This window comes from Pseudomonas sp. TMW22091, assembly GCF_022496705.1.
In the GTDB taxonomy this organism is placed as follows: Bacteria; Pseudomonadota; Gammaproteobacteria; order Pseudomonadales; family Pseudomonadaceae; genus Aquipseudomonas; species Aquipseudomonas saxonica.
Genome location: NZ_SCFI01000007.1, coordinates 172,359 through 229,486 on the forward strand (window position 1 = coordinate 172,359; position 57,128 = coordinate 229,486).

Genomic DNA, 57,128 nt, shown 5'->3' on the forward strand with positions numbered 1-57,128 from the left:
GGTTGATCAACGTGTCCTCGTCCATCAAATACATCCAGTCGTCCATGCTCATTTCATAGGTAGAGTCGTCGACCGGCAGGTTCAGGCGATAGCGCCAGTGCAGCGTGTTTCCAGCGACTTGGCCTTCGGCGACACCCACCACATCATCCGCGCGACCGCTCCAGCGCCCCTGCCCCTCTGGCGTGAGGGTCCAGACGCGGCGCTGGCGGGTACCGTCGCTGTACACAAAGCGCTCGTCGAGAATCAGGTTGTTGCCTTCGTGGCGGCTAACAATATTGACCTCGAAACGCTTGGCCACCTCACCGTTGCGCTTCTGAAACATCCCCCAGGCTTTGACGGGCTGGCTGAAAAAATGCTCCAGATTCAATGCCGGTTGCTGATCCGCATATCGGGCGACATCCACACTGGCACAGCTCGCCACGCCTAATACCAGTGCCACTAACAGCAGAAATCGTGTCATTGCCATACTCCCCAAGAACCCAGACGATGGGTTGAGTGTCGACCCATAAAGTTATACAACTTGCATAATATGTATAGGTTATCGACGCCTGATGAGCTGAAGGAATTCATGCAGAGCCCTGGAACTATCACGCAAAGCGCCCAGCATGGCGGAGGATGTCATGACCAGATTCTGTTCCCTTTAACCTGAGACAGTACGGTGGGGTTGCCTTCAAGGCTGGCACGACTCAGATTACGCACAAGGATGTAACTTCTGACTTTCCAAGGTGGAATAGATGTTGAACAAAGCCCTGAAACGCAACACCCTCCTCGCCCTTCTCTCTGCTGCCTTGGCCCCTGTGATCATGGCTGCCACACCTGAAATGCCCAAGGGAATGACGGTCAAAGAGCTCATGCCCAGCGAACCATTCCCATCGACTTACCCCGGATTTGAAAGTCAGAAAAGCAAGTTTCCGGCGCAACTTGAAGGCAGCGGCGAGTTCGAGGTCACGCGTATTGCAAGCGTCTGCGCCGATCCAGATAACCCGATCAATTTCGCGATGGAAGCTGAGCATTTCATTCGAATGGGTAACAAGCCGGTGGCCGCCGTGCTGGAAAAACGCAACATCGATTGGGAGATGTGTGACGCCTCGGTGGTTGGCCAAAAACTCAAGGTGGTTCGTTTGCAGCTCTTGGGCATGGGCTGTGGCTTCCCTTTTTTGGGCCAACAAAAGATCCCTGTTGACCAGATCAGTCAACATGCCTGCTTTTACTTGCCCGTTGTTGAGTACAACGGCAAGGAGCAACTGATGGCCAGCGATGCGCTGCAAGGCTTCGAGGGTTTTGCTATCGAGCGTCTGAGTGCTTATTTGAATAAGTAAAGACCAGCACATTGATCGACACGGCCCAAACATGCCTACATGATTTGAGCCAATCGAAGTGCCACAACCGCCGCCTGTTCGGCGCTGATAATATTCGTGAAGCCGAGTACCAGCCCATGCCTGGGCTTGCCTTCCAAGTACCACTGTGAAAGCGGTTCAACAGCGATGCCAATGGCATGGGCACGCTGAGCGAGCTCACTATCATCACCTTCGCAAAGGCCTGCGACCAGATGCATGCCGCCCAATTGAGGGTTGATCTTCAAGCGGTCGCCGAATTGTTGATGCAGTGCATCGACCAGCCATTGACGGCGGCGCGCGTAGAGGGTTCGCATTTTCTTTAAATGCCGACCGAAATGCCCCTCGTTGAGAAAAGCGCTGACAGTCGCCTGAAGCAGGTGTGGGCAGTGGTTGTGCAGACGATCCGCCTGACGGGCGAATGCTTGGCTCTGTTCGGCTGGCACAACCAGGTAGGCCAAACGCAAGCCTGGAAACAGTACCTTGCTGAAAGTGCCGGTATAAAGCACGCGGCCCTGCTGGTCGAGGCTCTTGAGGGCTGGCAAGGGCTTGCCTTGATAGCGGTATTCACTGTCGTAATCGTCCTCAATAATCCAGCTACCCTCGCAGTTGGCCCAGTCCAGCAACGCCAACCGGCGCGGCAGTGATAGCGATACGCCCAAAGGGCTTTGGTGGGTAGGAGTAACCACTGCGAAGCGGGCATTCGGTGCACGGGCTATACCTTTCGCGACATCCAGGCCCTGGTCGTCTACAGGAACCGGCACCAACTGTGCGCCAGCTTCCAGTAGGGCGTTCCTGGCCATGAAATAGCCGGGCTCTTCAAACCAGCATGTATCGCCCTGGCGCATTAACGTGTGGCTAATCAGGTCGAGGCAGGCGCGATAGCCGGCGCACACAAAAACCTGATCCGGGTGGCAGGTGATACCCCTCGAAATCCCCAGATAGGAAGCGATGGCTGAGCGCAACGGTGCATAGCCTTGCGGGTCCGGGTAGACGAGGCCTTCGAGCCCAGTCTGGCGCAGCTGACGACCCGCTAATCGTGTCCAGAGCTTGCGGGGAAAAGCATCAAGCGCGGGAAGACCCATCTGCAGTGCAAGCGGCAGCGTCCCGGAATGGGTGGCCTGGTACGACGGCGAAGCAACCGGGGCGCGAAGTGTTGTCGATGGAACAGGCGCCAGTTGTGGTGTCACAAACGTCCCGGCTGCCCCGCGAGCAATCAGGTAGCCCTCGCCTATCAGTAACTGATAGGCCGCTTCTACAGTACCGCGCGCCAGATTCAGCTCCGCCGCCAGGGCGCGAACTGCAGGTACCCGATCCCCTGGGCGCAGGCGGCCGTCAGCGATGGATTCACGAAATCGCTGATAAAGCTGGCGATAAATCGGCGCAGGCTGGCTATGGTCCAACTGGAAGGAAACGATCATGGCCTAGTCATTTATGCATTTTTTGGCCCTGTAGTTTAGGCCATTACGCCCCTAAAGTGGCCCATCTCTCTTCAACGGACGACGGATATGCCTTACACGCTTCAACATCTCGAGAGCGAGGAAGCCTTTCAGGCCAGTTTCGACCTAATGCTCGTCTTGCGGCCCCATGTCGCCAAACCGGCTACCTATGTGGCGCAATTGGCTCGGCAGACTGAGCAGGGCTACCGTCTGCTAGCCGCATGGGGCGGTGAGCACATCGTCGGCCTGATCGGATACCGCGAGCTGGAAAACCTGCTCTACGGGCGGTTCATCTACGTCGATGATCTAGTGGTGAGAACCGACTTTCAGGGCAGAGGCCTGGGAGAGCGGCTGTTGACCGCTGTTCGCGATGAAGCCGTGCAACGCGACTGTGATCACTTTGTACTGGATACCGGATTGCATATGCCGTTGGCCCAGCGCTTCTATTTTCGCCAGGGGCTGCTGGCGCGTGGCATGCATTTCACCGAGAGCCTACGGGCAGGGAGCCTGGCATGAACAATGTCCTGCTGATCAACGCCAGCCCGTTTGGGCAGAATTCCCATGCGAACCAGTTGGCACTGGAGCTGGTGACATCCTTGCGGTACCGGCATCCGAAACTTGAACTGGTTGAGCGCGACCTGGGGGCGGATCCGTTGCCACCGCTTGGTATGGACTACGCCCAGGCTCTGACCACGGTCACGCCTTTCGACTCGCCGGTGTTTGAGTGTTCCGAAGTGCTGATCGGCGAGTTGGAACGCTGCGATATCCTGCTCATTGCCACCCCGATGCACAACTTCACGCTCCCCGCCGCGCTCAAGCTCTGGATCGATTACGTTCTGCGCATACACCGGACATTCAGTACACATTCAGAGGGCAAGACCGGTCTGTTGAAGGACCGCGCTGTGTACGTATTGGTTGGTTCCGGTGGCTTTCACCAGGGCGAGCGGGCAAGCCAACCGGATTTTCTAACGCCTTACCTCAGCCAGGCGCTCAACACCCTCGGCTTGCTCAACCTGAAATTCACGTATCTCCAAGGGTTGGTGTTTGGTGAAGAGGCGGTCCAGGCAACAGTAAAAGATGCCCGAACCCAACTGTCACTGGATCCGCTGTTCGACAACCTCGTTGACGTCTAATCACTTTTTCTACACAGGATTTTCACCATGAGCCAACTGAGGCTGCCATTTCCTTCCCTGTCGCCTGCAGCCTACCAAGGCCTGCTCGCCACCAATACGGCGCTGGCCACGAGTCCGTTAGGCTTGCCGCTGCTTGAACTGGTGTATTTGCGCATCTCGCAGATCAACGGCTGCGCTTTTTGCCTGGGCACACATTCGCAGACCCTGCGCGAATGTGAGGTGCCGCAAGAGAAGCTGGATTGTCTTGCAGGCTGGCGAATCAGCGAACACTTTAACGAACGCGAACGCGCTGCGCTGGCCTGGGTCGAGACACTCACCTACATCAGCGAGAAAGGCGCGCCAGATGAGTTATACGATCCTTTGAAAACGCACTTCTCCGACGCCGAGATTTCCGATCTGACTTTAGCAGCGGCCTTGATGAATGCCTTTAACCGGCTGGCGGTGGGGATGAATCTCTAAGAGAAAGAGAGGGCTGGCTGAATACGATTATGAGTCGTATGAATGTTGCCCTTACTCCACTCCCTATTTGACCCCGTTCACTTCCTGGCACTTATTAACCAATCTGAAGACCGGGCTATCGCCCTCGTAAAGAGGCATTGGTTGCCATGGAACAGAAGATTCTGGGTAATAAGCCGTAGGTGAACCGTTGGGGTGGAACAGTACAACAACACGCGGTTGCACTTTAAGTACCCCAGCGTTAACCTTTCGACTTCGCTGCACATCAGCGAACGGGTTTGACGGCCCGATCAACAATAGGCGCACAGGCGCCCCCATTACGATTGCAGGCGCTTTTTTTTGCGTCTGCATCTTCGTCAATGGCGGCTGTGCGTGGGAGACCTTCGGGTCTGCCGGGTTTCCTATTGTCCCGGTCCGTCAACCTGCGCACAGCTGCCACCCTAAATCGTTTGACGGCGGTTAGTGGTAGCTCCTCAACAATAGGAGTAATGCCAGATGCACGCTCTCAATCCGTTCAAAAAATGCCCGACGCCTACTGTCGCCCTGCTCAACGTCCAACCCCTCGACGCAAAACGAGGTGCGCTATGAACATCTCACCGTTGATCAAAACCGTTGGCGGCGCCACCTTTGGCACCTGCAACGCAGAGAACCAGCGCCTGTTCAGCGTCATTGCCGGTGTCTCGGGCGAGGAAGCCCTGCAACACGCCTCTTTGCTGTTGAACTGCGTCAACAGACTCTCGTACCTGGGCGCCATGGACGATGGCCACGAAACCATGCGTTGGGCGTCGCACTACCTCAGCGAGATGGCGAAGGCGATCATTGATGACGTGACCCTGGGGCTGCAAGACATTCCCTAGCGGTGCGGGTTGAGCTCAAACCACGTGGGCAACCCTATCGCTACAAGGTGGGGTGGCGCCCTGCGGCTGACTAAAGCCTTGGCCGGTTACTAAACACTGATCACACCAGATTTGGCGGACAGTAATGGATCAGCAATAAACGGCGGATATCGACACTACCTTCACGGGGATCAGCGCCACCATTAAGTGTTGCCAGCGCTCCCTGGAGGTTGAGGTCTAGTAGCGCTGTGTGAGCAGAGCTGGATTGAGTACGTTGTAACCGCGCGCCTGCAAGACTCGAGGCAAAGTCCGCTCAATCGGGGTATCGGTGAGCAAAGACTGAGCGACCGCTGCCGCAATCAGTTTTGCTCTGGACTGGCCGTGACTACTCGAATCACCCTCAGCTGTCTCAGAGTACGCAATGCCTTTGCCCACTCGGTACATGCCACTGGGGGTATGCTCAAGAAAGGCGGGTTCCGCCAGCAGCTCACTAAGCTTTTTATCGATCTCCTGGGCATGTTCCACTCCAGCACTGGAAAGGTAGATCACCGCCTGGTCAGTACGACTGCCGAGGTTTTTCGGGCCCATGATCTTGGCCTGATGAAGCCACCCTCGATTGTCGTCACTGAACAACTGGGTCAGCGCCTTGGCAAGCTGATTAAAGTGCGCCTTATTGATATTGATGGTTAACCGCGCGCCCACTTTGGCGCGCGCAGCGTGGCGTTGTGCGAAGTCCTTGGGCAATACGCGAAAGGCTACAGCTCTCTGCAAAACGCTATCGGATTGCGAGGACAGGGCCACGGCCTCACTACCTTGCACCAAGATGTCGACGTTCTCAGCGCTAGTCGCCAGCGCCTTGATGTAGTCCACAAACTCCCGCTGTTCATTTTCATTCAGACCGCTGACATCGGCAGGCTTGTCGTGGCTGTAACGCATGTAAGCGAATTTCTCCACCCTATCTTCCAACAACTTCTGATAGCCAAGCGCCTCAGGTGTCCACCTTTTACCGTTCTCCCGGTAATTTCTTTTAATATCCTGGATCAGCACCTGTGCAGCAGATCGGCTGCTGATGTCTTTAAATGCTCCTTGCGCAAGAAGTAGCAACGATTGATAGCTATTGTTAGACGTCGGGGTGTTAAGCGTCGTGGGGTGTTTTTCCGGCAGTGCCGATCCTGATGGCCGAAGCTCAGTTGTGCTGTACGTTGTCTGTCGCGGAACGCCCAATGATTCTCCGGAGTTCATCACTGGGTTATGAAGAAGTGACGGGGGTTTCGCAGATGAAGTGATATTTAGATAGGCTGTTCCTAGATCCAGTTTCGTCACGCTCGACGAGTTCGCGTCCGCGAAATCTTCTCGTGATGCCTCGTGATGCTTGGCCCTCTTACGCTTATCCTGTGACTCATACACGTAGCCTGACGACGATATGATTCGTTTCACGTAAGCCTCCATTCGTTCGGTCGCACCACCTGGCTTCGACGTTTACTGCCGCGCCGCAAGTCAGGGACGATATCGAACCACGGCTGAATTCCCGGAGGCGTTGAACAATTCATCGGCTCACGCCTTTCATTAAAAACTAGCCTAGATTCCGTATTCTGCCCAGTCAGTCACAATGACTGACTTGCCGCTACGCCACAGGGCTACGTTGAAACTGATTACGAGGTAAGGGACTTATAACGAATGAGTCGAAGCGTGAGGGATAAATATTTTCACCCTTGATCTGCAGATCCACTCTAACTATATTTGAATCTGCAGACTCATCATCAGGAGAGAATAATGACCACCACTCACTATGCCCAAGCCTTCACCAAAGATCAGTGCGTGGTCGGACTTCGAGTGGCTGTGAATATTCTCGAAAAATGGCAGGCATCGAGTGAACAGGCCTGCCGTATTTTACGAATCTCTCGCAGCACCTATACCCGTGCCAAACAGCGCGACGCAGAGTGGTCTGTGGGGCTGGATTCAGATCAAATGCAGCGGATCAGTTTCGTACTGAATATTCATGCAGCACTTCGCCTTGTCTTCGATAACCCCGAGAACGTCTATGGCTTTCCAGCCATGGCCAACAATAATGACTTTTTCAATGGCCGCACCCCGCTGGAGATCATGTCACAGGGAGACATGATCTCTCTGTACGAAACCTTTCGCCGGATTGATGTGCTGCGCGGTTCGCAATGGTGATTTTGAGTGAGTTGGCGAATCTTCACACAGAGCAGTTGCAAGCCTATCGTTTGGTCAACTCAAAATTCCCGCCCATTGCCCTGTTCGACGATGTTGCCGGTGCTGACGAATTCGATGCCCTCTATCAGATTCAGGCGTTGACCAATCCCAGGCTGCAAAATGAGATCGGTCGTATCGAGTTAATACCGCGGGCAGAGATTCCGTTTGGTATCACGGGCTGCTCTTATGCGACTGCTCCGTTCACTCATGTCAACCCGCAGGGTTCACGCTTCAGCAATGGCAGCTTCGGTGTGTTGTACCTTGCAGCCACGATGGAAGCGGCACTGGCGGAGGTCCATTATCACCAGGATAAATATTGGTCCAACGTCCATGGCCTCAATTACGAGCGCTTCGTTTTTCGGGGACTTCGCTGTTCGTTTACTGAGGAATCAATGAAGGACGCGACTTCGCTCCCTATGAGCGATCCAATCTACGACCCTGACGATTACACGTATGCTCGTTCTCTGGGCAAGGCCGTAAAAGACGCCGGATACAAGGGGCTTCGATACAACTCTGTACGCTCGCAAGGAAGCTACTGCTGGGCGCTCATGACCCCAAAAACTGTCTCATCGATTGTTCAATCAGCCCATTACGAGATGATCTGGAATGGGCAAATCACGAGCGTAAACAAAGTCAGCGAAGCCTGAGCGCATTACAAACAACGAAGCCAGGTGCAGCGCGACCTTCCCCCTCCCCTGCTACAACACCTTTGGCACAGACTCAATGTCCTTCTTAGCAGTTATGCATTAATGCTGGACCTTCACTCGCCTGTAAATAGAGGCTGAGTTGAACATGAATAGGCCACGCCTGAGACACAGCCACCCATTCGTTTGATCGAACAATCGCCAGAACTCCAAGACGTCTGCACGTCTGCAAGGAAATGAACGGTTTAAAACCGCACGTCTCGCCAAATCTCAGGCACAAAAAAGCCGGTAAACCCTGAGGATTTGACCGGCTGTTTTGGTGTAGCGATATGGTGGGTCGTGTGGGATTCGAACCTACGACCAATTGGTTAAAAGCCAACTGCTCTACCAACTGAGCTAACGACCCGCTTCGTTGTGGGGCGTATAATACTGATTTTTAAGGATAATTCAACACTTTGTTGGATTTAATTTCGAAAACCTTCAAAAGTAACGGGTAGGATCGGCGATTCCTGCGTCTGCAAAGCCTTGCGCGCGCAGTCGGCAGCTATCGCATTTACCGCATGCACGGCCTTGCACGTCGGCCTGGTAGCAAGAAACGGTCAATGAATAATCCACTCCCAGCTTTGTACCTGCCGCGACGATTTGCCCCTTGCTCAGGTTTTGCAGCGGCGCCTGGATGCGAAAACCATTGCCCTCTACACCCGCTTTGGTCGCCAGATTCGCCATGACTTCGAACGCTTCAACAAACTCGGGACGGCAATCGGGGTAGCCCGAGTAATCCACCGCATTAACACCGATAAAGATATCTCGCGCTTGCAGGACTTCTGCCCAGCCTAATGCCAGCGACAGGAACACGGTGTTACGTGCCGGCACGTAGGTCACCGGAATGCCCTCACCCAAGGTTTCGGGCACATCAATTGAGCTGTCGGTGAGCGCAGAGCCGCCAATACCATCAAGGTTGAGGCCTATCACTTTGTGCTCAATGACGCCCAGGTCGCGGGCAACTCGCGCAGCAGCCTCAAGCTCGGAGCGATGGCGCTGCCCGTAGTCAAAGCTCATGGTGTAGCAGCTGTAGCCTTCAGCACGAGCCATGGCTACAACCGTGGCCGAGTCAAGGCCGCCTGACAGCAGAATGACAGCGCGTTTTTGCGTAGTAGCAGTTTGTTCAGTCATATCAGCGCCCCGGCTCGTCGTTCCAAAGATATTTGTGCAATTGCATTTGCAAACGCACTGGCAAGTTATCCGCCACGATCCAATCAGCCAGATCGCTGGCTTTCAAATCATGGTGACTGGGCGAAAACAGGACTTCACCTGCTCGGCGCTCAAGACCATATTCAATCAGCTTGGAAACCGCCCAGTCGTAATCCTCGCGCGAGCAAATCACGAATTTCACCTGATCATTTGCAGTCAACAGGCCGATATTTTCGTAAAGATTGCGATGGGACTCTTTTGAACCCGGCGTCTTAAGGTCGAGAACACGACTCACGCGGGTGTCGACTGCCGATATGTCCAATGCTCCGCTGGTTTCAATGGACACCTCATAACCGGCGTCGCAGAGCTGTTTGAGCAAAGGAATGGCATTGGGCTGCGCCAGGGGCTCGCCGCCGGTTACGCACACGTAACGCGGGCGGAAATCGGCCACTTGCTCAAGAATGCTGTCGAGGGTGCGGACTGTGCCGCCACTGAACGCATACGCACTGTCGCAATATTGACAGCGCAGAGGGCATCCCGTCAGGCGTACAAAAACGGTAGGCAGGCCAGCCGTTCGCGTTTCACCCTGCAAGGAGTAAAAAACTTCGGTAATTCTTAATGTGTCTTGCATATCCGCCACGGGCGTAACAGCTAAACAGGCTGTCCGCCTCCGTCAGGCACTCCAAAGAATCTGCCTACGCAGGACTCAAAAGAGCGTATTTCATAAAAGGGCGTGGATTCTAACGAAAAAACCCGCGATAAGCGCGGGTTTCTCGATGAAAGCCAACTACAGGTTACATGCGCTGCAAGTCACGCTGCGCCAATTGGGCAGCAGAAGTACCTGGGTACTGGGCTACAACTTGCTGCAAAATGCCTTTCACCTTGTCGGTATGACCAAGACGGCGCTCGACATCAGCCAGCTTGTAAAGGGAGTCAGGCACTTTTGCATGTTTCGGGTAAAGCTGGCTTACCTTGGCGAACGCTTGGCCAGCGGCTTGAAGATCGCCTTTGGCCAGGTTCACTTCGCCCAACCAGTATTGGGCATTGCCCGCATACTGGCTATTAGGGTATTTGCGCAGAAAGGCTGTAAATGCCTGACTGGCCTTGTCGAAATCCTTGGCTTTGATCAAGTCGAAAGCAGCATCGTAATAGAGCTTTTCTTTCGCCGGATCGCCGGGTTCCGAGCTGGCAGCCACCTGAGGCGCAGGCGCTGCACTATTGCCGGCGGTAGAAGCACCACCCGCAGAAGAATTATCAGGAGCGGCGGCAGGAGCAACGCCAGATCCAATGCGACGATCAAGTTCCTGGTATCGCTCCAGGTTTTCTTGTTTCATGCGCGAAACATCATTCTGCAGAACTTCGATCACACCCTGTTGGCGCGCAATCTGCTCCTGCATTTGTTGCAACTGGTTGAACAGCTCGCCCTGTGCCGAGACAGGGGCCGAAACCCCTCCCCCGGCATAGGCGCCGCTCGCACCGTAACCCGTTGACGGATAACTCCCCCCGCTATTGTTATAGCCAGAGTTGTCATCGACCACAGGAACCGCAGCCCATACCGCTAGCGGCATGAGGCTGAGAGTCAGAATAGTTACAGCACGGCGGCACGTTCGCATGACGAATTACTTACGCAGTTCGACGCGACGGTTTTGAGCCCACGACTGTTCGTCGTTGCCAGTAGCGATTGGACGCTCTTTACCGTAGGACACCAGCTCCAGCTGTGCTGGAGAAACGCCTTGCAGAACCAGGTAGCGTTGAACGGCTTTCGCACGACGCTCGCCCAGTGCCATGTTGTACTCACGAGTACCACGGGCGTCAGTGTTACCTTCCAGAACAACGCGAGCGCCGTTAGCTTTCAGGTCTTTAGCGTGAACATCCAGAGCACGCATTGCTTCTGGTTTCAGGTCCGAAGAATCGTATTCGAAGTAGAAAACAGTGATAGCGCGCAGAGCAGCTTCTTCGCTCAGGGAACCATCAACAGCGCCAGTGTTTGCGCCGTAACCAGCGTTTGGATCAACAGCAGCGCCTTCACCGGCATTGTCGCCGCCTTTGGACGAGCAACCTACAGCTACAGCCATGGCCAGTGCCAGCGCAGCGAATTTACCAAACTTCAGCATTTCCATCGTAAAACTCCTAATGAACCCCAAGTGTTATATGCAACGTACAGCTATCACCACGTCAGTTCAGGTAAGGGGACCAGGAAGGTTCTCTGACTTCGCCTTGAGCGGTAGGAAGAGGGAGCCTTACGCGTCCGTTAATAGACACGAGCATCAAGACTCCCCGGCCCTGATCACGGGTGGCGTAGATTACCATGGTGCCGTTGGGCGCAACAGTAGCTGACTCGTCAAGGTTGGTATTAGTTAGGATTTTTACACTTCCACGCTGCAAATCTTGCGCTGCAACTCGGAAATTAGTGAAACCATCCTGACGGTGGATCATTACCAGGGTCTTTTCGTCAGCCGAAAGCTTCGGACTGGCGTTGTAGTTACCAATAAAGGTCACTCGTTCCGCGTTACCGCTACCGACGGTAGTTTTGTAGATTTGCGGCTTACCGCCACGGTCAGAGGTGAAATAGATGGTGTTGCCATCTTTACCCCAGAACGGTTCAGTATCAATTGCCGGGTTATTGGTTACGCGTGTGAGTTGGCGCGAAGCCAGTTCCATGACGTAAATCTCGGCGTTACCGTCTTTGGACAATACAAATGCCAGTCGAGAACCATCCGGCGACCAGGCAGGTGCACCATTTAGGCCTTCGAAGTTGGTGATCTGCTCACGCTTACCGGTATCAATGTTTTGCATAAAGATACGCGGACGCTTTTGCTCGAACGACACATAAGCAATACGTTTGCCATCAGGCGCAAAACGCGGCGACAGGATCGGCTCACGCGATTGCAGCAATGTTACGGCACGCGCACCGTCGTAGTCCGAACGCTGCAGGGTGTAGCGGGTGTTAGTTGCGCTGGAACGCTCAGCCGTTACATAAAGTAGACGAGTTGAGAACGCACCTTTAATACCGGTCAGCTTTTCAAACGACTGATCAGAAATATAGTGCGCCATGTCACGCAACTGCTCAGTAGTACCCGACACACTGCCGGTCAATACTGGCTGTTCGGTCGCCACGTTGAACAAGGCATATTGCACCTGCAAACGTCCGCCCGCAGGCACAATGTTACCGACCATGACGTACTGGGCACCCAAGGCTTTCCAGTCACGGAAAATGACTTCGCTGGCCTGCGTCGGCATGCCAATCATGTTCTGCTTTGGAATCGGCGCGTAATAACCCGAGTTACGCAGGTCATTACCGATAATTTCAGCCATGTCATCAGGCAGAACGGTACCGCCCTGCCAGCCGAACGGCACTACTGCAATGGGTGTCGCCCGGTCGCTGCCACTGGTGACCAGAATGTTCTTTTCATCTGCCACTGCCATCCCTGCCAAGCAGCAGACAACAACCAACAGTCCTCGAAAAAGTTTAATCACAAGGCTAGATCCTCAGGTGTGAATGTCATCTTGAACGATCGATAAGGATTAAAATCGCTGGGCTTCATACCCTGCATCTCCGTTAAACGGCCAATGTTCTTGACCGCTGCCACAGCCGAACTGTCAAACGGACCATCACCACTGGACTTGGCAACTGTGACTGACGTTACAGTGCCATCCGGCAACATGCCGATTTGAAGAACAACTGTCATGTTCTTGCGAGCCGATGGCGGACGAGCCCACCCTTCTGCTGCACGAGCCCGAATCAGGTCATCGAAACTTCCGGCAACCTCATCACCCTGCTCATCGGCCAAAGCCTGCTGACGCTGCGGTGTATCGGAAAGCAAATCTGCCAAGGCCTGGGCCTTTTTCTCTTCGGTCGATTTGCGTGCTGCTTCAACGGCCTTTTTCTTGGCTGCATCGGCAGACGCTTTTTTCTTCGCATCTTCGGCGGCTTTCTTTTTCGCTTCGTCTGCTACGGCCTTTTTCTTGGCATCCTCAGCTGCTTTCTTGGCATCGTCGGCTTTCTTCTTCGCATCTTCGGCCGCTTTCTTCTTGGCGTCCTCAGCAGCCTTTTTCTTGGCTTCTTCTTCCGCGGCCTTCTTGGCCTCCTCCTCGGACTTCTTCTTGGCTATGTCCGCGAGTTTTTTCTCTTCGGCTTTTTTGGCTTCTGTTGCCTTTTTGGCATCATCGGCTTTTTTGGCGTCATCAGCCTTCTTGGCCTCATCCGCCTTTTTAGCTTCGCTCGCTTTGGCTTCGTCTGCCTTCTTGGCTTCAGCTGCTTTTTCAGCAGCCTCTTCTTTCTTTTGTTCGGCGGCTTTTACGGCTTCCTGCTCAACCTTTTTCTGTTCCATTTGTTCAACTTCAGTCTGGCGCGCGGCGGATTTCTTCGCCTCACCCGCAATCTTTTGATTGGTCTGGGTGGTCGCCCGACTTTTAGACTTCAATTGGTACAGGGTCGCTTGAACAATCGGCTTGGAGGGCGGCAGCTCTGGTGTCATGGCAAAGCTGGCGAACAGCATGCCAAAAATCAGAACGTGCAAACCTACCGCCCAGACTGTAGGCCAAAAATAATTTTCAGAGGCGGACGGCTCCCGCTGTTCGCGCATCAGGGAGCCTCGGTTATCAAGCCAACATTCCCGACCCCGGCTTTCTGCAAGCCGCCCATGGCACCCATCACCGCGCCGTAATCAACGGTTTTGTCGCCGCGGATAAAGACCTGAGTCTGCTTGCCACCTTCATTGCCTGCGCGAATGATTTTAGTCACGGCGTCAGTCATCTGCGGCAAGGTCATGGCCTTGTCCATCTGTTTTTCGGTGTCAACTTCGCTGCCAAGGTTCCAAAAGTAGGTCTTGTCAGCTTTGATCGAGATAGTCAGAACCTGAGTGTTGTTGTCCTGCGGCAAAGCCTCGCTGGAGACCTTGGGCAGATCAACCTTCACACCCTGGTTGAGCATCGGTGCCGTCACCATGAAAATGACGAGTAGCACCAGCATCACGTCGATGTAGGGCACTACGTTCATTTCAGCGACCGGCTTGCGCTTTTTGCGAGCTCGAGCGATTAAAGCCATTGGAAAATACCTGCTTATTCTTCGCTGGTGTGCACTTTACGGTGCAGGATCGCCTGGAATTCATCGGCGAAGGTGTAGTAGCGGCTGATCAGGGTTTCACTGCGGGCGGCAAAGCGGTTGTAAGCGATCACCGCCGGGATGGCAGCAAACAGACCGATAGCAGTCGCAATCAGGGCCTCGGCAATACCGGGAGCAACAGTCGCCAACGTGGCCTGCTGTGCGGTAGCCAGGCCGCGGAAGGAGTTCATGATGCCCCATACCGTACCAAACAGACCGATGTAAGGGCTTACTGAACCGACAGTGGCCAGGAACGGTAAGCTCTGCTCCAGCTTTTCTTCTTCACGGGAAATCGCAACGCGCATGGCCCGTGCGACTCCTTCCATTACCGCTTCCGGGTCGACACCCGACTGCTGACGCAGACGAGAAAACTCTTTGAAACCGGCGCGGAAAATTTGCTCAACGCCCGAATCAGGGTCCGGATTGCTACCCGCTTGACGATACAGCTTTGACAGATCGATACCCGACCAGAAGCGCTCCTCAAAGCTTTCCAGGGCACGTCGACCGGCGCGCAACATAGTGCTGCGCTGAAAAATCATGACCCACGAGGTAACCGATGCGGCCAGCAGGGTCAACATTACCAACTGCACTACAATGCTGGCATTGCTGACCAAGCTCCACATGGAGGAATGGTCGACGACGTTAGCTTCCACGCTGTATCTCCTGCTCTAAATGTTTACCCGTGCCGCTCACGTCGGCAAAGGCCGTACGTAAAGCTTCGGGAATGGCCCGGGGTTTAAAACTATCGGCGCGCACACAGGCCACCAAAAACTGCCCTTCACAGAGCAGCGTTGCATCCGCCGCTCGCCACACCTGCTGCTTGAAACGCAGACTGGCCCGGTTGAGTTCTATCACTTGCGCGCTAATCAACAGTTCGTCGTCCAGTCGCGCCGGTGCGTGGTAACGCGCCTCGCTGGAATGCACGACAAATAACAGGTTCTCGCCTGCCAGCTCGGACTGGGAAAACCCCAACTCCCGCAGCCTTTCAGTTCGAGCCCGCTCCATAAACTTTAGGTAATTTACGTAATACACGACGCCACCCGCATCGGTGTCTTCGTAATAAACGCGACATCGATGTGCGAACGGCTCAAGCCTGTTTTGCGCGCGCATACTCTAGTGCTTACTCCTCAGGTTGCCAATCCGCCAAACCACTGTTTTTTACGCTATTACGACTTTAAGACCGAAGATTTCAAGCGCCAGACCTTAGGACAGCAGAAACCCCAAAAAAATCGACTTTAAAATGCTTATTAATCGTCAGAAACGTTTAGAAACTCGTCTGCGACAGGCATGTCCCCCAGGCGCGACGGAATGTTAAGACCGAAGTGCAAGTAGGCATGCCGGGTAACCACCCGCCCCCGCGGCGTACGCATGATGTAACCCTGCTGAATCAGATACGGCTCAAGCACATCTTCAATGGTATGGCGCTCCTCGCTGATTGCTGCCGCCAGACTGTCCACACCCACCGGGCCACCATCGAACTTCTCAATCATAGTCAACAGCAAGCGTCTGTCCTGATGATCGAAACCATGTTCATCAACGTCCAGCAGGTTCAACGCCAGATCTGCCACCGGCTTGGTGATGTGCCCCTTGGCACGTACCTCGGCAAAATCGCGCACCCGACGCAACAAACGGTTGGCGATTCGCGGTGTACCACGCGCGCGGCGCGCTATTTCATAAGCGCCTTCTGGGTCCAGCGGCAAACCGAAGATACCCGCTGAACGACTGACAATCGTCGCCAGATCGTCAGTGCTGTAAAACTCCAGCCGCTGCACAATCCCGAAACGGTCACGCAACGGGTTGGTCAACATCCCCGCACGCGTTGTTGCGCCCACCAGGGTGAACGGAGGCAGATCAAGCTTGATCGATCGCGCTGCGGGCCCCTCACCAATCATGATGTCCAGCTGGAAGTCTTCCATTGCCGGGTACAGGACTTCTTCAACAATCGGCGACAAGCGATGAATTTCATCAATGAACAACACATCGTGCGGCTCAAGGTTGGTCAGCAATGCCGCCAGATCACCCGGCCGCTCCAGCACTGGCCCCGAGGTGCTTTTGATCGACACCCCCATTTCCTGAGCAATGATGTTGGCCAGCGTGGTCTTGCCCAGCCCTGGCGGGCCGAAAATCAACGTATGGTCCAATGACTCTGAACGCCCGCGAGCCGCTTGAATGAACAGCTCCATTTGCTCTCGCACGGTGGGCTGGCCAATATAGTCGGCCAGACTCAAAGGCCTGATCGCACGATCCTGGACTTCTTCCCGGTCCCGTCCACTGGAAGCGGTTATCAAACGATCAGCTTCAATCACTTAAATCATTCCCTTAAGGGCGCGGCGAATCATGTCTTCACTGCTCAAAGTCTTGTCTTTGATGGCAGACACCGCCTTGCTGGCTTCCTGAGGCTTATACCCCAAAGAAATCAGGGCACTGACTGCATCACTTTCTGCGCTGGCCACTTGAACCGGCGAATCCGGCTGATTGGGCACCAGCGCAAACATGCTCGGCACTTGCTCCCACGCCTTAAAGCGATCCTTGAGTTCGACCAAAAGGCGCTCGGCCGTTTTCTTGCCGACACCCGGCACTTTGGTCAACGCAGACGTGTCCTGAGCCTGAACACAGCGTACAAGTTCATCCACCTCAAGACTGGACATCAAGGCCAACGCCAACTTGGGGCCCACGCCATTTAGCCGGATCAGCTCACGAAAAAAGTCGCGCTCGCGCTTACCAATAAAACCATAAAGCAACTGTGCGTCTTCGCGAACGACCAGATGAGTATGCAGGGTGAGCGGCTCACCCAAGGACGGCAACCTATAGAGCGTGGTCATCGGCACTTCAAGCTCGTAGCCTAGGCCATTTACATCAAGAATCAGGTGCGGCGGCTGTTTTTCAGCCAAGGTGCCGCGCAAGCGTCCAATCACGTTTCAGATCCTTTTCTCTGGCCAGTACATTGGCTGACACCTAGAAGGACAAGGCTGCATCATTACGCAAAACACCCTGTCGGCAAGCTTAATAACATTAAAAACAGCTTCAAAGACGAAGGCGGCCACCACGGCTGCGCGCCGCCCCAAGACCGTGAGGCAAAAGACTGGAGCGGGTATGCGCATGACACAGCGCGATGGCAAGAGCATCCGACGCATCGATCTGCGGCTTGGTGGTCAGCTTGAGCAAATGCATGACCATCATCATCACCTGCTCCTTGTTAGCCCCCCCCGTACCAGCCACTGCCTGCTTGACTTGAGTGGCGGAGTACTCTGCAATTTCCAGACTTTCTTCCGCGCCTGCCACTATAGCTGCGCCCCTCGCCTGCCCCAGTTTTAACGCTGAGTCGGCATTGCGGGCCATAAAAACTTTTTCGATGCCCATCGTCACGGGTCCGTAGGTCTGAATAACCTCTCGAACGCCGCGATAAACAATTTGTAACCGCTCGTGCAGTTCACCACTGCCTGTACGAATACAACCCGACGCCACATACACACAGCCACGGCCGGTGTCGCGCACCACGCCATAACCGGTGATTCGGGAGCCAGGATCAATACCAAGAATAAGAGTCATAACGCCTACAGCTTATGAAGTGACGCCCACCGGCACATACCCGGACAGCTTAAAGGCAGAAGCCGGAGGTGCACAGCGCCGCGATCATCGCGACGGTGCAGCTCCGGCTTTCAGGATCGGGAACAGCCCCTGGTATCAGGCTAGCTGTTCCAGCACCGCGTCAGGGATTTCAGCGTTGGAGTACACGTTTTGCACGTCATCCAGGTCTTCGAGCATATCGATCAACTTGAGCACTTTTTCGGCGCCCTCCAGATCCAGCTCGGCACTGGTGGTCGGCAGCATCACGATTTCGGCGTCTGCCGGCTTGAACCCTGCCGCTTCCAATGCATTACGCACCGCATAGAAGCTGGTGAACGAGGTGAACACATCGATGGAACCGTCTTCATTGGTCACCACGTCGTCGGCATCCGCCTCCATTGCAGCTTCAATCAAGGCATCTTCATCCACACCCGCCACGTAGGAGATCTGGCCCTTGCGCTCGAACAGATAGGCCACTGAGCCATCAGTGCCCAGATTGCCGCCACATTTGCTGAATGCATGGCGGACAGCAGCGGCTGTGCGATTGCGGTTGTCGGTCATGCACTCGACCATCACCGCAACGCCACCCGGACCATAGCCTTCGTAGCTCAGCTCGACCATATCATCAGTATCGGCGGCACCCGCACCACGGGCGACCGCACGATCAATAATATCGCGGCTCATGTTCGCACCAAGGGCTTTGTCCAGTGCCAGACGCAGGCGCGGGTTGGAGCCAGGATCGGCACCGCCCTGACGGGCAGCAACCGTCAGCTCACGAATCCACTTGGTGAAGATTTTGCCTTTTTTGGCATCCTGACGCTCTTTGCGGTGCTTGATGTTCGCCCACTTAGAATGACCTGCCATAACCTACTCCGAATCCTTTATGAAACCTTGCCGGCCCGGCACATGCCATGACCTGCAATAAAAATTCTCGACCCAATGACAAAGGCGCATCCGAAGATGCGCCCTTGGGGTCAGTCTTACTCAGCCTTAGGCTGTTCACGCAAACGGATATGCAGCTCGCGCAACGCTTTAGCGTCTACCGCGCCAGGCGCCTGAGTCATGACACAGGCAGCACTTTGGGTTTTCGGGAAGGCAATCACTTCACGAATAGACTGAGCGCCAGTCATCAGCATCACCAGACGATCCAGACCGAAAGCCAAACCACCGTGCGGTGGAGCACCGTATTTCAAAGCGTCCAACAGGAAGCCGAACTTCTCTTCCTGCTCGGCTTCATCGATACCCAACAGACGGAACACAGCTTGCTGCATTTCCTTGCGGTGGATACGGATGGACCCGCCACCCAGCTCAGTACCGTTCAATACCATGTCGTAGGCACGGGACAGCGCGGTGGCCGGGCTGGCTGCCAGCTCTTCAGGGGAGCATTTTGGCGCAGTGAACGGGTGATGCAAGGCGCTGAAACTGCCGTCGTCGTTCTCTTCGAACATCGGGAAGTCCACAACCCACATCGGTGCCCACTCGCAGGTCAGCAGGTTCAAATCGTTACCGACCTTGATACGCAGCGCGCCCAGGGCTTCGCTAACGATCTTGGACTTGTCGGCGCCGAAGAACACGATATCGCCGTCAACTGCACCGACGCGATCAAGGATCACGTTGAGGTTCGCTTCCGGAATATTCTTGACGATAGGCGACTGCAGGCCTTCTACGCCTTTAGCGCGCTCGTTGACCTTGATGTATGCCAGGCCTTTAGCACCATAGATGCCAACAAACTTGGTGTAGTCGTCGATCTGCTTGCGCGGCATGCTCGCAGCGCCCGGAACACGCAGTGCAGCAATACGGCATTTAGGGTCATTGGCCGGGCCGCTGAACACCTTGAAGTCGACATCTTTAAGCTGATCGGCAACGTCCACCAGTTCCAGCGGGTTACGCAGGTCAGGCTTGTCGGAACCGTAACGGCGCATGGCTTCTTCAAAGGTCATGTGCGGGAATTCACCGAATTCCAGATCCAGCACTTCCTTGAACAGGTTGCGGATCATGCCTTCGGTCAGGCCCATGATGTCTTTTTCATCGAGGAAGCTGGTTTCGATGTCGATCTGAGTGAACTCAGGCTGACGATCGGCACGCAGGTCTTCGTCGCGGAAGCACTTGGCAATCTGGTAGTAACGGTCAAAACCGGCCACCATCAGCAGTTGTTTGAATAGCTGCGGCGATTGCGGCAGTGCGAAGAACGAACCCGCGTGGGTACGGCTCGGCACCAGATAGTCCCGCGCGCCTTCAGGAGTAGCACGGGTCAGGATAGGGGTTTCGACGTCCAGGAAGCCGTTTTCGTCGAGGTAACGACGAATGCTGGTAGTCATGCGCGAACGCAAACGCAGCTTTTCGAGCATCTCAGGGCGACGCAGATCGATAAAGCGGTAGCGCAGACGCGTTTCTTCGCCCACGTCAGAAAATTCGTTCAGCGGGAACGGTGGGGTCTCCGCTTCGTTCAGTACTTCAAGTTCATAGCCCAGCACTTCAATCATGCCCGATGCCATGTTGGTGTTGCCGGCACCGGCAGGACGCAAGCGCACCTTGCCCGTCACTTTAACTACGTATTCGCTGCGCACACGGTCGGCAGCGGCGAAGGTTTCAGCGCGGTCCGGGTCGAACACCACTTGGGCCAGACCATCACGATCACGGATATCGAGGAAAATCACCCCACCGTGGTCACGGCGACGATGAACCCATCCGCAAAGGGTAATTTCCTGGCCGTCCAGGCTTTCGTTCAGTTGGCCGCAATAATGGCTGCGCATCATGGTAGTGGTTTCACTTCTCGTAATTCGAAATTCGATGGAGGTCTTGCGCACCGTCGGTGCTGATAACACTGCAAGAGCCCGCTTGTGTTCAGACTGCCTTCGCCCGACCTCAGTCGGACTTGTCGCCGCCTGCCAGATTCTTTTTCGAGCCTGTCTTGAAGTCTGTTTCATACCAGCCGGTGCCGCTTAAGCGAAAACCTGGCATGGACAGCATCTTCTTCAGCTCAGGAGCCTGACAGGCAGGACAATCAACCAGTGGCGAGTCACTGATTTTTTGAATGGCTTCCAGCTGATGACCGCAGGAAGCGCATTGGTAATCGTACATAGGCATCGGCGTATCTCGACAATCCGTTAGCGGCAACCCTATAGACAGAGGGCCACACAGCAAAGCGCGAGATTATATCTGGTAAATCGAGCTATTGCAGCCGCAGGAATCGCCATTGCGCTTCAAATGCACCATGAAATTCGAAAGAATACAAGCCATCGAACATCCCGGCTCGACCTGACACACCGGTTCAAACCATAAATACCTGTCTAGGCGTCGCACTGTGCGAAGCGCGCGCAGCCTTCAGCAGATGCATGACGCAGACGACACGAATGAGGCCGCTAAAATTCTTAACACCGCCATGTCGCAGATGAATCTCTCTGTCTATGTAGGACAGCAGCGCGTTTATTGAGCACTCGTTACTTCGCGAAATGTCGGACAAGACATCCCAATAGACTTCCTCAAGCCTTAAACAGGTGGCGAAACCATTCAACCTTACCGACCTTGAAAGTGGCTTTGCCAAGGTCAAACCAAAATCAAGAATAACGGGATCTATTCTAACTCTCTGCAATAATCTGCCCCCTGTACTTTCCTGCCGCAATAATCGTCCCATACCAAAAATACTCCATTGCTACGCCATTAAAGTTAGTTATATTTTCCAATTGGACACACCTCATAAAACATTATGTAAAGGTTCTTATCCAGCAGACCTCACCCTCAAGACTGTAGGAGAGCTCTGGGTCAAACAGCAGAATACAATCACCCCGCCCTAGCCAGGCGAAAGCCACCTACAGGGACACTCCAATAGAGAAAATGGCAGGCGCCCATCACCACGAACGCCTGCCATGGTGCTACAGGACAAACGTTGAACCTTGCTCTTCATTGGTTACTGCCCTGGCAACTTTATTCACCACAACCCAGGTCCAACCTGCTGCTGTCTATATCTCTCTATTACGCGGGGGTTTATTCGCACTAAAGGCAGGACCATCACGCTCATCTGGCGCCGACACGATACAAAAACGACCAACGGTAATTATCCCTATCGAACCGACACTCATTCTCATACCCAAAGCGCTATCAACGGATTACCCAGACACCCGAAAAATGGAGCAAAACCCCTCTAGAACGGGAGCTTCCTCGAATAAGTGTCGACTCTGCCTGTAACCCGCGTGCACTCTCAAACACAACCCCGCCAATGCACTTAATTTGAGAAGGACTTGGCTTTGCTGTTAAATAGGCAGCGTGTCGCTCTCGCCAAGTCTCTGGCGACAGTGCATAGGCTGAAACCCGCACGTGCCTGACCTCTCCATTTTTTTCAAAACGAACCGTGCGCAATCAGCTCTTCCTTGCGATCCGTCTTAATGCGAGTTAATTGAAATGTTGAAAATCGTTCACCTGATAACGGGCGCAGCTGCCTTGCTGCTGTCCTTCATTCCTGGCCTTCAAGCCGACGCCGTACCTTACCTGCAACACAACGATGCTCTTTATCTGGCTTTTCTTGGCCTGCTCAACCTGACACTGGCTCCGGTCATTCCGTACTGGAACAAAGGCCCACGTCATCAACTGCAAAATTTGGTAAGCGCCCTGCTGGTGCTGTCTGTTGTTCTGCAAACGCTGACTTTGTTCGGCCTGCTGCTGCCGATCGGCGAACAACCGGCTGTCTTGCTTAGTCTGGTTCCTGCCGTGCTTGCCGTTGCACTGCACCTGATCATTAACCTCTATAAATCGTCGCCTGCCTCATCCTCGCAAAGTTATGACATGACCAACCGCGACACCGGGACTGTGAAGTGGTTTAACACCTCCAAGGGTTTCGGCTTTATTTCCCGAGATTCCGGCGATGACATTTTTGTCCACTTTCGCGCCATTCGCGGCGAAGGCCACCGAGTACTCGTGGAAGGACAACGTGTTGAGTTCTCAGTCATGAACCGCGACAAAGGCCTGCAAGCTGAAGATGTGATTGCGGCCCTGCCGCGCCGCTGATTCAAGCCTGAAAAAAAACCGCGACCAGCCCAGCTGGATCGCGGTTTTTTATTGCCTGCTCAAACACTCAATAATGTGGGGGCGGAGCCTCTTCCTCAAACGACTCAAACTGCCCGCCCATTTCTTCCTGACGCTTAAGCAAAACGGCCATCTGCGCCTGCAAACGGTCAACTGTGTTCTGCTGTTTTACCAATACATCATTCAATGCCTGAATGGTGTCATCTTGAAAAGCCAAGCGGCTCTCAAGGTCCATAACCCGCTCTTCAAGCGTCACGACTTATCCTCCAAAAAAGTGAAAGCCTGTTTTAACTTGCTGCGAATTTCGCTCACTTGCGCTTCTGCGTAAGGCACTGCCGGGCGTTTGCCCCACACTGGGTCGGGCCACGCTGCATCGGTTCGATAACGCACAATCACATGCATATGCAGTTGACTCACCACATTGCCCAGCGTTGCTACATTCATCTTGTGCGCACCAAACAGCTCTTTGAGCACTCGCGCCACGTCTGTGGTTTCGCCCCACATCAGCTGCTGATCACTGTCATCCAACTGAAACAATTCACTAATACCCTCACGCCGCGGCACCAGGATAAACCACGGGTAGTTCGAATCCTTGGACAGGAGCAATCGGCACAAGGGTAGATCCCCAATCAGCCAAGTGTCTTGGTCAAGACGTGTATCCAAAGTAAACACTGCGTGCTCTCCTGATTATCGGGGATATGTGTTCGAACTTGCACCCTGGGGTCACGAGGTGCCAGTTCATGGACCGAAAGGATACCCTTGATTGCTTTGCATATCACGACACCTACCTGGGGCCGTGAGTGGAATGCAGGTCAAAAGGATTATCAACAGAGGCCAGGCATTTGTGCACCAAAACTGAACAGCATGAGTGATTGAGTGCCCCCAAAACGTCACCGACCACCCCAACAAGTGTTAACCGGTAACGCTTTGCCCACTCACATCTCGCAAGGCTTGGCCTGCCGAGGCACATTAACCCGAACCCAGCTTGCACAATTTACGACCCATCCGAACGGTGTCTGGAGCTTTTTCTGAATCTGAACACCCGAAAAAATATTTTCACAGGGCCTGCCTATTTTGAGCATGCTTGTTGCATAACCTCTGGATATAGCCGCACGGCCTGCGCTAAACGCAATGGCCAGATGACAAGCAACAGGTCACTCAGCGGCGCACGATACTTCTGAAATGGATGCAGAGTATTTTTTTATGTGTCGCGGGTACTCATGACACAAGAAAAATAGCTGAAATACTGTTCACAGCTATGCTGTTGCGGCATCGCTGTAAAGAAACTGGAAGCTTATGAGAGCAAGTATCGCCAACATGGCCGGCGTGATATAAGTTTTCGCCGACACAAAAAGAAAGAGCCGCCCCAGATAAAAATTAAGGTGGGAGCGGCAGTACTCTTCCTAAAACCAAAGGAGCAAATCACGATGCGCGTGATGAAGTGGAGCATGATCGCACTGGCTGTTTCAGCTGGTACTACGCAGTTCGCAATGGCCTCGTCCCAGGACGAATCCAAAGGTTTTATCGAAGACAGCACCCTGACTTCCAAAACTCGCATGCTGTACATGAACCGTGACTTCCGTAACGGTGCCAGCAACCCTACCAACGGCGGCAAAAGTGGTTATCGCGAAGATTGGGGTCTGAGCGAACTGCTTAACTACGAGTCCGGCTTCACCCAAGGTACCGTTGGTGTAGGTGTGGATGCGTTCGCCATGGGTTCTCTGCGCCTGGACGGCGGCGCTGGTCGCCAGGGCAACGGCCTGTTTGGCAGCAAAAGCGATGGTTCTCCGGAAGATACTCAATCGAAAATCGGTGGCGCTGTTAAATTCCGCCTTTCCGATACCGTGTTGAAATACGGCAACCAGTTCGTGGCAAGCCCAGTTTTCTCGACCGATGACAGCCGCTTGCTGCCAGAAGTCGCCACCGGCACATTGATTACCAGCAAGGAAATCAAAGGCCTGGAGCTGTCTGCAGGCCGCTTCACGGCTCTGAGTTCGCAAACCGGCATGGCACGCGACAGCATCAACGGCCCGCATGAGCCAGGTCTGACCGCTGCAAACATTGCCGGTGCGACTTATCAGTTCACTGACAACCTTGTGGGTGGCGTAGCCGCATCCGACGTTGATGATTACTTCAAGAAGCAATACATCAACCTCAACTACACCCTGCCAATCGCTGAATCTCAAGCGCTTAACTTCGACCTCAACGGCTACAGAACGTCGAGCCAGGGTGAAGAGCGCGCAGGGGATGTCGACAACAAAATCTGGAGCTTGGCAGCTGCCTATAGCATCGGCGCCCACAAGTTCACCATCGCTCACCAGCGCTCCACCGGCGATAGCGGTTACTACTACGGCGTAGATGGCGGCGGCACTATTTTCCTCGCCAACTCCGTGCAGTACTCCGACTTTAACGGCAAAGACGAACGCTCCTGGCAGGGTCGCTACGACCTGAACATGGCTAGCTACGGCGTACCAGGTCTGAGCTTCATGGCTCGCTACGTCAAAGGCGACAACATCTCCACTGACACTGGCGAAGGCAAAGAACACGAGTTCGACTTCGAGAGCAAATACGTGATGCAGGAAGGCCCGGCAAAAGACCTGTCTTTCCGTCTGCGTAGCGCAATCTACCGCACCACCAGCAACTATGGTGCGGACACTAACGATGTTCGTGTGATCGTTGAGTACCCACTGAACATCTTGTAAGCAATGCCCTAGGTATTCGCTACGCAATCAATGTTTTGTGAAAGCCACGCCCCAGTTTAGGGGCGTGGCTTTTTTATTTGCTTGCACCCTTCTATATATAGCAAGCTAACTATCATACTTAGACACAAGACTTCTACGTTGCAACTTGGCTGTCGTGTATGAAGCTGCAACCACCGTTATCCAGGTACAAAAACAATTAAAGAGGCCTTGGCCCCTTTAAATGTTTGTTCCAGCATTGCTCACTGTTTATTGAGCTGCCACTTCCTGAACAACCCGCACAACACGCTGAGGAAATGGAATATCCACACCCTCGGCCTTCAAACGGTCACGGGCGTGCTCGTTGAACATAAACAGCACATCCCAGTAATTCGGGGTATCGACCCAAACACGCAAAGACATGGTAATAGCGCTATCACCTAGCGTGGTCACCACCACCACCGGGGCTGGATCCTTGCGCACACGCGGGTCATCGGCCAGAGCCAGCAACACCTCACGAACCTTTTGCAGGTCTGCTTCGTAGTCGACGCCGACATCAAACACGACCTTGCGGGTAGGCTGGCGGTTGTAGTTGGTAATGATGCCGTTAGACAGATTACCGTTTGGCACGATGACGGTTTTGTTATCACCGGTACGCAAAACGGTATGGAAGATCTGAATACTGTCAACGGTACCGCTTACGCTCTGCGCCTCAATCCAGTCACCGATCTTGAATGGACGAAACAACAGGATCAGTACCCCACCCGCAAAGTTTGCCAGGCTGCCCTGCAAGGCGAGACCGATAGCCAAACCGGCAGCACCTATCGCAGCGACGAACGACGTGGTCTGGATACCAATCATCGAAGCAACGCTGACGACCAGTAAAATCTTGAGAATGATATTGGCCAGGCTACTGATAAAGCCTTGCAACGCCAGGTCAGCCTTTCTCAGCGCCAGCAATTGCCCAATCTTGACGGTCAACCGGTTGATCAACCACCAGCCTACCGCCAGGGTAACCAATGCCAGCAGCACACGACTGCCATATTCCATAATCATCGGGACCCAAGCCTGAGAGGCCTTGATCAACTGGTCAACTTCAGCATTCAAATCCACGTACTTCTCCTTACCTCATTCCCTGCGACGATTTAGAGCTACGATTTAAGCCTAGTCGTTTATGCAGTGCCCAGGAAATTCGGACGTCGACAACGCCCATAGGTTCCCGGGCCTGTTATCAGTCGCGGAAATTGTTGAATTGCAGCGGCAGATCAAATGTCTTGGCCCGCAGAGCCGCAATTGCCTCTTGCAAGTCATCGCGCTTTTTCCCGGTGATGCGCACTTGCTCACCCTGAATTGCTGCTTGAACTTTAAGCTTGGCGTCCTTGACGTGAGCCACTATCTTCTTCGCCAGTTCTTTGTCGATGCCTTCTTTAAGCACCACTTCCTGCTTCATCAACTTGCCCGACGCATAGGCATCCTTGATCTCAAGGCATTGCGCGTCGATCTTGCGCTTGATCAGCGCCAGTTTGAGAATCTCGATCATGGCTTCCAGCTGAAAGTCTGCCTCAGCGGTCATGTTGACGGTGAGGTCTTTCTCTTTGAACTCAAAAGAGCCTTTGCCTTTGAGGTCATAACGACGATCCAGCTCCTTGACGGCGTTCTCGACTGCGTTGGTGACTTCGTGCTTGTCCAGTTCGGATACCACGTCGAACGACGGCATGTGATTTTCTCCAATAACAAAGGGCGCACTCAACACAGATGGAGCGCACCGGGTATGACAGTTAAAATGCGCGAGCATTATAGCGGTTCTTAAGCATCATTCACTTGCGAGCACACATGCCCCACTCAACCCTGCACCCAACCTCACCCCCAATGACCGATCAGGCTCAAGTCACCTGGCACATTCTGGGTGCCGGAAGCATGGGCATGCTGTGGGCGACGCGACTGGCCCGAGCCGGCTTGCCTGTCATGCTGATCGTGCGTAACGCAGAGCGCTTGCGCACGTATAAAGCAGCGCAAGGTTTGACACTGGTGGAAGGCGAGCACTCGCAGCAATTTGCCATTCAGGCTCAAACCCCTGACAGCGACGGCCCCATCCAGCGCTTGCTGGTGACGTGCAAGGCTTATGACGCTGAACACGCCGTCAGGCAAATCGCCGGGCGATTAACACCCAATGCAGAACTGATTCTGCTGCAAAACGGTCTTGGTAGCCAACAAGCGGTCGCCAACCTTGTACCACAGACACGCTGCATTTTTGCCTCTAGCACGGAAGGGGCTTTTCGTGAGAGTGACTGGCGAGTGGTGCATGCCGGTCACGGCCACACCTGGCTGGGAGACAGTGATCAGGATTGCCCCCCAACGTGGCTCAAAGAGCTTCAACAAAGCGGAATAAGCCACGAATGGAGCTCAAATATCCTGACTCGTTTGTGGCGCAAACTGGCTTTGAACTGTGCGATAAACCCTCTGACAGTCCTTTACAACTGCCGTAATGGCGACTTGCAACGGCACAGCGACGAAGTCAACGTACTGTGCGTTGAGCTGAGCAACTTGCTGGCACACTGCGGACACGCTGAAGCCGCGCACGACCTTATCCCGGAAGTTAACCGCGTAATCCAGGCCACTGCCAATAACTACTCCTCCATGCACCAGGACGTAACCCAAGGCCGTCGTACTGAAATCAGCTACCTGCTGGGCTACGCTTGCGCTGCTGCTCGTGACAGCCAATTTACTGCAATGCATTTGCAGGCGCTGCACCAGCGCCTCAGCGAACACTTGCAACAGCACGGATTGCCCTGCGCCTGAGGCCCGCGCTACCCTGCTGGCTTGTTCTTCTGCAGATGACAACACCATGCCCTTGCGCCAGCGCCTTGAAAACCTTCCGGTAGGCCAGAAGCTGCTGGCCGCCCTTCTCGTCTTATTGGCCACGGTCTTGCTGGTTGCCAATCTGACGTTTATCAGCGCCGCTTACTGGATTTCCCACGAGAGCACCGCACCTCAAGCCCTGCAGACCCTTGGTCAGTTGGCATCAAAACCGGGCCTGATCGCCAATGCACTTGATTCCGAGCAAAGCGCCCGGGCCCTGCTTCATGAAATGGGCACCTATGCCCCCCTGCGCGCCGCCGCTATTTATGATGGCGCTGGTGATCTTCTGACGCAGTTGCAACATGGCGAACATCTGGATCTGCCCAAACACTACGCTCAAATCGAAGCCTGGCGCCTGACCGAGTTGCGCAGCACTCAGCTGACGCGACTGCCTCATGGCGATGCCCCTCCCGGTCATCTGTTGCTGATTGCCAGCAGCGAGTTACCAATGGCGTTTTACACCGGCACCTTGACCGCCAGCCTGGGCATTCTGATTTTCAGCGCCCTGCTCTGGTTTGTTGTGGCCCGGCAGATCAAACGCTTGATTACCCAACCCATACACCGCCTTGAAGAGCTGTCTCGGCAAGTCACGCGAGAAGAAAATTACGCATTGCGAGCTGCGGCGGGTAACAACGACGAAATTGGCAGTCTGGCCGAGGCATTCAATACCATGCTGTCGCGCATTGAAGCGCGCGAACAAGAGCTCAAACGCGCGCGCGATGAAGCCCAGGCGGCTTACGATCAGGCTCAGGCGCTTGCCGAGGAAACCCGACATACCAATCGCAAGCTGGAGCTGGAAGTCCAGGTTCGCAGTAAGATCGAGAGAAAACTCACCGGATTTCAGAAGTACCTGAACAGCATTATCGACTCTATGCCTTCAGCGCTGATCGCTCTGGACGAACAACTCTATGTCACTCAATGGAACCAGGAAGCCAGCGCCCTTTCGGGAACGCAGCTGGATGAAGCTCTCAATCAGCCGATCTACCTTGCCTTTGAGCCCCTTAAGCCTTTTTTGCCGCAACTTAAAGACACCATTGAGAACCATCGGGTGGTAAAGATAGAGCGGGTCACTTGGGGTCAGGGCGAAGAGGCCCGGCATTACGCGCTGACCTTTTACCCGCTGACTGGAGGGGGCGGACGCGGCGTGGTGATTCGAATCGATGACATCACGCAACGGCTTTCTCTGGAAGACTTAATGGTGCAATCAGAAAAAATGCTCTCTGTGGGCGGGCTGGCGGCCGGCATGGCCCATGAGATCAACAATCCGCTCGGCGCCATTTTGCATAACGTACAAAACATTCGTCGACGCTTATCCAGCGAGCTGCCCAAGAACATCGAACAGGCACAACAGGCCGGCATCGACCTGGAGGCTATTAACCGCTACTTGCAGGCCCGGGAAGTTCCAAAATTGCTCGACGGGATCCAACAGGCTGGCGCACGCGCAGCAAAAATCGTCACCCATATGCTCAGCTTCAGTCGGCGCAGCAATCGACAAATGAGCCCCTGCGATTTACCCGCACTGATTGATCAGGCGCTGGACATCGCCAGCAATGACTTTGACCTGACTATCGGTTTTGACTTCAAAGGCCATGCGGTAACACGCCAGTTCGACCCGCATCTGGGGCCCGTACCCTGCATTCCTAACGAGCTTGAGCAGGTGCTGCTGAACCTCCTGAAAAATGCCGCGCAAGCGATCCACCAGCGCCCTGACAAGCAACAGCCGGGGCATATCATCCTGCGCACAAAACTCAATCCGCCTTGGGCTGAAATTCAGGTCGAAGACAATGGTGTAGGCATGCCGGAGCACGTGCGCAAACGGATTTTCGAACCCTTTTTTACCACCAAAGAAGTCGGACAAGGTACCGGCCTTGGCCTGTCAGTGTCGTACTTCATTATTACCAATAACCATAAAGGCCAAATGGAAGTGCACTCAACACAGGGGCAAGGGACCTGTTTTACCCTGCGCCTGCCGCTGGCTGTCAATCCGATGCCACACGAATCAACCACAGTGGAATTGTAACCATGGGCTTTCGCTTATCGAAGATTTACACCCGCACCGGCGACAAAGGTGAAACCGGCCTGGGTGACGGCCGCCGCGTGCCCAAGGATCATCCGCGGGTAGAAGCCATTGGCGAAGTCGACACACTCAATAGCCAAGTGGGTTTGCTACTGGCAGGACTCGTCGAACAGAGCGCTGAATTTCCGGGATTGAACGAGTTGATCGAGGTACTGGAGCCCTGCCAGCATCGACTGTTTGACCTCGGCGGCGAGCTGGCCATGCCGGTGTATCAGGCGCTCGACAACCATGAGATTGAACGACTGGAAGCCGTGATTGATCGCTGGAACGAAGAAGTGGGGCCACTGGAGAATTTTATTCTGCCTGGAGGCTCCAGCCTGATTGCCCAAGCCCATGTGTGCCGCAGCGTGGCACGCAGCGCTGAGCGGCGATGCCAGCAACTAAATGCGCTGGAACCGTTGGCCGGTGTGGGCTTGGCGTACATCAACCGACTGTCAGACTTGCTGTTTGTAGCGGCGAGGCTGATTGCCAGGCGCCAGGGTATTGCAGAAATACTCTGGCAGGCCGCAGCAAAACCTTAATAAATAGTTAAAGCCTGTAGCCGCTGCCGAAGGCTGCGATCGCGCGCGAAGCGTTCGCACAATGGAACACCTCGGCGTACCAGGCTTTACGACGGCCTTGCCGCCTGATCGCAGCCTTCGTACCTCGTCAGCGGCTACAACAAATGCATCAGCCCTGATTCTGTGGCCAGAATGCGCGGATCCCGGCTACCCCCTGAGCACCCACCTGCCACGCCTGTTGACGATCATCAGGGCCCAGGCCACCCAACAGAAACACTGGTCTGCTGAAGTTCGCGATCAGTTGCTGCGCCTGCTGCCAGCCCAATGGCTGCGCATCAGGATGAGTCTGCGTCGGCAACACGGGCGAAAGCGTCACAAAATCCACATCCATTTGCTCAGCCAACGCCAGTTCTTCAGCGCTATGGCAAGACGCTGCCAACCAGCGATCTTTTGCAAGAGGACGACCTTTGGCGGCGTACTTGCGTAATTGATCAGCCGTTACGTGCCAGCCTGCGGAAGGAAAATCCCCCAGCCACTCAAACGGCCCTTTGAGCATCAACTGAGCCTTGCCTGCGCACAGCCCGGTCGCATCCACCGCCAAGTCGCGGTATTTAGGGTCATAACCGTTGGGTGCGCGTAACGAAACCAGTTTGATGCCGCCCGCGATGGCCTTCTGCAAACCGCGCAAAAGCTCAGGCGTTTCCAGCCCGTCCGGCGTGATCAAATACTGATCGGGCAAACGGGCAGCCGCCACAATCGGCTGATTGGCCGCCGGGAATTCATAGCCAGGCAAGTCGCGCGCAGACACCCAGGCCAGTGGCTGGCCTTCAACACCTCGAGGCTCACCGGTAAAGGCCGAAACCTCCCAAACATCCAGCAACACCTGCTTATCCGGGTAATCGTGCTGAACCTTGATCAAAGGCCGCGCAGCGCTCACTAAAATGCCCAGCTCTTCTTGCAGCTCGCGCGCAAGCGCAGCTTCTACCGATTCGCCCGCTTCAACTTTGCCACCCGGAAATTCCCACAAACCGCCTTGATGCTGAGCGTCAGCGCGACGAGCGATCAGAATTTTGCCGTCTGTGCCTCGGATAACGGCCGCAGCCACATGAACTCGTTTCACTCTTTTGCTTCCTCCAGTCAGGTCGATCGTCGGGTTTACATACGGGCCAGTCATACAGACTCAACAGAAAGGCCCGTCATGTCGAGACGACTTAGGTACGGTATTCGGCGTTGATTTTCACGTATTCATGAGACAAGTCTGTGGTCCAAATAGTCTCACTGCAATCGCCACGGCCCAACTCGATACGGATCGTGATTTCTTCACGAGCCATCACGGCCGACCCCTGCTCTTCGGTGTAAGTGGCCGAGCGCGCGCCGCCGCTGGCGATGCACACTTCACCCAGGAACACGTCAATTTTGCTGACATCCAGATCAGGCACACCGGCACGACCCACAGCCGCCAGAATACGACCCCAGTTCGGATCGGAGGCAAACAGTGCAGTCTTGATCAATGGCGAATGGGCCACGGTGTAACCCACGTCCAGGCATTCCTGATGGTTACCGCCGCCATTCACTTCAACGGTCACAAACTTGGTCGCACCTTCGCCGTCTCGCACGATCGCTTGAGCCACGTCCATGCACACGTCCAATACCGCTTGCTTGAGTGCGCTGAACAGCGGGCCACTGGCTTCGGTGATTTCAGGCAGCGCTGCTTTGCCCGTGGCGATCAACATGCAGCAATCGTTGGTCGAGGTGTCGCCATCGATCGTGATGCGGTTGAAGGACTTGTTAGCGCCGTCGAGCAGCAGGTTTTGCAGCACCTCGCGGGATACTTTAGCGTCGGTTGCGATATAGCCCAACATGGTCGCCATGTTAGGTCGAATCATGCCCGCGCCTTTGCTGATACCCGTCACAGTGATGGTCACACCCTCGTGCTCGAACTGACGGCTGGCACCTTTGGGCAAGGTATCGGTGGTCATGATACCGGTGGCCGCTTGCGCCCAGTTGTTCTCGGACAAATCATCCAAGGCTGCTTGCAAGGCCCCTTCGATCTTCTCGACCGGCAATGGCTCGCCGATTACGCCCGTGGAATACGGCAGTACCGCGCTGGCATCTACGCCCGCCAGCTCAGCCAATTTGGCACACGTGCGGGTTGCAGCCACCAGACCTGGCTCGCCTGTGCCCGCGTTGGCATTGCCAGTGTTGGTCAGCAAATAGCGAATCGGGCCTTTTACACGTTGTTTGGCCAGAATCACAGGCGCAGCGCAAAAGGCATTCAATGTGAACACCCCAGCCACGCTGGAACCTTCGGCGCAACGCATCACCACCACGTCCTTGCGACCCACACGCTTGATACCGGCTGAAGCGATACCCAGCTCAAAACCGGCTACCGGGTGCAAAGTAGGCAAAGGACCAAGACCAACAGCCATGACGCGCTCCTCAAAAAGTTCTATGCGCCGCCACAAAGGGGCGGGAATTCAATGGTAAAACGCCGCGACGGCTAATGCCGGTCGCGGCGCAGGTGTTTCAGCAGTTGAAGCGAGCGTTAGTTGATCTGCCCGTGGCAATGCTTGTATTTCTTGCCCGAGCCGCAGTAGCACAGCTCATTGCGACCCAGCTTCTGCTCGTTACGAGCAGGTTCGGCAGGCGACACAACATCTTCTACGCTGGCGCCTTCGAGCACCTGAGCCAACGCTTCAGGTTCATCAAGACCCGGCGCTTCGGCATGTTCGAACTGCAACCGCGAAGCCAGATCTTCGGCTTCCTGGCGCAGGCGGGACTCTTCTTCTACCGGATCTTCGCGACGAACCTGGACGTGCGACAAGACGCGGATCGAATCGCGCTTGATCGAATCCAGCAACTCGGAGAACAGGTTGAACGACTCGCGCTTGTATTCCTGCTTCGGGTTCTTCTGGGCATAGCCACGAAGATGGATACCGTGACGCAGGTGATCCATGGTCGCCAGGTGATCTTTCCACAAGTCGTCCAGCACGCGCAGGACAATTTGCTTCTCGAAGGTGCGCAATGCTTCCGGGCTGGCCTGCTCTTCTTTCTCGCGATAAGCCTCAAGCAAAGCGTCCAGCAACTTCTCACGCAGGGTTTCTTCGTACAGGTGATCGTCTTCGTCGAGCCATTGCTGGATCGGAAGTTTGACACCAAAGCCGGTTTCGATCGCTGCTTCCAGCCCTTTAACGTCCCACTGCTCTGGCAACGACTGTGGCGGAATGTGGGCGTTAACGGTGCTTTCAAGCACGTCTTTACGGAAGTCCGCGATGGTTTCACCGATATTGTCGGCGGCCAGCAACGTGTTACGCATGTGATAAATCACTTTACGCTGTTCGTTGTTGACGTCATCGAACTCCAGCAATTGCTTACGGATATCGAAGTTGCGGCCTTCAACCTTGCGCTGAGCTTTTTCGATTGCGTTGGTCACCATGCGGTGCTCAATCGCTTCGCCAGACTGCATGCCCAAGGCCTTCATGAAGTTCTTCACCCGATCAGAGGCAAAGATGCGCATCAGGCTGTCTTCCAGCGACAGGTAGAAACGGCTCGAACCCGCGTCCCCCTGACGACCGGCACGACCGCGCAACTGGTTGTCGATACGGCGCGATTCATGACGCTCGGAAGCGATCACATGCAGGCCACCCGATTCCAGCACTTGCTGGTGGCGTTTCTGCCAGTCAGCCTTGATCTGGGCGATCTGCTCAGGGGTCGGGTTTTCCAGGGAGGCCACTTCGACTTCCCAGTTACCGCCCAACAGGATGTCAGTACCACGACCGGCCATGTTGGTGGCAATGGTCAGAGCACCCGGACGACCGGCCTGAGCAATGATTTCAGCTTCTTTTTCGTGGAACTTGGCGTTCAGAACCTTGTGCTCGATACCTTCCTGCTTCAACAGGTTGGACATGTGCTCGGAGGTTTCGATAGTCGCTGTACCTACCAGAACTGGACGGCCTTTGGCCATGCATTCCTTGATATCAGCCACGATGGCCGCGTATTTCTCTTCGGCGGTCAAAAACACCAGGTCGTTGTAGTCTTTACGTGCCAACGGCTTGTTCGGCGGAATAACCATCACCGACAGACCGTAGATCTGGTGGAATTCGAACGCTTCGGTGTCGGCCGTACCGGTCATGCCGGACAGTTTGTTGTACAGACGGAAGTAGTTCTGGAAGGTAGTCGAGGCCAATGTCTGGCTCTCTGCCTGAATATTCAGACCTTCCTTGGCTTCGATGGCCTGGTGCAGGCCCTCGGACAGGCGACGGCCCGGCATGGTACGGCCGGTGTGCTCATCAACCAGCAGCACCTGACCGTCTTCAACAATATATTCAACGTTGCGGTTGAACAGCTTGTGAGCGCGCAGTGCTGCGTACACGTGAGTCAACAGGCCCAGATTGTGTGCCGAGTACAGGCTTTCGCCTTCTGCGAGCAAACCGATCTGGGTCAGCATCTCTTCAACGAACTGGTGACCGGCTTCATTGAGTTCGACCTGACGGGTCTTCTCGTCGATGGTGTAGTGACCCTGCTTGGTCACCTCGCCTTCAACTTCTTCAATGTGCTGTTCAAGACGCGGGATCAGCTTGTTGATTTCGATGTACAGCTTGGAGCTGTCTTCAGCCTGGCCGGAGATGATCAGCGGTGTACGGGCTTCGTCGATCAGGATGGAGTCGACTTCGTCGATCACGGCGAAATTCAGCTCGCGCTGGAATTTCTCTTCCATGCTGAACGCCATGTTGTCGCGCAGGTAATCGAAACCGAACTCGTTGTTGGTGCCGTAAGTGATGTCGGCCGCGTACGCTTCGCGCTTTTCCTGAGGCGGCTGGAACGGCGTAACCACGCCGACCGTCAGGCCCAGGAATTCATAAAGCGGACGCATCCAGTTGGCATCACGACGTGCAAGATAGTCGTTCACGGTTACAACGTGTACGCCCTTGCCGGACAACGCATTGAGGTAAACACCCAAGGTTGCGACCAAGGTCTTGCCTTCACCGGTACGCATTTCTGCGATCATGCCTTCGTGCAAGGTCATGCCACCGATCAACTGAACGTCAAAATGGCGCATGCCCATGACGCGCTTGCCTGCTTCACGACAGACCGCAAAGGCTTCCGGCAACAGTTGATCGAGGGTCTCGCCTTTGGCTATGCGGGCCTTGAACTCTTCGGTCTTGGCGCGCAATTGCTCATCGGTCAGAGCAACCATTTGCTCTTCGAGTGAGTTGACGATCTGTACCGTCTTGAGCATGCGTTTAACTTCGCGCTCGTTCTTGCTTCCAAAAAGTTTCTTTAACAAAGGCGCAAACATATCGGCAGGATCTTCCACACATAGGGATGGAGGGCGGCCCCGTGAGTCGCCCGAGCAGCCCTGATGGCCGCATGCGAGCGAGCATTCTACCCGGAAACGTCGGTGAGGAAAGTGGCGTTATTCCACGATACTGGTGCAGCGTTGTGACGGGGCCTCTCTAAAATAAGGCCTTTTGGCTGAACTTCAACCCATCAAACGCATAAGTTACTCATTGATTTCACAAATATTCTTCATCAAGCCCTGAGCATGACGAGTGATTGGGGTGGTTTCTGCTAAGATTGCGGCTCTGTTCTATCAGGTGTCTGCACATGGCATTTCGCCCACACCCGGCACGGGCACCCTCCGTTCTGCTGCGCGAGGCCAAGCCTCTAAAAGCTATTTTTGGCCACGCAAAGCGTCTGGCGCACTTGCAGCGCCTGCTTGAAAGCCAATTACAGCCGGCTGCCCGCGAACATTGTCACGTGGCGTCATGGCGTGAAGGCAGTCTTTTGCTAATCGTGACTGACGGACATTGGGCCACTCGCCTGCGTTATCAGCAAAAGCGTTTGCAGCGCCAACTTCAGGCATTTGACGAATTCGCCAGCCTGACCCGCATTCTCTTCAAAGTGCAGCCGCCAACAGTGCAGGCCAAAGTGGCCGGCCATACACTCGACCTTTCAGTCGATGCAGGCCAGACCATTCAGGCGACAGCCGATGGCATCAGCGACCCGGCGTTGCGAGCCGCCCTTGAGCGGCTGGCCAGTCACGCCAAGCCCAAAGGCTCCTCACAGACCTGAGGGACGCGCCCTGCGATAACCAGCAACATGCGCAGCGATGGATTATTTACGCTTGCTGCCGCCCAATAGCGACCCCATTAAGCCACGTACCAATTGTCGGCCCATCTGACTCGCAGCCTGACGCGCCATTGACTGCAATGCCTTGCCCGCCGTGGTACCCAGAAAGGCCCCCGCCTGATCAAGAAGCCCCGGCTCGGACTTGGACGGTTCAGCGTTTTGTGGTGCCTGGCCCTTGCGAGCCATGAGCACTTCATAGGCCGACTCCCGATCAATCGGTTTGTCGTAGCGCCCTTGCAGGGGCGAGGTCGCTATGAGCGCAGCGCGTTCTGCTTCCGTCAGCGGGCCGATTCGCGACTGCGGCGGCGCAATCATTACCCGCTGCACCATGGCCGGTGTACCTTTTTCCTCAAGCATGCCGACCAATGCCTCGCCCGTGCCCAGCTCGGTCAGTACCGCCAACGCATCGAACGCCGGATTAGGGCGAAACCCTTCTGCCACAGCCTTCAGCGACTTTTGTTCCTTGGCCGTGAACGCCCGCAGCCCATGCTGAATACGCAAACCCAACTGGGCAAGCACGGCATCGGGCAAATCCGCGGGCGACTGCGTGACAAAATAAACCCCGACTCCTTTGGAGCGTATCAACCGAACCACTTGTTCCAGACGGTCTTGTAACGCCTTGGGCGTTCCGGCAAAGAGCAAATGGGCCTCGTCAAAAAACAGCGCCAGCAAGGGTTTATCGGCATCGCCGCGCTCTGGCAACTGCTCAAAAAGCTCAGCCAATAGCCACAACAGGAAGGTGGCATAGACCTTGGGCGCTTCATGTACCAGGCGACTGGCGTCGAGCAGGTGAATCCGACCGCGACCATCGCTGGCAGGTTGCAGAATGTCCTCAAGTTGCAGAGCAGGCTCACCAAACAGTGCCTCAGCACCCTGCTGCTCAAGTGTTGAGAGGCGACGCAACAACGCTTGACTAGACCCCGTAGTCATCAAGGCCGCGTCGTCGCCCAACACTTCAGGGTTGTCACGCAGATGATTAAGCAAGGCTTTGAGATCTTTTAAATCCAGCAGCAACAACCCTTCACGATCAGCCACTTTGAAGGCTGCATACAGTGCCGACTGCTGGCTATCGGTCAATTCCAGCAGACTGCCCAGCAATAACGGCCCCATTTCGCTCAATGTTGTACGCAATGGATGACCCGTTTTACCGGCTATGTCCCACAACGTTACCGGATACGCCTTAGGCTGATAGTTGAGCCACGGCATTGTGCCTATGCGCTCGGCGATTTTGCCCTGCGGGTTGCCCGCTGCACCCAGCCCACACAGGTCGCCCTTTATGTCAGCGGCAAATACGGCCACTCCGGCATCACTGAACTGTTCAGCCAAGCGTTGAAGGGTGACGGTTTTACCCGTCCCGGTGGCCCCCGCGATCAAACCGTGACGATTTGCCAGGCGCAACGATTGAGCAATCGGCTGACCGGCAAGGTCAGCGCCAAGTTGAAGAGAAGACGAGTCAGGCATATTGCCACCTTTTATTAATCTTTCGCGATCCAGCGTCGATATAACGTTAATGCTAGACCAGAAAAAAACGGATTTTGTACGGATAAACTCGCCACCGACAAATCTCGCCTCCGATTTTGGCGGCGGTTCAGACAGTGCGCTTTTTTCCAGGGTGTTGGCATTACATTTTTCTTTGCGGATTCTTCAAGCCATGAATAAAAACCTTCGTTTCAGCCACAAGATCCTGCTTGCCGCGTCCTTGATCGTGATCGCCGCGTTTTCGCTCTTTACGGTGTACAACGACTATCTGCAGCGCAACGCCATCAGCAACAACCTCAACAGTTATCTGCATGAAATGGGCAGCGTGACGGCCAACAATATTCAGACATGGCTGGGTGGACGCACCCTGCTGGTTGAAAACCTTGCCGAGTCCATTGCCATCAACCCTGAACCTGCCCAACTGGCCAGCCTGCTTGAGCAGAAGGCGCTGAGCAGTACCTTTATGGCCGTTTACTATGGCGACAATCAAGGCGGCTTTACCATGCGCCCCGACAGCAAGATGCCGGAGGGCTTCGACCCGCGCACCCGGCTTTGGTACAAAGGCGCACTGAACAGCAATACGGCAAGCCTGACCGAACCCTTTATAGACGTTGTCACCGGGCAGATGATTATTTCAATCGGCGCCGCGGTGAAAAAAGCCGGTCAAACCCTAGGCGTCGCGGGCGCGGACCTGAACCTGCAAACCATAAGCGATACCATCAACGCCCTGAACTTCAACGGCATGGGCTACGCCTTCTTGATCAACGCTGACGGGAAAATTCTGGCTCACCCGGACAAATCCCTGATCACTCAGAACCTGGCCGACATTTACCCGGATAACACCCCGCCAATCAGCACTCAAATCAGTGAGACCCAGCTAAACGGCAGCCCCCGAATTGTGACCTTTGCGCCGATCAAAGGGCTGGGTACGGTCAATTGGTACATCGGCCTGTCAATCGATAAAGATCAGGCCTTTGCAGCACTGAGTACTTTCCGCACTTCAGCGATCATTGCCACAGCCGTTGCCGTGATTTCGATCATTGCCCTGCTTGGCTTGCTGATCCGCCTGCTGATGCAACCGCTGCACGTGATGACCCGCGCCATGCAAAACATTGCCGAGGGCGAAGGCGATCTGACCCGCCGCCTGAGCATTGAATCCAATGACGAATTCGGCACACTGGGGAATGCGTTCAACCGTTTTGTAGAACGCATTCACACCTCCATGACTCAAGTGTCGTCGGCAACCCAGCAGGTCAACGAAGTGGCCATCCGCGTTGTCAGCGCCTCCAACTCATCGCTGCTCAACTCTGATGAGCAAGCCAGCCGCACCAACAGCGTCGCAGCCGCTATCAATGAGCTGGGTGCTGCGGCACAGGAAATTGCCCGCAACGCAGCTCAAGCGTCACATCAAGCCAGCGATGCGCGCGGCCTGGCTGAAGAAGGCCAGCAGGTGGTTGAGCGCAGCATCGGGTCGATGCAGCAGCTGTCGCAGTTGCTCGCCACTTCCAGCAGCCATATCGAGTCGTTGAATGCCAAGACGGTCAATATCGGGCAAATCCTTGAAGTGATCACCAGCATTTCTCAACAAACCAACCTGTTGGCGCTCAATGCCGCCATTGAGGCAGCCCGTGCAGGCGAAGCCGGGCGTGGCTTTGCCGTGGTCGCAGACGAAGTGCGCAACCTTGCGCACCGCACCCAGGAGTCGGCCCAGCAAGTGCAAAGCATGATTGAAGAATTACAGGTCAGCGCGCGCGAGTCGGTCAGCACCATGGAGCAAAGTCAGCGCCACAGCCAGGACAGCGTGGTGATCGCCAATAGCGCAGGCGAACGCCTGGTCAGTGTGACCCAACGCATTGGCGAGATTGATGGCATGAATCAGTCTGTCGCGACCGCCACCGAAGAGCAGACGTCAGTGGTTGAGTCCATCAATATGGACATTACTGAAATCAACACGCTGAATCAGGAAGGCGTTGAAAATCTTCAGTCCACCCTCAGGGCCTGCACAGATCTGGAGCAGCAAGCCGCGCGCCTCAAGCAACTGGTGGGCAGTTTCCGCATCTGATCACTCCTCGCAGCACACCGCTTGACTGCGTCATGAGCAGTCAAGCAGCATTTTGACCGGCCAAAAACTTGCGAACATCTATCATCCAATAAGGGCACCCCTCAGGACGCTGGATATTCAAAGGATTCAAGGCCGTGCATATTGCTGACATCACGATGTTCTACGCACCCGCCAGTGGCGGTGTGCGCACTTACCTGGATGCCAAACACCGGCGCCTGAGCCGCTTGCCAGGGATCCGGCACAGCCTTTTGATACCGGGCAGCGACCGCACCGTTCAGGATGGTATTCATCAGGTTCCCTCCCCCGTCCTGCCCTTTGGCAACGGCTTTCGCTTCCCGATCCGTTTGGCGCCCTGGTGCAATATTTTGCAAGGCCTGAAACCCGACGTGATCGAAGTTGGCGACCCCTACCTCACCGCATGGGCTGCACTGGATGCGCGCCGTCAGCTAGACGTCCCGGTCATCGGGTTTTATCACTCGGATTTGCCACTGCTGGTACGCAACCGCATGGGCAACTGGTTGACCCCCAACGCTGAAGCGTATGTCAGCCGCCTGTACAGAAATTTTGACCGGGTGCTGGCCCCGAGCCAGATCATGGCAAATAAATTGATCGAGCTGGGCGTCGACAATGTGTTCGTACAAGCACTGGGCGTCGATTTACAGACGTTTAACCCCCAACACCGGGATCCCGACTTGCGCGCCGAGCTAGGCATAGATCCAGACACCCACCTGCTGATTTTTGCCGGGCGAGGCTCCAGAGAGAAAAATCTGCACGTCCTGCTGGATTGCATGCGCAATCTCGGTAAAGCCTGGCATCTCTTGCTGGTCGGCTCGCAAATGCCGTCACAGGTGCCGGATAACGTGACCGTTGTCGATCATTTTTGCCCAGGCGCACAGGTGGCGCGCTATATGGCCAGCGCCGATGCATTGGTGCATGCCGGCGATCAGGAAACTTTTGGCTTGGTGATTCTTGAAGCCATGGCCAGTGGCATTCCGGTGGTCGCCGTCGACGCCGGTGCATTCAGCGAGCTGGTACACGATGAAGTGGGCCTTCTGTGCCAGCCGAACAACCCGCAAGCGATGGCCGATGCAGTGCGTGAGCTGTTCACCCACGGCCCGGTGCAGCACGGCCGTCTGGCACGCCAGCATGCCGAGCGGCATTACTCCTGGGATCGTGTCGTACAGGACCTGCTCATTCATTACCACGCCGTGCTCGGCACTGAGCAACCTGTGGTTGCCCATGTCTGACCTGTCTGTTGCACTCGTGCTGCATGATGTGGCACCACAGACCTGGCCCGATTATCAGCCGTTTGTCGAGGCTGTGGACGCACTGGGCTCGATCCCGATCACATGGCTGGTGGTGCCCGATTTTCACCACTGCGGCTCACTGAACGGAGCCGATGCATTTCGACAGATGCTCGACAACCGAGTCAACAAAGGCGATGAGTTGGCGTTGCATGGATATTTTCACGCCGATGACCAGCCCGCTCCGCGCACACCCTACGATTGGTTTATGCGCCGGGTGTATACCTGGGAGGGTGAGTTTTATACGTTATCCGAAGCACAGGCATTGAGCCGATTGCAGCAGGGGCTGGAGCTGTTTGAACGCTATCAGTGGCCCGTGCAGGGGTTTGTCGCCCCGGCATGGCTGATGAGTGAGGGCACGCGTCGCGCCCTAAGCAAACTACCTCTGAGCTATACCAGCGACCCACAGAATCTCTACCGTCTGCCGGATTTTTCTGCCGTCAAAGCACCAGGTCTTGTCTGGAGTGCGGGCAGCGCATGGCGGCGGGGCCTGTCAAAAGCAGTGAGTAACGTGCGTGAGCAGCGTTGGCAAGACGCCCCCCTGATAAGACTGGGGTTGCATCCGGTCGATATGCGCCATCGTTTTTCCCGCAACTACTGGTTCGAGACCCTGCAACGGCTGATTGCCAACGGCCGCAAGCCCGTGACCAAGAGTACCTGGCTAAGCACCGGACTTACCCGAGAAAGGCTCTGAGGGGCTGCCGGGCTCATCAGGCAACGGTGGATTGAGCGTTAACCACAAGGCACGCGCATCGGCAAAGTCGGTGCCATCCTCCGCGCTTAAGGCTTGGGGATCGTAGCGGCTTAAGCAGCCCTCCCCAAGCGTCGGAGGCGGCGTTGAAGTGGCTTTATCCAGAGGGTCAGTCATTTCGCACATCCTCGCCGCTTACACTCAAACCGCAACAGTTGCCATCGGCTGCACCCTTTGCAGTGGCCGTTAAAACTGGTTATCAGTCATTACGATCGCTTCGCAATCGGACGTCGCCTGCGGCAACTGCTACGAATTTACAGCATTGCAGCAATCAGAACACGACCGTTTTGTTGCCATGTACCAGAACGCGATCTTCAAGGTGGTAGCGCAGGCCACGGGCCAGCACCATCTTCTCGACGTCACGACCAAAGCGGACCATGTCTTCAATGCTGTCGCTGTGGCTGACACGCACCACGTCTTGCTCAATGATCGGGCCCGCATCCAGCTCTTCGGTTACGTAATGACACGTTGCCCCAATGAGTTTTACACCGCGCAGCGATGCCTGGTGATACGGCTTGGCACCGACAAAAGACGGCAGGAAGCTATGGTGGATATTGATCACCTGGCCTTCGTATTCGCGGCACAGTTCCGGCGGCAGGATTTGCATGTAACGCGCCAGCACCACCACTTCGGCATCATGATGTTTGACCAGACGCGAGACTTCAGCAAACGCTGGCTCTTTGTCTTTCGGGTCAACCGGTACGTGATAGAACGGGATACCGTGCCATTCGACCATGCTGCGCAGATCATCATGGTTAGAAATGACACAGGAAATATCGCAGTCCAATTCATCGCTGTGCCAACGGTGCAGCAAGTCGGCCAAACAATGGGATTCGCGACTCGCCATCAATACCACGCGTTTCTTTTGCGCTGTATCGGTGATGCGCCACTGCATCGAAAACTCTTCGGCTATCGGGGCAAACGCTTCACGGAAGGCTTGCAACCCGAAGGGCAGAGAATCGGCACGAATTTCGTGACGCATAAAGAACCAACCGCTCTGATCATCAGAGTGGTGGCTCGCTTCAGTGATCCAGCCATTGTGCGAAGCCAGGAAATTACTGACCTTGGCAACAATACCGACGCCGTCGGGGCAGGCGATCACCAACCGAAAAGTGCGCATGAGGGAAAAACTCCAGAAACTTTACTAAAGCCGCCATTCTAGCGAGTGCGCAGCAAAACTGCAGTAATCCTTAAGGGTGGTTTGCCTGCATCACGATGACGAGCAGACAGACCTTCATCAGTCAAGGATGAGAAACGTGAAGTTTTAACCTAAACAGGCAGGGTTTATTAATCATTCTTAACATTCCCCTAACACCCATTATTTAATAGCGGTGATATAGAACATCACCCGCATTAATACTTATTTTTTAAATTAATTGCCCACGCAGGTTTACTTGTTGTAACGGCCTGACTATTATTGCCCCCACTGTATCCCTGCAAGCCCTTTTCAACATAAGGTTATCCTCATGTCCTTGATCAACGAATACCGCGCAACAGAAGAAGCTATCAAAGAACTGCAAGCTCGCCTGAAGAACCTGTCGGAAGACGACAAACTTCAAACCGAGCTGGAATTTGAAGGCAAACTGCGCACCCTGATGGGCGAATACCAAAAGTCGCTGCGCGACATTATCGCCCTGCTGGATCCAGAATCCAAAGTAAGCAAAGCACCGCGCGGTGTTGTTAAAACCACCGGCACCAAACGTGCCCGCAAGGTTAAACAATACAAAAACCCGCACAACGGCGAAGTGATTGAAACCAAAGGTGGCAACCACAAAACTCTGAAAGAGTGGAAAGCCAAGTGGGGCGGCGACGTAGTAGAAGGTTGGGCAACTCTGCTTGACTAAGCGACACCGCGTGCACCTTGGGTGCAACGCCATTAAAAAACGCCAGCATGCTGGCGTTTTTTAATGCCTGGTATTTACCCGTGATCCTGTCCTTGCAGAGCCAGCCCAAGACGACGGCTCAGCCGCACCGCATAGCGCTGCCATTCATCCAACAGCTTAAGCTGGGCAGGCGTAGCACTACGGGACAGTTCTTGTGCAGCCATCATGAAGCCGTCCAGCGTCAACGGGGCGCCTTTGGCCGGGTCTGACAATCGCTCCTGGCAGAATACTTGCCAACGCTGTTGCTCTGGCACACTCAAGGTATTGGGAAAGTTCCGCGCACGGTACCGAAATAATAATTCGGGTAAACGCGGATCATCAAAAGGCCATTCATCTTTGCCTAATTGCTCCGGGTCACTGAGCCTGACACGTTCGCATAATTGACGATCGCGCTCACCCAGAAAGCCGTCATACAACTGTTGCTCAGGGTCTTCACTGGGGGTGAAGTCTTCACTGGCATAAATAGTCGATAACTTGTCTTGCCAAACTTGAGCAGCGTCAATTAGCCGCGCGGCGTGCACCTGATACTGAGGCATGTCCAACTGCAAACGCGCTTGATCCTGTGCCCGCACAACATTCATCGGTGCCACCACCGGGCATCGATTAACGTGTATCAGCTTTAGCCCAATGGGTAATTGACCGGCCGGTAAATCTTCGCGGCGCGTATAAAGCAGTTGGCGCAATGCCCCGGCGTCCATATCCATTAAAGGCTGAGGGTCATAATGCAGGTCGTACACAATCAGCGCATTACGATTTTTGGGGTGCCACGCCAAAGGTAATACCACACCCAAATAATGCCTGGCCGCAGAAAAGCGGCCAGATATATGCACCATGGGCTGCAACAAGCGAACTTGATCAAGTACGCGTTGTTTGGTTCGCAAATTGAATAGCCACTCATACAACTTGGGCTGCTTGTCACGGATCAGTCTCGCCAGGGCGATCGTTGCCCGCACGTCGGATAACGCATCGTGCGCCTGGCCGTGGTCGATGCCATTGGCCGCCGTGAGACGCTCGAGCTTGAGTGTCACCCGCCCCTCTTCCTCAGGCCAGACAATCCCCTCAGGGCGCAGGGCATAGGCGGCACGCACCACATCAATCAAATCCCAGCGCGTGTTACCGCCCTGCCATTCGCGTGCGTAAGGATCAAAGAAATTTCGATACAAGCTGTAGCGCGTGACTTCATCATCGAAGCGCAAGGAGTTATATCCCGCGCCACACGTCCCCGGTTGCGCCAATTGCGCATGAGTGCGGGTCATGAACTCGGCTTCGCCCAAACCTCGGTCTTCCAGACGCCCGGGGGTAATGCCGGTTATAAGGCAAGCCATGGGGTGAGGAAGAATATCGTCGGCGGGATGGCAGTAGAGGTTAAGCGGCTGATCAATCTCGTTAAGATCGGCATCGGTACGGATACCTGCCACTTGCACAGCTCGATCACAGCGCGGATTGATGCCGGTGGTTTCGTAGTCGTACCAAAAAATAGAGGTCACGGGGTGTTCCTGAACAGTTGACCTGTTCAGTCTAGGCGCTCAAGGCAGATCAAGACCAGCCCCACGCACGGCGCTCAAGCAGAAGCCTGAAACGGCTGAAAGCTGAAATATTGGCGCAAAGAACGAATCAGCAACCGGTATTCACCCGGGGGCTCATACAGTACAAAACCCGAGTCATAGTGATTCGGTGTCACATCCTCATGGCACCACAGGCTACGCGCCTTCAGATCAACGGTCTCTCCAGGCAGTTTGAGGCGAAGGTCAAAATTGGCATCTACCAGAACCGGCAGGTGACTGAACAGCATCAAGCCACCTTCTGAAACCCCTCCCAAATAGCCTATGGATTTATCCGTAAATCGATTGAATACGTTCAAAAAAAACGTCAATTGATGACGCTGGATACCCCGTTCAATAATCATGGCGATTTCACTAATAGAAAAACATGGAAGCAGTGCCACACCGGCGTAACCCCCCCACAACAAGGATTAAAGGTATGCAACGACTCTCTTTGTAGGTGTTTGAACCTGTAAACTTTTTGAGAATAGCCGATTGATGGCCATTAGCCAGATCAACCTGCACCTCCCTTAAATCGTAGACGGCAGCGTGGTAATAGCTTGATTGTTTGCCGGGCCGGGAATGAACTTGAGAATACGCAAGGTCTCGATTCGCGCCTTGGCCCGGTAGGCCCATTCGCTCTTCGGAAATTCGGTGATAATCCATTGATAGGTCTGGCCAGCATCCAGATAAAACTTCGTACGTTCCAGACACAGCCCGCGCATCATCGCCGTTTGCGGCCAGATATAAGGACGGTTCCGGCTTTCGCGATCGACTTCGGACAGCTCCAGCATGACCGCCTCACAGTTGCCCTGGTCATAGGCACGATAAGCGCTATTGAGATGGTGATTCATCGACCACCGTGTGCAACCGACCATACTGCCGGCGACCAGCAAAACGAGTAATAAACGCATGGGTATCTCCTGTTCTAAACATTCTATCGACCCCACGGGTAAATTCTTGACGGCTGGAAAGGAACGCGACAAAACTTCCACAGACCGTATGCACCACAACTTAAGCCTAAAGTAGTGCAGAGGAACAATGACTACAGCCAAAGACCATAGTAGCCTTTGGCAGCGCTTGAACTCAGGAGTCTTTGCATGTCTGTTCGTCGAACTAAAATCGTTGCCACCCTTGGCCCTGCCAGCAACTCACCGGAAATGCTGGAGCAGCTGATTCTGGCTGGCCTGGACGTTGCCCGTCTGAACTTCTCCCACGGCACTCCCGATGAGCACAAGGCCCGTGCCAAGCTGGTGCGCGACATCGCCGCCAAACATGGCCGCTTCGTCGCTCTGCTGGGTGACCTGCAAGGCCCGAAAATTCGTATCGCCAAATTCGCCAACAAAAAGATCGAGCTGAAAGTCGGTGATCAATTCACCTTCTCCACCAGCCATCCGTTGACCGAAGGCAACCAACAAGTGGTCGGTATCGACTACCCCGATCTGGTAAAAGATTGCGGCGTCGGTGACGAACTGCTGCTCGATGACGGCCGCGTGGTGATGCGTGTCGACACTGCCACTGACGACGCACTGCATTGCACCGTGCTGATCGGCGGCCCGCTGTCCGACCACAAAGGCATCAACCGTCGTGGTGGCGGTCTGACTGCACCGGCCCTGACTGAAAAAGACAAGGCTGACATCAAGCTGGCCGCAGAAATGCAGGTCGACTATCTGGCTGTATCGTTCCCACGTGACGCTGCAGACATGGAATACGCCCGCCAGCTGCGTGACGAAGCCGGCGGTACTGCCTGGCTGGTGGCTAAGATTGAGCGCGCCGAAGCGGTAGCCGACGACGAAACCCTCGACGGCCTGATCAAGGCAAGCGACGCCGTAATGGTTGCCCGTGGCGATCTGGGTGTTGAAATCGGCGACGCTGAACTGGTCGGTATCCAGAAGAAAATCATCTTGCACGCACGCCGCCACAACAAAGCGGTGATCGTTGCGACCCAGATGATGGAGTCGATGATCCAGAACCCGATGCCAACACGTGCCGAAGTGTCCGATGTTGCCAACGCCGTTCTCGACTACACCGATGCCGTAATGCTTTCAGCTGAAAGTGCTGCCGGTGCTTATCCACTGGAAGCGGTGCAGGCCATGGCGCGTATTTGTGTCGGCGCTGAAAAGCACCCGACCAGCAAAACTTCCAGCCACCGTATCGGCAAGACCTTCGAAAGCTGTGACCAGAGCATTGCGCTGGCGGCCATGTACACCGCCAACCATTTCCCGGGTGTCAAAGCGATCATCGCCCTGACCGAGAGTGGTTATACGCCGCTGATCATGTCGCGTATTCGTTCCTCGGTGCCGATCTACGCGTTCTCCCCGCACCGTGAAACCCAAGCGCGCGCAGCCATGTTCCGGGGCGTTTACACCGTGCCGTTCGACCCGGCTTCGTTGCCGCCAGAACAGGTCAGCCAGGCCGCCATCGACGAGCTGCTCAAGCGCGGCGTCGTTGAAAAAGGCGATTGGGTCATCCTGACCAAGGGCGACAGCTACCACACCATCGGTGGCACCAATGGCATGAAGATTCTGCATGTCGGCGACAAAATGGTTTAAGCCTTAACAGGCCGTAACCAAAAGCCCCGTCTGAGTGATCAGCCGGGGCTTTTCCATAGATACAAGATGACTTATGCCTTATTCATAAAGCCCGACAGTGCCGCCATCGCCTCGGGTGAGCTCAGCCGCTGAATAAACAGCCAACTCTCATCTTCTATCACCTGACGTATTTTCGCGCGCCCCGCAGCCTTCATCAAACGCTTACTGTCCTGTACCGCCGCCGCAGGCAAACGTGCCAGGTTGTGCGCCGCTTCGCGGGCTTTTTCAATAGCGGCAACACCCGTGGGCAACGCCCTATTGGCCAGCCCCCAGTCTGCCGCCTGCCCACCACTGAAGCCTTCGCCCAGCAACAGCAACTGCGCTGCCCTCACCGGCCCAACCACCTGCGCCAGCAATAGACTTGAACCGAACTCGGGGCTTAGTCCCAAGTTAACGAAGGGCATGCGTAATCGAGCATCTGCGCTGACATAGACCAGGTCGCAATGCAGCAATAAGGTTGTACCAATACCCACAGCAGCCCCTGCAACAGCCGCCACTACTGGCTTGCGACATTCCAGCAGGCTGCGCATAAAGCAGAACACCGGGCTTTGCATGTCCACGGGCGGCTGCTGCAGAAAATCACCAATATCGTTGCCACTGGTGAAACACTCGGCGGAGCCGGTCAGCAGCACTGCATGCACCGACGCATCGGCATCAGCCTGCTCCAGTGCCTTCGCCAACGCGCTGTACATCTCGCGGGTCAACGCATTTTTCTTGTGCGTGCGATTGAGCTGTAATGTCAGCACCGCACCTTCGCGTTCAACAATGATGTCCTGACTCATACCCGCCCTCACCACTTATAAAATCAGCGCTCAACTGCGGGTCAGAAAAGCATCCGCCAGCAGTTGATTGCGCCCCAGCCCGGCCAGAAATAATTGCTTGGCAAATGCCTCGACGCTGTCCGGATGACCACAGACTAGAGCGTGGGTTTGACGGCTGACAAGACGCATGCGGACTAGAAAATCAGGCAACTGCTTGCGCTCAAGGAATTCAAGTTCTAGGTTGGAGTGGGCGTACGCCAGGGCCAGTAATTCATGCTTCAGGTAGTGCTCCTGCTCATCGCGCGCCACATGCACCACACGGATCGTGCCTTGATGATCCTGTCGCAATGCCTCCCGCAATACGCCAAACAATGGCCCCAGTCCCGTACCGGAGGCCAGTAGCCAAAGGGGCTGCTCTTGCCAGTCAGGATCGTAGCGCAACGCGCCGCCCCGCAACTCGCCCAAACGCACGGCATCACCCACGTTGAATGCTCTGGCCGCCTGGACGAACTCACCGGGATGGGCGCAATCGATGTGGAACTCCAGAAAGCGATCCTCATCCGGCAGGCTGGCCAGCGAATAAGGGCGCGCAATGTGGTTATCGGCCCACAAAACCACATGCTGGCCCGCCCGGTAACGCAAGGGACGTTGCGGCGCCAGACGCAAGCGCAATACCGTGGGACTGAGCCAGTCGAGCGACTGCACTTGCGCGGGCACGCCATCACGACGCGGATCAAACACCTCGATGTGCAGATCGCCGACCAGCTGACACTGACAGGCCAAACGCCAGCCCTGCTCTCGCTGTGTCCGGCTCAACGCTTCGGGCTTGAGGTCAGCCGGTTCACCCTGCACGCAGCGCACCAGACACGCATGGCAACTGCCCGCGCGGCAACTGTAAGGCACCGCTACACCAGCTTGATTCAAGGCATCGAGTAAATTGCTGCCGTTTGCAACTGGCCAGCATTGGTCGGCAACGTGTAGCTTGGGCACTCTGGCCTCCTGATTCGTAGCAGTTGCCGAAGGCTACGTTCGATTGCGCAGCGATCGTAAGAACTGAAAGTGCGGTCTGAATGAAAGTCCGCGATGGCTGATTCTACGACGGCTTCGCCATCGGACGTAGCCTTCGGCAACTGCTACGGTTGATCCGCTCCACACCCCCCTACCTTCGTTTGACACCCGGCGGGTGTATCACGGGCTATGCCGGGTTATACTGCCGCGCCGTTTTTGTACCGGTCATGCGTGCCGGTAGGCCTAGCAAAGATGTTTTCGACAGACCGATGCACCAAGGTCGCAAACACCTTATTGATTGTATGTTCCCGTCTTATAGAGGAGCGCGACCCATGACCGTGATCAAGCAAGACGACCTGATTCAGAGCGTAGCTGACGCCCTGCAATTCATTTCCTACTACCACCCCGTGGACTTCATCCAGGCCATGCACGAAGCCTACCTGCGCGAAGAATCGCCAGCGGCCCGTGACTCGATGGCGCAAATCCTGATCAACTCGCGCATGTGTGCCACAGGCCACCGCCCGATCTGTCAGGACACCGGCATCGTCACCGTTTTCGTGCGTGTGGGCATGGACGTGCGCTGGGATGGCGCCACCATGGGCCTGGACGACATGATCAATGAAGGCGTGCGTCGCGCTTACAACCTGCCTGAAAACGTCCTGCGCGCATCGATTCTGGCCGACCCGGCCGGCGCTCGCCGCAACACCAAGGACAACACCCCGGCCGTCATCCACTACTCCATCGTTCCGGGCAATACCGTGGAAGTGGACGTAGCCGCCAAGGGTGGCGGTTCCGAGAACAAATCTAAAATGGCCATGCTCAACCCGTCCGACTCGATCGTTGACTGGGTGCTCAAGACCGTTCCGACGATGGGCGCGGGCTGGTGCCCACCGGGCATGCTGGGTATCGGTATTGGCGGCACGGCGGAAAAAGCAGCGGTGATGGCCAAGGAAGTGTTGATGGAATCCATCGACATTCATGACCTGATCAAACGCGGCCCGTCCAACCGTATCGAAGAGATGCGTATCGAGTTGTTCGAAAAGGTTAACCAACTGGGTATCGGCGCTCAGGGCCTGGGCGGTCTGACCACCGTGCTCGACGTTAAAATCATGGATTACCCGACCCACGCCGCGTCACTGCCGGTGTGCATGATCCCGAACTGCGCTGCCACCCGTCATGCTCACTTCGTGCTGGACGGCTCCGGCCCTGCCTCTCTCGAGGCACCACCGTTGGACGCTTACCCGGAAATCGTCTGGGAAGCTGGCCCGTCGGCCCGCCGTGTCAACCTCGACACCCTGACTCCGGAAGACGTACAGAGCTGGAAGCCGGGCGAAACTGTCCTGCTGAACGGCAAAATGCTGACCGGTCGTGACGCTGCGCACAAACGCATGGTTGAAATGCTGAACAAGGGTGAAACCTTGCCCGTGGACCTCAAGGGGCGCTTCATCTACTACGTAGGCCCGGTTGATCCAGTGCGTGACGAAGTGGTTGGCCCGGCAGGCCCGACTACCGCTACGCGGATGGACAAGTTCACCCGCCAGATTCTCGATCAGACCGGCTTGCTGGGCATGATCGGCAAATCCGAGCGTGGCCCTACCGCCATTGAAGCGATTAAAGAACACAAAGCGGTGTACTTGATGGCAGTGGGTGGCGCAGCGTACCTGGTGGCTCAGGCCATCAAGAAATCACGCGTGGTGGCCTTTGCCGAATTGGGCATGGAAGCGATCTACGAGTTTGATGTTAAAGACATGCCTGTGACCGTGGCAGTCGACAGCAAGGGCGAGTCGGTACACATTACCGGCCCGGCCATCTGGCAGAAGAAAATCAGCGAAAGCCTGGCGGTAGAAGTGCAGTAAGCACGGATACGTCAGACACGAAAAGGCCGGGTTAATAGCCCGGCCTTTTTTTGCTTGTCAAAAACACCCTCACCCTAGCCCTCTCCCAGAGGGAGAGGGGACTAAAAGCAAAGCAGATATCAGACCCATCTCCCGCCGCAAAGAGGGAACCAAAAGCAAAAGCACATGTGCGCAACACCTCAGATCAGCCCCCTCTCCCTCTGGGAGAGGGTTGGGGTGAGGGTGCGTTATCAAATCAAAACGCATTCCGGAAAATTTCTTCAATCTGCCCCTGATCTGCCTTGCGCGGATTGGTAAAACCGCACGCATCCTTCAGGGCATTGGTCGCCAGCAACGGAATATCTTCCACTTTGGCCCCCAAATCCCGCAGGCCCGCAGGAATTTCCACATCCTTGGCCAGCGTCCTGATCGCCGCAATGGCCGCTTGCGCGCCCTCTTCCGGGCTCAAACCACGCACATCAGCACCCAGGGCATGCGCCACATCGGTCAGGCGAGACGCACAGACACTGGCATTAAACGTTTGCACATGGGGCAACAGCACCGCATTACATACGCCGTGTGGCAAGTCGTAAAAACCGCCCAGCTGATGCGCCATCGCATGCACAAAACCCAACGACGCATTGTTAAACGCCATCCCCGCGAGGAACTGCGCGTAAGCCATATTCTCCCGCGCGGTTAAATCCTTGCCGTCATTCACGGCTTGACGCAGGTTCTGGCTGATCAACTCCATCGCCTTGATTGCACATGCGTCGGTAATCGCCGTGGCTGCCGTCGACACATACGCTTCAATGGCATGGGTCAAAGCATCCATACCCGTCGCCGCGGTCAGTCCTTTAGGCATGGCCACCATCAACTCAGGATCGTTGACCGACAGTAACGGGGTTACGTTACGGTCAACAATGGCCATTTTTACGTGACGCTCCTCATCGGTGATGATGCAAAACCGCGTCATCTCGCTGGCAGTCCCTGCCGTGGTGTTGATCGAAACCAGCGGCAGCTGAGGCTTGGCCGAGCGATCAACCCCTTCATAATCGCGAATATGCCCGCCATTGGTGGCGCACAGCGCAATCCCTTTGGCGCAGTCATGGGGCGATCCACCGCCCAGCGACACAATAAAGTCGCACTGATGCTGCTTGAGCACCTTCAAGCCCGCTTCGACGTTTGCAATGCTCGGGTTCGGTTTGGCACCGTCGAAAATAACCGAGTCTATGTCCTGCTCTTCCAGCTTTTTAGCGATCAGAGTGGCAACACCCGCCTTGGCCAACCCGGCGTCAGTCACGATCAAGGCTTTGCGAAACCCATAATTGCTAATCGCAACCATGGCTTCATCAAGGCAACCGTTACCCATAATATTTACGGCAGGAATAAAGAAAGTGCTGGTCATGGCGAGTCCTCTTGGCGGGTCACTGGCTAAATCGGTCCTCACAGCTTCCCCCAATCTGTATGCACCAATGTTGATCTGGCTCAACACATGAGCGTGATAAAGTCCTACATCGCCCACGCCCTGAGACCCTATTAGTGATGACCCCTTTTCAGGAATTTGACGCCCAACTTGAAGACTGGAATGCCCTGAGCGCCAGCACACCGTGCAGCGGGCTGCTACTGGGTAACGGTGCAAGCATGGCCGTATGGCACGACTTTTATTACGAATCGCTGTTTGAAAAAACCAAAAGCATTGCCGAAAAGCCCCTGAGCCAAACCGAACTCAGCGTATTTGAGGCGCTGAGCACACGAAACTTCGAGCAGGTGCTGAGCGCCCTTAAAACGGCGAGCAAGGTCAACAAAGCACTGGCTATCAACTCGGCCTCACCGCGCAAACGCTACTACGCCATTAAAGAAGCGCTGATCAACAGCATGCAGGACGTGCACATCCCTTGGCGCTTGATGCAGCCTGAGACGCTGACCTGCTGGAACACAGAACTGGCGCGGTATGCCACGGTGTATTGCTCCAACTACGACCTGCTCACCCCCTGGGCCCTGATGCAGGCACCGAAAAATTTCAACGACCTGTTCGACACGGCCACCGCCACCTTCGAACTGAACACCGCACTGACCAAAAGCAAGGCCACCCGTGTGCTCTACCTGCACGGTGCACTGCATCTGGTCAAAAATCAGGGAGGTAAAGCCCGCAAGCTCACTGGCTCGCAACCCACGTTACTGAGCAACTTTGCGATCAATCACTCAATCAGTGCGCTGGACGATGTGCCACTGTTTATCAGCGAAAGCAGCAGCGACGACAAACGTAAATCCATACGTCAATGTGACTACCTGTCTTTCTGCCATGAACAATTGATGGCTCACAAAGACGCCCTGTGCGTATTTGGCCACAGTCTGGGCGAGCAGGATCAGCACCTCATCGACGCATTGCGCCAAGCCCCGCTGAAAACACTGTGCATCTCTATTTACCCGCGCAGCGAAGCCTTTGTACGCTTCCAGAAAAACCACTACGCGGCACTATTTGCAGACAAAAATCTGACATTACGCTTCTATAACGCCAAAACTCACCCATTGGGCTATCCGCAACATTCAGTTCCGCTAGAGGTTTAATCAAACCCCGCATGACGGGATCACGCACAATCAAGCGAGACAGATAGCAATAATTCTCGATATCATTCGCGACTTATTTGCATCGCAGCACCCACAAGGATCTTCATGTCTCGCTTCAAACCCGACCCGCTGGTGGCCGAAGCCTTTCGCGAGCTCTATACGCCGATTCTGCACTTCCTGCGCAAGCGCACAGATAACGCCAGCGATGCCGCTGACATGACACAGGATGTGTTCACGCAGTGGCTGGGTTATCAAGACCGGGCCAAAGTCGAGCAGCCACGGGCGTTTTTGTTCCAGATGGCGCGCAACCTGCTGCGCGACCATTGGCGCCGCCAACAGGTGCGGCACTCCGTACACAACGGGCACATCGAGAGTGAACCCGAACCGTTGAGCGACGAGAAGGATGATCCGATGGCCGCTGCGCAACGTCTGCAACGCCTGGAACAACTCAAAGGGGTGTTGGCCCAGCTCTCGCCCCGACGCCGTGAAGCCCTTATGCTGCACCGTTTTGAAGGTTTGAGTCAGGCGCAGATTGCCGAACGCATGGGTATCTCCGTCAGCATGGTAGAAAAGCACATTGCCTTCGCCTTGCTGCACTGCAAGCAACACCTCCAACGGGACAGCGGCAAGGAGCAGCCAGAATGAGCCCTTTTCAATCCATTGATAACGACAGCATCGACGCGCAGGCGGCACGCTGGTTTGCCCGTAATCGCAACGAACAAAGCGCGCGCACCCGTGAACAATTCAAGGCCTGGCAGACCAACCCGGAACATGCTCAGGCGTACAACGAATTTGAGAGCCTATGGGCTGATTTGGGCGAATGTGAAGAACTGCACACTCCGCAGACCTTTGCTGTAAAAAAACCCGCCCGGCGTGCGGCGGCTTTTGCACTGGCGACCGCCGCAGCACTTGTGTGCGCGCTGTTTGCCGTCAACCTCGGCACGGCGCAGGCGCTGTATCAACAGCAGGTCGCCACCTTGGGCCAAGGTGCCAAGACCCTGAGCCTGCCCGATGGCAGTACCTTGAACGTCAACGCCAACACCCGGCTACGCATCGACTTCAACGCTCAGCAACGGGATATTTACCTCGATCAGGGCCAGCTCTATATCGAAGTCGCTGCCAACAAAGAACAGCCGCTGGTGGTGCATGCCGGTGATGCCCGAATAAAAGTCGTGGGCACGGGGTTTGACGTACGCCGCAGCGCACGCCAACTGGTGGTCAGTGTCGCCCACGGCAAGGTCGCCTTTGCTCCCGCCCCCAACACCGCTACGCTGCTCGGCGCACAACAACGTGCCACCTATGACTTCGCCCAAGGCACGTTGCAAGAGCACACCCTCGCAGCCAATGAAATCGCCAACTGGCGCAGCGGCCATCTGGCCTTTCGCAATCGCGAACTCGCCAGCCTGGTGGATGAACTGGATCTGTACCGACCCGGCGTGATTCAACTGGCCCAAGGCCCACTGGGCCGGTACAAGGTTTCGGGCAATCTTGACGTCAATGATCCGCTGGCATTGGTCAAAGCACTGCCCGCCCTGATTCCGGTCAAAACCGTACTGCTGGACAGCGGCAAAATCCGCATAGAACCTCGATAAAATACATATGCGAATATTTTGCATTCGCATATGTGGTTTTTCCCCAGTGCCGCGTCTTCCTCTGGTCTGCGTTGTTAGCGCATGTCTTTTTGGCCTTTGTTGCCGCACTGGGGGATTTCATGTTTCGCGCACCACATCACTTCTCACACGTATGCACACGTCCGACGCTGCTCGCCGTGTGCATGGCTATCAGCGTGCAAGCCCAGGCTGACGCAATCCAGTGGCAACTGCCGACGCAGTCACTGGCCAGCTCCCTGAGTGACGTGGCACAGCAAGCCAATATCCAGTTGTTATTCGATGAAGACCTGTTGCGCAATGTGCAAGCGCCTGCCCTTAAAGGCACCTACAGCCCCCAGGAAGCTATCCAGACGCTGCTCAAGGGCACCGATTTCAGCTTGATTCAAGTCGACCGCACCTACGTGGTGCGCCCCCGGGAAGAAGGCACTACCACCAGCAACAGCCTGGAGTTGAGCGCGTTGAGCGTGGTGGGTAATGGCAATGAAGTCGACTCCAGCAACGTCGGCAAATCGACCATGACACAAACTGAAATCAACCGTTACCAGTCCA

58 protein-coding genes, 1 tRNA gene and 1 pseudogene (2 of these 60 cut by a window edge) are annotated in these 57,128 nt (G+C 55.2%); 24 read left to right on the top strand and 36 right to left on the bottom strand.

Annotated elements, in window-relative coordinates; all coding sequences use genetic code 11:
- Positions 1–460, bottom strand: partial view of a DUF3833 domain-containing protein gene (locus EQV93_RS15260; protein WP_240891849.1) — the 5' portion only. 83 nt of this gene lie to the left of the window's left edge; 460 of the gene's 543 nt are visible here — the first part of the coding sequence; the start codon lies at positions 458–460; its stop codon lies off the left edge, out of view.
- A gap of 274 nt (positions 461–734) precedes the next feature.
- Between EQV93_RS15260 and EQV93_RS15270 the strand changes: the two genes are divergently transcribed.
- Complete coding sequence (locus EQV93_RS15270) at positions 735–1,319, top strand: hypothetical protein (protein WP_122783134.1); 585 nt, start codon at positions 735–737, stop codon at positions 1,317–1,319.
- 35 nt (positions 1,320–1,354) lie between these two features.
- Here the strand turns inward: EQV93_RS15270 and pdxR are convergent, their stop codons facing one another.
- Positions 1,355–2,755, bottom strand: a complete 1,401-nt coding sequence (gene pdxR / locus EQV93_RS15275; RefSeq protein WP_240891850.1) for a MocR-like pyridoxine biosynthesis transcription factor PdxR — start codon at positions 2,753–2,755, stop codon at positions 1,355–1,357.
- Between the two features lie 87 nt (positions 2,756–2,842).
- On the opposite strand from pdxR, the gene EQV93_RS15280 reads away from it, so the two are divergent.
- The 4 genes from EQV93_RS15280 to EQV93_RS15295 all read left to right on the top strand — a co-directional run bounded on the left by EQV93_RS15280 (position 2,843) and on the right by EQV93_RS15295 (position 5,219).
- Complete coding sequence (locus EQV93_RS15280) at positions 2,843–3,289, top strand: GNAT family N-acetyltransferase (RefSeq protein ID WP_240891851.1); 447 nt, start codon at positions 2,843–2,845, stop codon at positions 3,287–3,289.
- A complete protein-coding gene (locus tag EQV93_RS15285) occupies positions 3,286–3,906 on the top strand; it encodes an FMN-dependent NADH-azoreductase (RefSeq protein ID WP_240891852.1) in 621 nt (206 codons plus the stop codon). The genes EQV93_RS15280 and EQV93_RS15285 overlap by 4 nt, the downstream gene beginning before the upstream one ends.
- Before the next feature lie 27 nt (positions 3,907–3,933).
- Positions 3,934–4,365 carry a carboxymuconolactone decarboxylase family protein gene (locus EQV93_RS15290; RefSeq protein WP_146386759.1) on the top strand — a complete coding sequence of 144 codons (432 nt, stop codon included), beginning with the start codon at positions 3,934–3,936 and terminating at the stop codon, positions 4,363–4,365.
- Between the two features lie 581 nt (positions 4,366–4,946).
- Entirely contained in the window at positions 4,947–5,219 is a 273-nt protein-coding gene (locus tag EQV93_RS15295) for a DUF3077 domain-containing protein (RefSeq protein WP_122783189.1), read from the top strand.
- A gap of 216 nt (positions 5,220–5,435) precedes the next feature.
- On the opposite strand, the gene EQV93_RS22465 is transcribed toward EQV93_RS15295, so the two are convergent.
- Positions 5,436–6,635: a T3SS effector HopA1 family protein gene (locus EQV93_RS22465; RefSeq protein ID WP_146386757.1), complete on the bottom strand. Its 1,200-nt coding sequence runs from the start codon at positions 6,633–6,635 to the stop codon at positions 5,436–5,438.
- A gap of 336 nt (positions 6,636–6,971) precedes the next feature.
- On the opposite strand from EQV93_RS22465, the gene EQV93_RS15305 reads away from it, so the two are divergent.
- Positions 6,972–7,376 (top strand): antitoxin Xre-like helix-turn-helix domain-containing protein, encoded by a 405-nt coding sequence (locus EQV93_RS15305; RefSeq protein WP_146386755.1) that lies wholly within the window; start codon positions 6,972–6,974, stop codon positions 7,374–7,376.
- A complete protein-coding gene (locus EQV93_RS15310) occupies positions 7,370–8,062 on the top strand; it encodes an RES family NAD+ phosphorylase (RefSeq protein ID WP_146386753.1) in 693 nt (230 codons plus the stop codon). Before EQV93_RS15305 ends, EQV93_RS15310 begins: the two co-directional genes overlap by 7 nt.
- A gap of 327 nt (positions 8,063–8,389) precedes the next feature.
- Here the strand turns inward: EQV93_RS15310 and EQV93_RS15315 are convergent.
- The 17 genes from EQV93_RS15315 to EQV93_RS15395 all read right to left on the bottom strand — a co-directional run bounded on the left by EQV93_RS15315 (position 8,390) and on the right by EQV93_RS15395 (position 21,555).
- Positions 8,390–8,465 (bottom strand) — tRNA-Lys (locus EQV93_RS15315).
- Positions 8,466–8,539: 74 nt separating this feature from the next.
- On the bottom strand, positions 8,540–9,232 hold the full coding sequence (gene queC, locus EQV93_RS15320) for a 7-cyano-7-deazaguanine synthase QueC (RefSeq protein ID WP_122783126.1): 693 nt from the start codon (positions 9,230–9,232) through the stop codon (positions 8,540–8,542).
- Position 9,233: 1 nt separating this feature from the next.
- Positions 9,234–9,881, bottom strand: coding sequence for a 7-carboxy-7-deazaguanine synthase QueE (gene queE / locus EQV93_RS15325; protein ID WP_146386751.1), 648 nt, complete (start codon positions 9,879–9,881; stop codon positions 9,234–9,236).
- A gap of 163 nt (positions 9,882–10,044) precedes the next feature.
- The gene (gene ybgF / locus EQV93_RS15330; RefSeq protein ID WP_122783124.1) at positions 10,045–10,863 is read right to left on the bottom strand and encodes a tol-pal system protein YbgF; all 819 of its coding nucleotides are present in this window, start codon (positions 10,861–10,863) and stop codon (positions 10,045–10,047) included.
- Positions 10,864–10,869: 6 nt separating this feature from the next.
- Positions 10,870–11,370, bottom strand: a complete 501-nt coding sequence (gene pal, locus EQV93_RS15335) for a peptidoglycan-associated lipoprotein Pal (protein ID WP_003441254.1) — start codon at positions 11,368–11,370, stop codon at positions 10,870–10,872.
- A gap of 55 nt (positions 11,371–11,425) precedes the next feature.
- Positions 11,426–12,676 carry a Tol-Pal system beta propeller repeat protein TolB gene (gene tolB, locus EQV93_RS15340; RefSeq protein WP_240891870.1) on the bottom strand — a complete coding sequence of 417 codons (1,251 nt, stop codon included), beginning with the start codon at positions 12,674–12,676 and terminating at the stop codon, positions 11,426–11,428.
- A gap of 47 nt (positions 12,677–12,723) precedes the next feature.
- Complete coding sequence (gene tolA / locus EQV93_RS15345; protein WP_122783122.1) at positions 12,724–13,836, bottom strand: cell envelope integrity protein TolA; 1,113 nt, start codon at positions 13,834–13,836, stop codon at positions 12,724–12,726.
- Complete coding sequence (gene tolR / locus EQV93_RS15350) at positions 13,836–14,288, bottom strand: protein TolR (protein WP_167654288.1); 453 nt, start codon at positions 14,286–14,288, stop codon at positions 13,836–13,838. Before tolR ends, tolA begins: the two co-directional genes overlap by 1 nt.
- A gap of 23 nt (positions 14,289–14,311) precedes the next feature.
- Positions 14,312–15,007, bottom strand: coding sequence for a protein TolQ (gene tolQ / locus EQV93_RS15355; protein ID WP_122783120.1), 696 nt, complete (start codon positions 15,005–15,007; stop codon positions 14,312–14,314).
- Complete coding sequence (gene ybgC / locus EQV93_RS15360; RefSeq protein ID WP_122783119.1) at positions 14,997–15,464, bottom strand: tol-pal system-associated acyl-CoA thioesterase; 468 nt, start codon at positions 15,462–15,464, stop codon at positions 14,997–14,999. The genes tolQ and ybgC overlap by 11 nt, the downstream gene beginning before the upstream one ends.
- Before the next feature lie 137 nt (positions 15,465–15,601).
- Positions 15,602–16,660, bottom strand: coding sequence for a Holliday junction branch migration DNA helicase RuvB (gene ruvB, locus EQV93_RS15365; protein ID WP_122783118.1), 1,059 nt, complete (start codon positions 16,658–16,660; stop codon positions 15,602–15,604).
- The gene (gene ruvA, locus EQV93_RS15370) at positions 16,661–17,269 is read right to left on the bottom strand and encodes a Holliday junction branch migration protein RuvA (RefSeq protein WP_122783117.1); all 609 of its coding nucleotides are present in this window, start codon (positions 17,267–17,269) and stop codon (positions 16,661–16,663) included.
- A gap of 109 nt (positions 17,270–17,378) precedes the next feature.
- Positions 17,379–17,903 (bottom strand): crossover junction endodeoxyribonuclease RuvC, encoded by a 525-nt coding sequence (ruvC, locus tag EQV93_RS15375; protein ID WP_003441230.1) that lies wholly within the window; start codon positions 17,901–17,903, stop codon positions 17,379–17,381.
- Between the two features lie 135 nt (positions 17,904–18,038).
- Positions 18,039–18,785 carry a YebC/PmpR family DNA-binding transcriptional regulator gene (locus tag EQV93_RS15380; protein WP_122783116.1) on the bottom strand — a complete coding sequence of 249 codons (747 nt, stop codon included), beginning with the start codon at positions 18,783–18,785 and terminating at the stop codon, positions 18,039–18,041.
- 116 nt (positions 18,786–18,901) lie between these two features.
- Positions 18,902–20,677, bottom strand: coding sequence for an aspartate--tRNA ligase (gene aspS / locus EQV93_RS15385; protein ID WP_122783115.1), 1,776 nt, complete (start codon positions 20,675–20,677; stop codon positions 18,902–18,904).
- 109 nt (positions 20,678–20,786) lie between these two features.
- Positions 20,787–21,008 carry an FmdB family zinc ribbon protein gene (locus tag EQV93_RS15390; protein WP_003441220.1) on the bottom strand — a complete coding sequence of 74 codons (222 nt, stop codon included), beginning with the start codon at positions 21,006–21,008 and terminating at the stop codon, positions 20,787–20,789.
- Positions 21,009–21,192: 184 nt separating this feature from the next.
- The gene (locus tag EQV93_RS15395; protein ID WP_122783114.1) at positions 21,193–21,555 is read right to left on the bottom strand and encodes a ribbon-helix-helix domain-containing protein; all 363 of its coding nucleotides are present in this window, start codon (positions 21,553–21,555) and stop codon (positions 21,193–21,195) included.
- Positions 21,556–22,319: 764 nt separating this feature from the next.
- Between EQV93_RS15395 and EQV93_RS22420 the strand changes: the two genes are divergently transcribed.
- On the top strand, positions 22,320–22,922 hold the full coding sequence (locus tag EQV93_RS22420; protein WP_122783113.1) for a cold-shock protein: 603 nt from the start codon (positions 22,320–22,322) through the stop codon (positions 22,920–22,922).
- Positions 22,923–22,989: 67 nt separating this feature from the next.
- Here the strand turns inward: EQV93_RS22420 and EQV93_RS15405 are convergent, their stop codons facing one another.
- Together EQV93_RS15405 and EQV93_RS15410 are read right to left on the bottom strand one after the other, a co-directional pair.
- The gene (locus tag EQV93_RS15405) at positions 22,990–23,196 is read right to left on the bottom strand and encodes a SlyX family protein (RefSeq protein WP_122783112.1); all 207 of its coding nucleotides are present in this window, start codon (positions 23,194–23,196) and stop codon (positions 22,990–22,992) included.
- Positions 23,193–23,612, bottom strand: coding sequence for an HIT domain-containing protein (locus EQV93_RS15410; protein WP_122783111.1), 420 nt, complete (start codon positions 23,610–23,612; stop codon positions 23,193–23,195). Before EQV93_RS15410 ends, EQV93_RS15405 begins: the two co-directional genes overlap by 4 nt.
- Positions 23,613–24,367: 755 nt before the next feature.
- Between EQV93_RS15410 and EQV93_RS15415 the strand changes: the two genes are divergently transcribed.
- A complete protein-coding gene (locus tag EQV93_RS15415) occupies positions 24,368–25,642 on the top strand; it encodes an OprD family porin (RefSeq protein ID WP_122783110.1) in 1,275 nt (424 codons plus the stop codon).
- A gap of 246 nt (positions 25,643–25,888) precedes the next feature.
- On the opposite strand, the gene EQV93_RS15420 is transcribed toward EQV93_RS15415, so the two are convergent.
- Both EQV93_RS15420 and EQV93_RS15425 read right to left on the bottom strand, forming a co-directional pair.
- Entirely contained in the window at positions 25,889–26,731 is an 843-nt protein-coding gene (locus EQV93_RS15420; protein WP_122783109.1) for a mechanosensitive ion channel family protein, read from the bottom strand.
- Positions 26,732–26,849: 118 nt separating this feature from the next.
- Positions 26,850–27,335 carry a YajQ family cyclic di-GMP-binding protein gene (locus tag EQV93_RS15425; protein WP_122783108.1) on the bottom strand — a complete coding sequence of 162 codons (486 nt, stop codon included), beginning with the start codon at positions 27,333–27,335 and terminating at the stop codon, positions 26,850–26,852.
- Between the two features lie 152 nt (positions 27,336–27,487).
- Here EQV93_RS15425 and EQV93_RS15430 point away from each other — a divergent pair, with 152 nt between their 5' ends.
- The 3 genes from EQV93_RS15430 to EQV93_RS15440 are packed head-to-tail and all read left to right on the top strand — an operon-like array spanning position 27,488 to position 31,075.
- Positions 27,488–28,417 (top strand): putative 2-dehydropantoate 2-reductase, encoded by a 930-nt coding sequence (locus EQV93_RS15430; protein ID WP_240891871.1) that lies wholly within the window; start codon positions 27,488–27,490, stop codon positions 28,415–28,417.
- A 46-nt stretch (positions 28,418–28,463) separates the two neighbouring features.
- A complete protein-coding gene (locus EQV93_RS15435; protein WP_240891853.1) occupies positions 28,464–30,497 on the top strand; it encodes a sensor histidine kinase in 2,034 nt (677 codons plus the stop codon).
- A gap of 2 nt (positions 30,498–30,499) precedes the next feature.
- Complete coding sequence (locus EQV93_RS15440) at positions 30,500–31,075, top strand: cob(I)yrinic acid a,c-diamide adenosyltransferase (RefSeq protein WP_122783105.1); 576 nt, start codon at positions 30,500–30,502, stop codon at positions 31,073–31,075.
- A gap of 148 nt (positions 31,076–31,223) precedes the next feature.
- On the opposite strand, the gene EQV93_RS15445 is transcribed toward EQV93_RS15440, so the two are convergent.
- From EQV93_RS15445 to secA, 3 genes are all read right to left on the bottom strand, one after another.
- Entirely contained in the window at positions 31,224–32,174 is a 951-nt protein-coding gene (locus EQV93_RS15445; RefSeq protein ID WP_122783104.1) for a Nudix family hydrolase, read from the bottom strand.
- Positions 32,175–32,265: 91 nt separating this feature from the next.
- Complete coding sequence (argJ, locus tag EQV93_RS15450) at positions 32,266–33,483, bottom strand: bifunctional glutamate N-acetyltransferase/amino-acid acetyltransferase ArgJ (RefSeq protein WP_240891854.1); 1,218 nt, start codon at positions 33,481–33,483, stop codon at positions 32,266–32,268.
- A gap of 116 nt (positions 33,484–33,599) precedes the next feature.
- Positions 33,600–36,353 (bottom strand): preprotein translocase subunit SecA, encoded by a 2,754-nt coding sequence (secA, locus tag EQV93_RS15455; protein ID WP_122783102.1) that lies wholly within the window; start codon positions 36,351–36,353, stop codon positions 33,600–33,602.
- Between the two features lie 308 nt (positions 36,354–36,661).
- Between secA and EQV93_RS15460 the strand changes: the two genes are divergently transcribed.
- Positions 36,662–37,129, top strand: a complete 468-nt coding sequence (locus tag EQV93_RS15460) for a DUF721 domain-containing protein (RefSeq protein WP_122783101.1) — start codon at positions 36,662–36,664, stop codon at positions 37,127–37,129.
- A gap of 42 nt (positions 37,130–37,171) precedes the next feature.
- Here the strand turns inward: EQV93_RS15460 and EQV93_RS15465 are convergent, their stop codons facing one another.
- Positions 37,172–38,647 carry a helicase HerA-like domain-containing protein gene (locus tag EQV93_RS15465; protein WP_122783100.1) on the bottom strand — a complete coding sequence of 492 codons (1,476 nt, stop codon included), beginning with the start codon at positions 38,645–38,647 and terminating at the stop codon, positions 37,172–37,174.
- A 190-nt stretch (positions 38,648–38,837) separates the two neighbouring features.
- Here EQV93_RS15465 and EQV93_RS22530 point away from each other — a divergent pair.
- From EQV93_RS22530 to EQV93_RS15480, 4 genes and pseudogenes are all read left to right on the top strand, one after another.
- Positions 38,838–39,869, top strand: a pseudogene (locus EQV93_RS22530) (HAMP domain-containing protein); the annotation flags it as partial.
- An 18-nt stretch (positions 39,870–39,887) separates the two neighbouring features.
- Positions 39,888–40,727: a methyl-accepting chemotaxis protein gene (locus EQV93_RS22535; RefSeq protein WP_411172341.1), complete on the top strand. Its 840-nt coding sequence runs from the start codon at positions 39,888–39,890 to the stop codon at positions 40,725–40,727.
- 134 nt (positions 40,728–40,861) lie between these two features.
- Positions 40,862–41,974, top strand: coding sequence for a glycosyltransferase family 4 protein (locus tag EQV93_RS15475; protein WP_442968896.1), 1,113 nt, complete (start codon positions 40,862–40,864; stop codon positions 41,972–41,974).
- Positions 41,967–42,725, top strand: a complete 759-nt coding sequence (locus EQV93_RS15480; protein ID WP_122783097.1) for a DUF2334 domain-containing protein — start codon at positions 41,967–41,969, stop codon at positions 42,723–42,725. Before EQV93_RS15475 ends, EQV93_RS15480 begins: the two co-directional genes overlap by 8 nt.
- Here the strand turns inward: EQV93_RS15480 and EQV93_RS15485 are convergent.
- A complete protein-coding gene (locus tag EQV93_RS15485) occupies positions 42,693–42,899 on the bottom strand; it encodes a hypothetical protein (RefSeq protein WP_122783096.1) in 207 nt (68 codons plus the stop codon). The genes EQV93_RS15480 and EQV93_RS15485 overlap by 33 nt on opposite strands.
- A gap of 154 nt (positions 42,900–43,053) precedes the next feature.
- Positions 43,054–43,902, bottom strand: a complete 849-nt coding sequence (gene purU / locus EQV93_RS15490; RefSeq protein WP_240891855.1) for a formyltetrahydrofolate deformylase — start codon at positions 43,900–43,902, stop codon at positions 43,054–43,056.
- A 346-nt stretch (positions 43,903–44,248) separates the two neighbouring features.
- On the opposite strand from purU, the gene mvaT reads away from it, so the two are divergent.
- On the top strand, positions 44,249–44,626 hold the full coding sequence (gene mvaT / locus EQV93_RS15495) for a histone-like nucleoid-structuring protein MvaT (protein ID WP_048363549.1): 378 nt from the start codon (positions 44,249–44,251) through the stop codon (positions 44,624–44,626).
- A gap of 74 nt (positions 44,627–44,700) precedes the next feature.
- On the opposite strand, the gene sbcB is transcribed toward mvaT, so the two are convergent.
- From sbcB to EQV93_RS15510, 3 genes are all read right to left on the bottom strand, one after another.
- Positions 44,701–46,152: an exodeoxyribonuclease I gene (sbcB, locus tag EQV93_RS15500; RefSeq protein WP_122783094.1), complete on the bottom strand. Its 1,452-nt coding sequence runs from the start codon at positions 46,150–46,152 to the stop codon at positions 44,701–44,703.
- Between the two features lie 74 nt (positions 46,153–46,226).
- The gene (locus EQV93_RS15505; protein WP_146386734.1) at positions 46,227–46,571 is read right to left on the bottom strand and encodes a PilZ domain-containing protein; all 345 of its coding nucleotides are present in this window, start codon (positions 46,569–46,571) and stop codon (positions 46,227–46,229) included.
- A gap of 165 nt (positions 46,572–46,736) precedes the next feature.
- On the bottom strand, positions 46,737–47,120 hold the full coding sequence (locus tag EQV93_RS15510) for a tetratricopeptide repeat protein (protein ID WP_122783092.1): 384 nt from the start codon (positions 47,118–47,120) through the stop codon (positions 46,737–46,739).
- 186 nt (positions 47,121–47,306) lie between these two features.
- Between EQV93_RS15510 and pyk the strand changes: the two genes are divergently transcribed.
- On the top strand, positions 47,307–48,758 hold the full coding sequence (pyk, locus tag EQV93_RS15515; protein ID WP_122783091.1) for a pyruvate kinase: 1,452 nt from the start codon (positions 47,307–47,309) through the stop codon (positions 48,756–48,758).
- A gap of 71 nt (positions 48,759–48,829) precedes the next feature.
- On the opposite strand, the gene EQV93_RS15520 is transcribed toward pyk, so the two are convergent.
- Together EQV93_RS15520 and EQV93_RS15525 are read right to left on the bottom strand one after the other, a co-directional pair.
- Positions 48,830–49,579: an enoyl-CoA hydratase-related protein gene (locus EQV93_RS15520; RefSeq protein ID WP_240891856.1), complete on the bottom strand. Its 750-nt coding sequence runs from the start codon at positions 49,577–49,579 to the stop codon at positions 48,830–48,832.
- 30 nt (positions 49,580–49,609) lie between these two features.
- A complete protein-coding gene (locus EQV93_RS15525) occupies positions 49,610–50,548 on the bottom strand; it encodes an iron-sulfur-binding ferredoxin reductase (RefSeq protein ID WP_240891857.1) in 939 nt (312 codons plus the stop codon).
- A gap of 350 nt (positions 50,549–50,898) precedes the next feature.
- On the opposite strand from EQV93_RS15525, the gene EQV93_RS15530 reads away from it, so the two are divergent.
- Positions 50,899–52,422, top strand: coding sequence for a fumarate hydratase (locus EQV93_RS15530; RefSeq protein WP_122783088.1), 1,524 nt, complete (start codon positions 50,899–50,901; stop codon positions 52,420–52,422).
- 235 nt (positions 52,423–52,657) lie between these two features.
- Here the strand turns inward: EQV93_RS15530 and yiaY are convergent, their stop codons facing one another.
- On the bottom strand, positions 52,658–53,806 hold the full coding sequence (gene yiaY, locus EQV93_RS15535) for an L-threonine dehydrogenase (protein WP_122783087.1): 1,149 nt from the start codon (positions 53,804–53,806) through the stop codon (positions 52,658–52,660).
- Positions 53,807–53,943: 137 nt separating this feature from the next.
- On the opposite strand from yiaY, the gene EQV93_RS15540 reads away from it, so the two are divergent.
- The 4 genes from EQV93_RS15540 to EQV93_RS15555 all read left to right on the top strand — a co-directional run.
- Entirely contained in the window at positions 53,944–54,969 is a 1,026-nt protein-coding gene (locus tag EQV93_RS15540; protein WP_240891873.1) for a DUF4917 family protein, read from the top strand.
- Positions 54,970–55,074: 105 nt separating this feature from the next.
- On the top strand, positions 55,075–55,614 hold the full coding sequence (locus tag EQV93_RS15545; protein WP_240891858.1) for an RNA polymerase sigma factor: 540 nt from the start codon (positions 55,075–55,077) through the stop codon (positions 55,612–55,614).
- Positions 55,611–56,561, top strand: coding sequence for a FecR family protein (locus tag EQV93_RS15550; protein WP_240891859.1), 951 nt, complete (start codon positions 55,611–55,613; stop codon positions 56,559–56,561). The genes EQV93_RS15545 and EQV93_RS15550 overlap by 4 nt, the downstream gene beginning before the upstream one ends.
- Positions 56,562–56,680: 119 nt before the next feature.
- Positions 56,681–57,128 carry the 5' end (the start) of a TonB-dependent receptor gene (locus EQV93_RS15555; RefSeq protein ID WP_240891860.1) on the top strand. The gene runs 2,102 nt beyond the window's last position, so only the first 448 of its 2,550 coding nucleotides appear in the window; it begins with the start codon at positions 56,681–56,683; its stop codon lies beyond the right edge, outside the window.

Bases quoted from the DNA above. Each gene is read 5' to 3' on its own strand.
- EQV93_RS15270 (WP_122783134.1), top strand. From the start codon at position 735: ATGTTGAACAAAGCCCTGAAACGCAACACCCTCCTCGCCCTTCTCTCT.
- EQV93_RS15540 (WP_240891873.1), top strand. From the start codon at position 53,944: ATGACCCCTTTTCAGGAATTTGACGCCCAACTTGAAGACTGGAATGCC.
- EQV93_RS15280 (WP_240891851.1), top strand. From the start codon at position 2,843: ATGCCTTACACGCTTCAACATCTCGAGAGCGAGGAAGCCTTTCAGGCC.
- secA (WP_122783102.1), bottom strand. From the start codon at position 36,353: ATGTTTGCGCCTTTGTTAAAGAAACTTTTTGGAAGCAAGAACGAGCGC.
- EQV93_RS15285 (WP_240891852.1), top strand. From the start codon at position 3,286: ATGAACAATGTCCTGCTGATCAACGCCAGCCCGTTTGGGCAGAATTCC.
- EQV93_RS15530 (WP_122783088.1), top strand. From the start codon at position 50,899: ATGACCGTGATCAAGCAAGACGACCTGATTCAGAGCGTAGCTGACGCC.
- ybgC (WP_122783119.1), bottom strand. From the start codon at position 15,464: ATGCGCGCGCAAAACAGGCTTGAGCCGTTCGCACATCGATGTCGCGTT.
- EQV93_RS15550 (WP_240891859.1), top strand. From the start codon at position 55,611: ATGAGCCCTTTTCAATCCATTGATAACGACAGCATCGACGCGCAGGCG.
- queC (WP_122783126.1), bottom strand. From the start codon at position 9,232: ATGACTGAACAAACTGCTACTACGCAAAAACGCGCTGTCATTCTGCTG.
- pdxR (WP_240891850.1), bottom strand. From the start codon at position 2,755: ATGATCGTTTCCTTCCAGTTGGACCATAGCCAGCCTGCGCCGATTTAT.
- ruvC (WP_003441230.1), bottom strand. From the start codon at position 17,903: ATGACTCTTATTCTTGGTATTGATCCTGGCTCCCGAATCACCGGTTAT.
- yiaY (WP_122783087.1), bottom strand. From the start codon at position 53,806: ATGACCAGCACTTTCTTTATTCCTGCCGTAAATATTATGGGTAACGGT.
- argJ (WP_240891854.1), bottom strand. From the start codon at position 33,483: ATGGCTGTTGGTCTTGGTCCTTTGCCTACTTTGCACCCGGTAGCCGGT.
- tolA (WP_122783122.1), bottom strand. From the start codon at position 13,836: ATGCGCGAACAGCGGGAGCCGTCCGCCTCTGAAAATTATTTTTGGCCT.
- mvaT (WP_048363549.1), top strand. From the start codon at position 44,249: ATGTCCTTGATCAACGAATACCGCGCAACAGAAGAAGCTATCAAAGAA.
- EQV93_RS15435 (WP_240891853.1), top strand. From the start codon at position 28,464: ATGCCCTTGCGCCAGCGCCTTGAAAACCTTCCGGTAGGCCAGAAGCTG.
- EQV93_RS15380 (WP_122783116.1), bottom strand. From the start codon at position 18,785: ATGGCAGGTCATTCTAAGTGGGCGAACATCAAGCACCGCAAAGAGCGT.
- EQV93_RS15390 (WP_003441220.1), bottom strand. From the start codon at position 21,008: ATGCCTATGTACGATTACCAATGCGCTTCCTGCGGTCATCAGCTGGAA.
- EQV93_RS15480 (WP_122783097.1), top strand. From the start codon at position 41,967: ATGTCTGACCTGTCTGTTGCACTCGTGCTGCATGATGTGGCACCACAG.
- EQV93_RS15295 (WP_122783189.1), top strand. From the start codon at position 4,947: ATGAACATCTCACCGTTGATCAAAACCGTTGGCGGCGCCACCTTTGGC.
- EQV93_RS15430 (WP_240891871.1), top strand. From the start codon at position 27,488: ATGACCGATCAGGCTCAAGTCACCTGGCACATTCTGGGTGCCGGAAGC.
- EQV93_RS22420 (WP_122783113.1), top strand. From the start codon at position 22,320: ATGTTGAAAATCGTTCACCTGATAACGGGCGCAGCTGCCTTGCTGCTG.
- pal (WP_003441254.1), bottom strand. From the start codon at position 11,370: ATGGAAATGCTGAAGTTTGGTAAATTCGCTGCGCTGGCACTGGCCATG.
- EQV93_RS15520 (WP_240891856.1), bottom strand. From the start codon at position 49,579: ATGAGTCAGGACATCATTGTTGAACGCGAAGGTGCGGTGCTGACATTA.
- purU (WP_240891855.1), bottom strand. From the start codon at position 43,902: ATGCGCACTTTTCGGTTGGTGATCGCCTGCCCCGACGGCGTCGGTATT.
- EQV93_RS15305 (WP_146386755.1), top strand. From the start codon at position 6,972: ATGACCACCACTCACTATGCCCAAGCCTTCACCAAAGATCAGTGCGTG.
- tolB (WP_240891870.1), bottom strand. From the start codon at position 12,676: ATGGCAGTGGCAGATGAAAAGAACATTCTGGTCACCAGTGGCAGCGAC.
- queE (WP_146386751.1), bottom strand. From the start codon at position 9,881: ATGCAAGACACATTAAGAATTACCGAAGTTTTTTACTCCTTGCAGGGT.
- EQV93_RS15485 (WP_122783096.1), bottom strand. From the start codon at position 42,899: ATGACTGACCCTCTGGATAAAGCCACTTCAACGCCGCCTCCGACGCTT.
- EQV93_RS15510 (WP_122783092.1), bottom strand. From the start codon at position 47,120: ATGCGTTTATTACTCGTTTTGCTGGTCGCCGGCAGTATGGTCGGTTGC.
- EQV93_RS15545 (WP_240891858.1), top strand. From the start codon at position 55,075: ATGTCTCGCTTCAAACCCGACCCGCTGGTGGCCGAAGCCTTTCGCGAG.
- EQV93_RS15290 (WP_146386759.1), top strand. From the start codon at position 3,934: ATGAGCCAACTGAGGCTGCCATTTCCTTCCCTGTCGCCTGCAGCCTAC.
- aspS (WP_122783115.1), bottom strand. From the start codon at position 20,677: ATGATGCGCAGCCATTATTGCGGCCAACTGAACGAAAGCCTGGACGGC.
- EQV93_RS15440 (WP_122783105.1), top strand. From the start codon at position 30,500: ATGGGCTTTCGCTTATCGAAGATTTACACCCGCACCGGCGACAAAGGT.
- ybgF (WP_122783124.1), bottom strand. From the start codon at position 10,863: ATGCGAACGTGCCGCCGTGCTGTAACTATTCTGACTCTCAGCCTCATG.
- EQV93_RS15425 (WP_122783108.1), bottom strand. From the start codon at position 27,335: ATGCCGTCGTTCGACGTGGTATCCGAACTGGACAAGCACGAAGTCACC.
- pyk (WP_122783091.1), top strand. From the start codon at position 47,307: ATGTCTGTTCGTCGAACTAAAATCGTTGCCACCCTTGGCCCTGCCAGC.
- EQV93_RS15465 (WP_122783100.1), bottom strand. From the start codon at position 38,647: ATGCCTGACTCGTCTTCTCTTCAACTTGGCGCTGACCTTGCCGGTCAG.
- EQV93_RS15310 (WP_146386753.1), top strand. From the start codon at position 7,370: ATGGTGATTTTGAGTGAGTTGGCGAATCTTCACACAGAGCAGTTGCAA.
- EQV93_RS15505 (WP_146386734.1), bottom strand. From the start codon at position 46,571: ATGATTATTGAACGGGGTATCCAGCGTCATCAATTGACGTTTTTTTTG.
- EQV93_RS15460 (WP_122783101.1), top strand. From the start codon at position 36,662: ATGGCATTTCGCCCACACCCGGCACGGGCACCCTCCGTTCTGCTGCGC.
- EQV93_RS15395 (WP_122783114.1), bottom strand. From the start codon at position 21,555: ATGGGACGATTATTGCGGCAGGAAAGTACAGGGGGCAGATTATTGCAG.
- EQV93_RS15415 (WP_122783110.1), top strand. From the start codon at position 24,368: ATGCGCGTGATGAAGTGGAGCATGATCGCACTGGCTGTTTCAGCTGGT.
- EQV93_RS22535 (WP_411172341.1), top strand. From the start codon at position 39,888: ATGACTCAAGTGTCGTCGGCAACCCAGCAGGTCAACGAAGTGGCCATC.